This window comes from Acinetobacter sp. AB03, from assembly GCF_058107045.1.
In genome coordinates, this window is record NZ_JBUEBA010000002.1 from 1929813 (window position 1) to 1987483 (window position 57671).

At 40.8% G+C, this 57671-nt stretch carries 46 protein-coding genes, 1 tRNA gene and 1 pseudogene (1 of these 48 only partly in view); 13 read left to right on the forward strand and 35 right to left on the reverse strand.

The window, feature by feature from the left end; all coding sequences use genetic code 11:
• The 10 genes and pseudogenes from ACY3FQ_RS09885 to efp all read right to left on the reverse strand — a co-directional run.
• Positions 1-292 (reverse strand): annotated as a pseudogene (locus ACY3FQ_RS09885) (hypothetical protein); the annotation flags it as partial.
• Positions 293-322: 30 nt separating this feature from the next.
• Positions 323-1339 (reverse strand): site-specific integrase, encoded by a 1017-nt coding sequence (locus tag ACY3FQ_RS09890; RefSeq protein WP_348960575.1) that lies wholly within the window; start codon positions 1337-1339, stop codon positions 323-325.
• Positions 1340-1558: 219 nt separating this feature from the next.
• Positions 1559-1635: transfer RNA gene (locus tag ACY3FQ_RS09895), tRNA-Val, on the reverse strand.
• 43 nt (positions 1636-1678) lie between these two features.
• Positions 1679-3670 carry a transglutaminase TgpA family protein gene (locus tag ACY3FQ_RS09900; protein WP_489773981.1) on the reverse strand — a complete coding sequence of 664 codons (1992 nt, stop codon included), beginning with the start codon at positions 3668-3670 and terminating at the stop codon, positions 1679-1681.
• Positions 3671-3679: 9 nt separating this feature from the next.
• Positions 3680-4579 (reverse strand): DUF58 domain-containing protein, encoded by a 900-nt coding sequence (locus tag ACY3FQ_RS09905; RefSeq protein ID WP_348959975.1) that lies wholly within the window; start codon positions 4577-4579, stop codon positions 3680-3682.
• Between the two features lie 16 nt (positions 4580-4595).
• Positions 4596-5552, reverse strand: coding sequence for an AAA family ATPase (locus tag ACY3FQ_RS09910; RefSeq protein WP_062034579.1), 957 nt, complete (start codon positions 5550-5552; stop codon positions 4596-4598).
• Positions 5553-5672: 120 nt separating this feature from the next.
• On the reverse strand, positions 5673-6692 hold the full coding sequence (locus ACY3FQ_RS09915; RefSeq protein WP_348959976.1) for a 2-dehydropantoate 2-reductase: 1020 nt from the start codon (positions 6690-6692) through the stop codon (positions 5673-5675).
• Positions 6693-6930: 238 nt separating this feature from the next.
• Positions 6931-7233, reverse strand: a complete 303-nt coding sequence (locus tag ACY3FQ_RS09920) for a YbdD/YjiX family protein (protein ID WP_004693572.1) — start codon at positions 7231-7233, stop codon at positions 6931-6933.
• Positions 7234-7243: 10 nt separating this feature from the next.
• Positions 7244-9346, reverse strand: a complete 2103-nt coding sequence (locus ACY3FQ_RS09925) for a carbon starvation CstA family protein (protein ID WP_348959977.1) — start codon at positions 9344-9346, stop codon at positions 7244-7246.
• Positions 9347-9514: 168 nt separating this feature from the next.
• Positions 9515-10084 carry an elongation factor P gene (gene efp / locus ACY3FQ_RS09930; protein WP_004693574.1) on the reverse strand — a complete coding sequence of 190 codons (570 nt, stop codon included), beginning with the start codon at positions 10082-10084 and terminating at the stop codon, positions 9515-9517.
• A 309-nt stretch (positions 10085-10393) separates the two neighbouring features.
• On the opposite strand from efp, the gene epmB reads away from it, so the two are divergent.
• From epmB to ACY3FQ_RS09945, 3 genes are read left to right on the forward strand one after another with little or no spacing between them, the layout of a single operon-like run.
• Positions 10394-11410: an EF-P beta-lysylation protein EpmB gene (epmB, locus tag ACY3FQ_RS09935; protein ID WP_489773982.1), complete on the forward strand. Its 1017-nt coding sequence runs from the start codon at positions 10394-10396 to the stop codon at positions 11408-11410.
• A gap of 17 nt (positions 11411-11427) precedes the next feature.
• Positions 11428-13173, forward strand: a complete 1746-nt coding sequence (locus tag ACY3FQ_RS09940) for a cyclic-di-GMP receptor FimW-related protein (protein WP_489774420.1) — start codon at positions 11428-11430, stop codon at positions 13171-13173.
• Positions 13155-15281 (forward strand): sensor domain-containing phosphodiesterase, encoded by a 2127-nt coding sequence (locus ACY3FQ_RS09945; protein ID WP_489773984.1) that lies wholly within the window; start codon positions 13155-13157, stop codon positions 15279-15281. Before ACY3FQ_RS09940 ends, ACY3FQ_RS09945 begins: the two co-directional genes overlap by 19 nt.
• Before the next feature lie 147 nt (positions 15282-15428).
• Here ACY3FQ_RS09945 and rpmE read toward each other — a convergent pair whose 3' ends face one another.
• The 5 genes from rpmE to ACY3FQ_RS09970 all read right to left on the reverse strand — a co-directional run bounded on the left by rpmE (position 15429) and on the right by ACY3FQ_RS09970 (position 20262).
• Entirely contained in the window at positions 15429-15656 is a 228-nt protein-coding gene (gene rpmE / locus ACY3FQ_RS09950) for a 50S ribosomal protein L31 (protein ID WP_004693579.1), read from the reverse strand.
• Positions 15657-15864: 208 nt separating this feature from the next.
• Positions 15865-16359, reverse strand: coding sequence for a hypothetical protein (locus tag ACY3FQ_RS09955; protein ID WP_489773986.1), 495 nt, complete (start codon positions 16357-16359; stop codon positions 15865-15867).
• A gap of 97 nt (positions 16360-16456) precedes the next feature.
• Positions 16457-17428, reverse strand: coding sequence for a bile acid:sodium symporter family protein (locus ACY3FQ_RS09960; protein WP_004980341.1), 972 nt, complete (start codon positions 17426-17428; stop codon positions 16457-16459).
• A gap of 167 nt (positions 17429-17595) precedes the next feature.
• Positions 17596-17997 (reverse strand): lactoylglutathione lyase, encoded by a 402-nt coding sequence (gene gloA, locus ACY3FQ_RS09965; RefSeq protein WP_004693583.1) that lies wholly within the window; start codon positions 17995-17997, stop codon positions 17596-17598.
• A gap of 123 nt (positions 17998-18120) precedes the next feature.
• Entirely contained in the window at positions 18121-20262 is a 2142-nt protein-coding gene (locus ACY3FQ_RS09970; RefSeq protein ID WP_489773988.1) for an AmpG family muropeptide MFS transporter, read from the reverse strand.
• 181 nt (positions 20263-20443) lie between these two features.
• Here ACY3FQ_RS09970 and ACY3FQ_RS09975 point away from each other — a divergent pair, with 181 nt between their 5' ends.
• Positions 20444-23077, forward strand: coding sequence for a Lon protease family protein (locus ACY3FQ_RS09975; RefSeq protein WP_489773989.1), 2634 nt, complete (start codon positions 20444-20446; stop codon positions 23075-23077).
• A gap of 55 nt (positions 23078-23132) precedes the next feature.
• Here ACY3FQ_RS09975 and grxD read toward each other — a convergent pair whose 3' ends face one another.
• A complete protein-coding gene (gene grxD / locus ACY3FQ_RS09980) occupies positions 23133-23474 on the reverse strand; it encodes a Grx4 family monothiol glutaredoxin (RefSeq protein ID WP_004693588.1) in 342 nt (113 codons plus the stop codon).
• Positions 23475-23636: 162 nt separating this feature from the next.
• Between grxD and ACY3FQ_RS09985 the strand changes: the two genes are divergently transcribed.
• A complete protein-coding gene (locus tag ACY3FQ_RS09985; RefSeq protein ID WP_348959980.1) occupies positions 23637-24848 on the forward strand; it encodes an aspartate aminotransferase family protein in 1212 nt (403 codons plus the stop codon).
• A gap of 78 nt (positions 24849-24926) precedes the next feature.
• On the opposite strand, the gene sohB is transcribed toward ACY3FQ_RS09985, so the two are convergent.
• The 7 genes from sohB to ACY3FQ_RS10020 all read right to left on the reverse strand — a co-directional run bounded on the left by sohB (position 24927) and on the right by ACY3FQ_RS10020 (position 35002).
• Complete coding sequence (gene sohB, locus ACY3FQ_RS09990; RefSeq protein ID WP_348959983.1) at positions 24927-25898, reverse strand: protease SohB; 972 nt, start codon at positions 25896-25898, stop codon at positions 24927-24929.
• Between the two features lie 280 nt (positions 25899-26178).
• Complete coding sequence (gene pstB / locus ACY3FQ_RS09995; protein ID WP_004693593.1) at positions 26179-27093, reverse strand: phosphate ABC transporter ATP-binding protein PstB; 915 nt, start codon at positions 27091-27093, stop codon at positions 26179-26181.
• Positions 27094-27106: 13 nt separating this feature from the next.
• Complete coding sequence (pstA, locus tag ACY3FQ_RS10000; RefSeq protein WP_489773991.1) at positions 27107-28495, reverse strand: phosphate ABC transporter permease PstA; 1389 nt, start codon at positions 28493-28495, stop codon at positions 27107-27109.
• Positions 28495-29874 carry a phosphate ABC transporter permease subunit PstC gene (pstC, locus tag ACY3FQ_RS10005; RefSeq protein WP_125280435.1) on the reverse strand — a complete coding sequence of 460 codons (1380 nt, stop codon included), beginning with the start codon at positions 29872-29874 and terminating at the stop codon, positions 28495-28497. Before pstC ends, pstA begins: the two co-directional genes overlap by 1 nt.
• A gap of 104 nt (positions 29875-29978) precedes the next feature.
• Positions 29979-31004, reverse strand: a complete 1026-nt coding sequence (locus ACY3FQ_RS10010) for a substrate-binding domain-containing protein (RefSeq protein WP_126036130.1) — start codon at positions 31002-31004, stop codon at positions 29979-29981.
• 1089 nt (positions 31005-32093) lie between these two features.
• A complete protein-coding gene (locus tag ACY3FQ_RS10015; protein WP_125273101.1) occupies positions 32094-33626 on the reverse strand; it encodes a pyridoxal phosphate-dependent decarboxylase family protein in 1533 nt (510 codons plus the stop codon).
• Between the two features lie 2 nt (positions 33627-33628).
• Positions 33629-35002: a diaminobutyrate--2-oxoglutarate transaminase gene (locus tag ACY3FQ_RS10020; RefSeq protein WP_004693606.1), complete on the reverse strand. Its 1374-nt coding sequence runs from the start codon at positions 35000-35002 to the stop codon at positions 33629-33631.
• A 472-nt stretch (positions 35003-35474) separates the two neighbouring features.
• Between ACY3FQ_RS10020 and ACY3FQ_RS10025 the strand changes: the two genes are divergently transcribed.
• From ACY3FQ_RS10025 to ACY3FQ_RS10035, 3 genes are all read left to right on the forward strand, one after another.
• Positions 35475-36176, forward strand: coding sequence for an SIMPL domain-containing protein (locus tag ACY3FQ_RS10025; RefSeq protein ID WP_126036127.1), 702 nt, complete (start codon positions 35475-35477; stop codon positions 36174-36176).
• A 195-nt stretch (positions 36177-36371) separates the two neighbouring features.
• Positions 36372-38579 (forward strand): TonB-dependent receptor family protein, encoded by a 2208-nt coding sequence (locus ACY3FQ_RS10030; protein WP_126036125.1) that lies wholly within the window; start codon positions 36372-36374, stop codon positions 38577-38579.
• A 128-nt stretch (positions 38580-38707) separates the two neighbouring features.
• Positions 38708-39304 carry a phosphatase PAP2 family protein gene (locus ACY3FQ_RS10035; RefSeq protein ID WP_126036124.1) on the forward strand — a complete coding sequence of 199 codons (597 nt, stop codon included), beginning with the start codon at positions 38708-38710 and terminating at the stop codon, positions 39302-39304.
• 59 nt (positions 39305-39363) lie between these two features.
• Here the strand turns inward: ACY3FQ_RS10035 and proB are convergent, their stop codons facing one another.
• The 3 genes from proB to ACY3FQ_RS10050 form a co-directional block, all read right to left on the reverse strand.
• Positions 39364-40497: a glutamate 5-kinase gene (proB, locus tag ACY3FQ_RS10040; RefSeq protein WP_489773994.1), complete on the reverse strand. Its 1134-nt coding sequence runs from the start codon at positions 40495-40497 to the stop codon at positions 39364-39366.
• A gap of 26 nt (positions 40498-40523) precedes the next feature.
• Positions 40524-41738: an Obg family GTPase CgtA gene (gene cgtA / locus ACY3FQ_RS10045; RefSeq protein WP_004980365.1), complete on the reverse strand. Its 1215-nt coding sequence runs from the start codon at positions 41736-41738 to the stop codon at positions 40524-40526.
• Between the two features lie 402 nt (positions 41739-42140).
• Positions 42141-42521, reverse strand: coding sequence for a winged helix-turn-helix transcriptional regulator (locus ACY3FQ_RS10050; protein WP_125280480.1), 381 nt, complete (start codon positions 42519-42521; stop codon positions 42141-42143).
• Positions 42522-42633: 112 nt separating this feature from the next.
• On the opposite strand from ACY3FQ_RS10050, the gene ACY3FQ_RS10055 reads away from it, so the two are divergent.
• On the forward strand, positions 42634-43485 hold the full coding sequence (locus ACY3FQ_RS10055) for an SDR family oxidoreductase (RefSeq protein ID WP_236769998.1): 852 nt from the start codon (positions 42634-42636) through the stop codon (positions 43483-43485).
• A 52-nt stretch (positions 43486-43537) separates the two neighbouring features.
• Here ACY3FQ_RS10055 and ACY3FQ_RS10060 read toward each other — a convergent pair whose 3' ends face one another.
• From ACY3FQ_RS10060 to uvrB, 6 genes are all read right to left on the reverse strand, one after another.
• Positions 43538-44218, reverse strand: coding sequence for a hypothetical protein (locus ACY3FQ_RS10060; protein WP_236769997.1), 681 nt, complete (start codon positions 44216-44218; stop codon positions 43538-43540).
• Positions 44219-44226: 8 nt separating this feature from the next.
• Entirely contained in the window at positions 44227-44943 is a 717-nt protein-coding gene (locus ACY3FQ_RS10065) for an MFS transporter (RefSeq protein WP_489773995.1), read from the reverse strand.
• 287 nt (positions 44944-45230) lie between these two features.
• A complete protein-coding gene (locus ACY3FQ_RS10070) occupies positions 45231-46688 on the reverse strand; it encodes a glyceraldehyde-3-phosphate dehydrogenase (protein WP_126036116.1) in 1458 nt (485 codons plus the stop codon).
• A 322-nt stretch (positions 46689-47010) separates the two neighbouring features.
• A complete protein-coding gene (gene rarD, locus ACY3FQ_RS10075) occupies positions 47011-47946 on the reverse strand; it encodes an EamA family transporter RarD (protein ID WP_126036114.1) in 936 nt (311 codons plus the stop codon).
• Positions 47947-48100: 154 nt separating this feature from the next.
• The gene (locus ACY3FQ_RS10080; protein ID WP_126036112.1) at positions 48101-48685 is read right to left on the reverse strand and encodes a lipocalin family protein; all 585 of its coding nucleotides are present in this window, start codon (positions 48683-48685) and stop codon (positions 48101-48103) included.
• A gap of 103 nt (positions 48686-48788) precedes the next feature.
• Positions 48789-50810, reverse strand: coding sequence for an excinuclease ABC subunit UvrB (uvrB, locus tag ACY3FQ_RS10085; protein WP_348959982.1), 2022 nt, complete (start codon positions 50808-50810; stop codon positions 48789-48791).
• A gap of 175 nt (positions 50811-50985) precedes the next feature.
• On the opposite strand from uvrB, the gene ACY3FQ_RS10090 reads away from it, so the two are divergent.
• From ACY3FQ_RS10090 to ACY3FQ_RS10100, 3 genes are all read left to right on the forward strand, one after another.
• A complete protein-coding gene (locus ACY3FQ_RS10090; protein WP_078389013.1) occupies positions 50986-51777 on the forward strand; it encodes an A1S_2505 family phage non-structural protein in 792 nt (263 codons plus the stop codon).
• A 520-nt stretch (positions 51778-52297) separates the two neighbouring features.
• Complete coding sequence (locus tag ACY3FQ_RS10095) at positions 52298-52753, forward strand: hypothetical protein (RefSeq protein ID WP_489773997.1); 456 nt, start codon at positions 52298-52300, stop codon at positions 52751-52753.
• 206 nt (positions 52754-52959) lie between these two features.
• The gene (locus ACY3FQ_RS10100) at positions 52960-54426 is read left to right on the forward strand and encodes a GGDEF domain-containing protein (protein WP_489773998.1); all 1467 of its coding nucleotides are present in this window, start codon (positions 52960-52962) and stop codon (positions 54424-54426) included.
• 43 nt (positions 54427-54469) lie between these two features.
• On the opposite strand, the gene ACY3FQ_RS10105 is transcribed toward ACY3FQ_RS10100, so the two are convergent.
• Positions 54470-54649 carry a hypothetical protein gene (locus ACY3FQ_RS10105; protein ID WP_004693646.1) on the reverse strand — a complete coding sequence of 60 codons (180 nt, stop codon included), beginning with the start codon at positions 54647-54649 and terminating at the stop codon, positions 54470-54472.
• A gap of 217 nt (positions 54650-54866) precedes the next feature.
• Here ACY3FQ_RS10105 and ACY3FQ_RS10110 point away from each other — a divergent pair, with 217 nt between their 5' ends.
• Positions 54867-56093, forward strand: coding sequence for a pyridoxal phosphate-dependent aminotransferase (locus tag ACY3FQ_RS10110; RefSeq protein WP_489774000.1), 1227 nt, complete (start codon positions 54867-54869; stop codon positions 56091-56093).
• 58 nt (positions 56094-56151) lie between these two features.
• On the opposite strand, the gene ACY3FQ_RS10115 is transcribed toward ACY3FQ_RS10110, so the two are convergent.
• Both ACY3FQ_RS10115 and ACY3FQ_RS10120 read right to left on the reverse strand, forming a co-directional pair.
• A complete protein-coding gene (locus ACY3FQ_RS10115; protein WP_279677997.1) occupies positions 56152-56844 on the reverse strand; it encodes a DUF2711 family protein in 693 nt (230 codons plus the stop codon).
• Positions 56845-56856: 12 nt separating this feature from the next.
• A protein-coding gene (locus ACY3FQ_RS10120) for a DMT family transporter (protein ID WP_489774001.1) crosses the window boundary here: on the reverse strand, positions 56857-57671 show its 3' portion. 37 nt of this gene lie beyond the right edge of the window; 815 of the gene's 852 nt are visible here — the last part of the coding sequence; its start codon lies off the right edge, out of view; its stop codon occupies positions 56857-56859.

Genomic DNA, 57671 nt, shown 5'->3' on the forward strand with positions numbered 1-57671 from the left:
TGCTGAAAAACCCTTTACAGATAGGTTTGTGCAACAAAGCCGTTTGGCGATCATCAACCAAAATCTCGATCAAGGAAATTAATTTAAAAGTTCCATTTATCTCAGCAAGCTTTTTATTTGTAAAGTCCCTTCTACTACCAAATTCCCCTTTTTTATTCAACTCCCAATAATCATCACTGAAGCCTAAATAATTAAATAGTTTTACAATATCAGGGCCGGATCTCCTCTCTGAAGAAAATTCACGCAAAATTACTGTTGTTAATTCATTTAATGATAAATCAGAAATTTGCATAATAAAAAGCCCCATTCAATGGGGCATATCTTAAGCAGCATTTAGCATTTTTGCTATCTCAGAAGCCGTTGGGTTGTAGTATGTGTTCACAAGAACCCCAATGGTTTTATGCCCAGTCAACTTAGCTAATATCTCAACAGGCAATTTTTGTTTATTCACAAAGCGTGTAATGGCTTCATGACGTGAATCATGGAACGTAAATGCTCCAGCAAGTCCGACACGCTTTAAATTACGCTGCCAAAGCAATCTAAACGAATTGGAGTTGTGTTTGACCAGTAACCCTTCGCGCTTAGGCAGTAGATCTAATAGCGCTCTTGCCTTTGTCGTTAGTGGGACATCTCGTGAGGTACCATTCTTAGTATCAGGCAAATGAACATAATCAGGAAAGACATGTTGGTTCTCAATTCCTAATATCTCACCTTTACGCATAGCAGTTTCCAATGCAAATAGAAAACTCCAAGCTACATAGTGCGCTGGTGTTTTAGGTACCATACCTTCTTCATAATTATCTAAACCCACCAAAACCATTTTGATTTGATCTTGGCTTATACGGTTCTTTCGTGCAGGTGGTTTAATTGGCTTCTTAACCAAATTAAATGGATTAGAAGGCAGTAAGAATAGTTCACGTACTGCAAATGTGAAAACAGAAGATCCAAGGCTCATTTCTTTATGAATTGTCCCTGCTTCCACATACTGCAGTCGTCTTTCTCTATTTTCAGTGATTAGCTTTGGCGTGAGATCATAAATAGAATATTCAGTCAGCTTGCCGTAATACCGTTCTAAATATTTAATGTGATTTTTGATGTAGACTTTGCTTTTAGTAAACTGACCAATTTTTTCGTAATAGATATTAAATAGCTGCTTTACGGTGTATTGGGGTTTATCTAAATTTTTGAGCTGCTTCTCATACTCAAGCTGTAATTCCATGAGTCGCTTGTACGCCCATTGAATACATTCTTGTGAGGTATCTTTAGTTGCTGCATCGCGAAGATGCTTGTATTTGACTTGGATACGCCAGGCATTGCCGCGTTTGACAGGTTTTTGCATATTAATAAACTCTCAATATTTGGTGCCGAAAACGGGCGCCATCCATCTTGAGATATATACGATCATCTCAAAATGGCGCCCGAAAGCGAAATATAAAGCAGTTTTTAATGCAAATTTTGGGTATTTTGATTCCCCAAAGCTGACCTATTTGACAATAAAAACAGGGTAATATCGTTACAATACTCCCATTAAAATATTGATTTTACTCAATATATATCTTGGTAGGTATATCCAGACTCGAACTGGAGACCTCTACGATGTCAACGTAGCGCTCTAACCAACTGAGCTATACACCTGAAGTAAAAGCATAATATTCACTTTTAAAAAGTATGACAAGCGCTATTTCTTGTTTTTTAAAGCAGATGCACAAGTTTTAAGCATCTGTTTAAATTGTTGAATGCTTTTTGAATTCAACCTATTAGAATAACGCATTTGTTGATAATAATCACCCGCCTGCTTAAATAAAACTTGCTGTTCAGGTTTAACCTCTTGAGCTAAGCGCAACAACCATTGATTTACCGTTTCGACATCTTGTTTACGCTGCTCTGCTACTAGGTTTCGAGAAAAAGACTGAACGACAATGTCATATTCAGAAGTTTGAGCACGTTTACACCAAAATATAACGCCCCAGTACAGTAAAACTAATCCACCGATGCCAATCATAATTAGCAATACCAATGAATAACTGGATTCGAGTCCTAGCTTCTGTAACCAACCTCGTTGAGTCTCTGCATTATAGCCAACCACCTTACTTTGCCATTGGTAGCTTGCATAGTCGCTCCAAATGCGTATTTTGTTTAATACCGAATAGCGCTGTACATTCCATCGACTACTCTCCCCCCAAACACTGGCATCCTGGCTCATTAGATCTTGCATACCCTGTTCAATACGCTGCGGTGTAATCATGGCTGTTGGGTCATAGCGTTTCCAGTGCCCATCCACAAATACTTCCGTCCATGCATGCGCATCTAACTGTCGAACTTCCCAACTTTTTGCATCTAGTGAAGGCTGACCACCTTGATACCCAACCACAATACGCGCTGGAATACCCACATAACGCATCAGCATCACGAAGCTAGAAGCATAATGTTCACAAAAACCTTGTTTGGATTGAAACAAAAACTCATCAATACGATGCTGCCCCAACAAGCCCGGTTGCAAGGTATAACTAAAACCATTATTGCGATACCATTGCAAAACATTTTGGATATAACGTTTCGGGTTCTGCTCACTTTGGCTAAACAGCTGCTGTGCAAATTGCTGTGCTTCCAAGTCCATGTGCTCAGGCGCTTTTAAGTTTATGCTTCGTTGTATTTTAGATAATTCACTTTGTGAAAATTGAACATTTCCCATCCATTGCAATGCAATAGGTTCCACCCGCTGCACTTGACGATAAGCTTGAATACTCCAATCCTGACGTAGCTGATAACGTCGCTCTAAGGGTTGTGAATATTCCAATGCCATAATCCACGGAATCGCGACATCAGCGGGTAAATATTGATAGTTCCATTTTTTGGATGTAGAGATTTGCGTTAATGTCTCATCCGAAATACTTTGTTGATTAATAAAACTACTGGTCCATTTTTGCCCATCATATTGATCTAAGACCATCGCGCGCCAATAAAGCTCTGAACGATTTGGGAGCTGAGTGACATCACCAATAATACGAAAAGCCAAATGACTGGACTGGGATAATTGCGCAATATCTCCAGGTGACATACTGTCACTCATGCCTGTCACTGCTTTATTTTCAGGAATTGGAATATGCCAAAGTGGGGGTAAACGCGGAAAAAAGATAAACAGCAGCACAAAAAAAGGCAGTGCGAGACCTACAAATTTAATGACATGTTTTGCATCTTGCCTTAATGCCATACGATTCGAGTTTTCAGATGCAAAAGTATGGGTTTGCACTCGATATAGCCCCAACAAACAGCTCAATAAACAGAGTAAAACCATCACTGCCGTCATAAATGACTGACTATGTAAAAACATACTCGCCGCAACAAATAAAGTAAAGTTAAACAAAATGATCACATCACGCTGAGTTTTTGTTTCTAAGGCTTTCGCAAAGAGAAAGATGCTTAAAACGGCTACACCCGCTTCCACCCCTAAAAAGCTTTGATAGCTCCAAAAAGTGACTGCTAGAGCAGCAAGGGTCAAAATGTAAATTGCCCATTTCGGGAAATGGTTGCCCGTGGATTTCATGAAATACCATAGACAACCGATACAAATGGCGAAAATGACACTCAATAGCACAGGACTAAAACTTAGTTGTGTGATCCAAATCAAACTCAGTGTCAGCACAATGGCAATACGAATAGAAGAGTGCATATTACTCACCTATGCCTGCGCCAAAAGTAATTTGGCTTGAAAGTATTGTTCTCGACCTATGCCTTTGGCTAGCTCAGCATGTGGTAAATACAATGTATAGGCATACTGCAACTGCTCACATTGTTCAACCAAGCCCATCATTAAGCTTAATTTTTCTTCATGTGAAGGACTCGGCATATGTGCATAGTGGATTTCTAAACTGTGTTGATCCTGATGTTGTTCAAAGACTTTAATAAATAACCCTTGTCCTTGTGCTACTTGTTTCCATGAAACCGCCTGTAAAGAGTCACCCTCTTTAAAATTTCGCAATTCTCGAAATTCATCCATGTCTGGTTCAAAACTGTGCTGTTGCTGCTTATTTTCTGCCGCTAAAGACTTAGCTTTAGGCGCAATCCACAGGGTTTTCTGAATGAAAAAATAACTCCAAGCGCGAACGAAACCAAATGGATAAATCGAATATATTTTAATCTCTGGAAAACTAAACTGTCCGCGCTCTTTTGGAAAAAAATTTAAATCGACCACCTGATGGGTATCTTGAATAAACAACTGTTCTATATGATCAGCATAAGCGAGCCAAAGATATCGAGGCTGTGAATGATGTTGTTTGAAATGCATTTGTAATTGCAATGCACTCTCAACCTGCCCTATTTCAGGCAATACAAGGTCAATACTTAACCCATGTAGCTGTTTAAAGGTCAAATAAAAACTCATACATAGCACAGCACTGATTAAAAAACAAAACGCTAAAATTAAGTTATTGGCATAATTCACCCCAGCAATAAAGGTGATTAAAATCAGCACCACATACAAATATCCTTGCTGATAAATAAACACCAGTACATCTTTTTGGGTCAGTTGTTTTTCAGCTTTAAATTGAAAGCGTTTATTTATCCAGTTTTGCCACAGCATGCGTCAGCTTATCCTATCAGTGAACTTTGACTTGCTTCATCAGTTGCTCAGTTTCAGCTTCACCCAGCCCTATTCGATGCGCGGTCACTGCGACAAATACAGCCTGTACATCATCCGGTGTAACAAATGCACGGGCTTTAACCAGAGCATAGGCTTGTGCTGCTTTCTTCAAAGCCAGTACGCCACGTGTAGATAACCCATGTCGACCTTTACGGGTTTCAACCGCCAAATCTAAAATATAGTCCAAGACTTCTTCAGATAAATAAATCTGTGGCACCAAAGCTTGTAAGGCGAGAATGTCTTGTTCGGAGAATACTGTCATCAACTGCTGAATCAAGTCATGACGAGATTGTTGCTGCAATAAAGCCTTTTCTGCCTGACGGGATGGATAACCCAAAGATAACCGCATAAGAAAACGGTCGAGCTGTGACTCTGGTAGTGCATAGGTTCCACTTTGAAAAAGTGGGTTTTGCGTTGCAATCACCCAAAAAGGTTGCGGTAGTACATAACGACTTGCATCGATTGTCACCACACCCTCTTCCATCGCCTCTAAAAGCGCACTCTGCGTTTTCGGACTACAGCGGTTAATTTCATCTGCGAGTAAAATTTGAGTAAAAATTGGCCCTTGCTTAAACTCAAACAGATGTTCTTTTTGGTTAAACATATTCACCCCAATCACATCACTTGCCAGCATGTCATTGGTAAACTGAATCCGTTTAAATTGAAGACCCGCCAAATGCGCCAAGCTACTGGCCAAAGTGGTTTTGCCTAAACCGGGCAAGTCTTCAAATAAGATATGCCCACCAGCTAAAAGGCTGCATAAGGCTAATTGGGTTTGTTGATTTTTATCTAAAACGATTTGATTAACTTGATTGAGGAATTCTTGGATTTTTGGATAAAAAATACTTAACTGTGATTCATCGAGCATGTCATATTGCAACGTTTCTACCGTTTTCTCTTTTCCCCAAAGCACCTTATTCTCCCCAATCAAAATATAAATCAAGGTTTAACATACAGGTTTTTCAACCATACTCAAAGGCGATCCTTATAAATATTCAATGATTTGCGTACGAATGACCTACGTCACCGCAAGCTACTGTTTCGCTGCAGATTTCAACTGATCTTTTAAAGTATCTGCACTCATTGAAAATGAAAGCGATGATTTCTCTGCTTGCTTAATCAATTCTATGAGTCTTGCATTGATTGGAGCCTGTCTACCGCATTGTTCTGCGAGTTTTAAAACCTCACCATTAATCCAGTCGACCTCTGTGGGACGGCCTGCAATTAAATCATCTTGCATAGACGACCGAGCCAGTGGATCGATTGCCAACATTTTACGACTTAATAATTTAAATAATGGATTAGGTAAACTCAGCAAGTTTGGAATCAAATGGGTCGGAACTGCGGTTAACTTTGCAGGTTTAATTTGTGCATAATCAAGCAGTACTAAGGCTTCCTGCTGCACCATTGCCACACATTGGCGATATTTACGAATCGACAATTGTTCCTTTAACGGTTTTTTTGACAATGCATTGATTGAGTTATTTAAATTAAGTAAAAGCTTAGCCCACTGCACAGCCAGCATATCTTTTTCAAAAACAATCTCTAAACCTGCTTTTTGAAATGCATTCTCAAGCAAATTTTGATTCGGATATTGCTTAACACTTAATGCACCAGAGGTACCTTGATGATAATGCCCAGCTTCTTGCGTGGCAACGTTAAAAGGAACCATCCCCTCTAAAATCATCTGCCCTTGCAAAACCCTTTTTAAAATAGGGACATTGCTTAAGCCATTTTGAAAGCTGATGATCAGCGGTGTTTTAGCCCCTAAATATTCTTTGAGTTCATGTGCAACTTGTTCGGTTGCCGCTGATTTCACACAGATTAAAATAACATCGGCATCCACAACCTGAGTAGGATCGATCGTTAGTTTTAGTTGATGAGGTGCAAGTTTGATATTTTTGCCTAAATAATCGGTTAACACTAAGCCAAATTGGGAAAGCTCTGCATGAATACGTGGACGCGTAATAAAAGTAACATCACTACCTGCAGCAGCCAAACTTCCGCCTAAATAACACCCAATGCTTCCAGCACCATAAATATATATTTTCATTCAATTTCCCTTTGCAAACATTCCAGTATTTTAAGAGCCATAGCAATCAAAAGCTGTCCGATATACGACTTGAACCTTTATGCATCACACTCCGTGTTCGTTATGATTTAAGCCGTGATGTAACAACTTGCTTCATGCAAAAAGTACACTGTCGAATCTAACACGAGCAACCGCATGTAATTGAGTATTTTCACAAAAAAACGGCACCGAAGTGCCGTCTTTGAATTGATTAATTATATTAACATGGGCACTTTTTCATGCCATTCGTTGCAGATGGATAACGTGCATCCACACAATGACGATAAAAAGTTTTAGCATCCATCGCTTCTAAATCAGGATGGTGCTTTTTCATATGCTCCAAATAGTTTGGATAATCAGGCACCCCCACCATCAAGCGAAAACTTTGCTGCAAACGTTGCCACAATGTCGCAATTCGAGACCAATTTTTAGGGTTCAGAATCAAATCTTTCTGCGACATCACGGTCATTTTAATGATTTTATAAATCATCGTTTTTCCACTTTTAGCAAATTTTAGATTCATCTGACTCTCCTTAATGTCCAGCTTTTGATGGCTGAATGTCTTCAGGATCACGATAAATGGCTTCTGCTTCATGCACAGTCGGAACTGGGCTTGCCAATGCACGACGAATCACTCTAATCGCAGCAAAGAGCATCACGATCGCCACAATCATAAAGAATCCACACAGTGCTGCATTGATCTGATTCGACATCGCAACAGTCTGCATTTCAACAACTGTTTTTGCTGGTGCTAAAATTTCATTGTTTGCAATTGCATTGTTAAAACGTTCAGCTTGTGCCAAGAAACCAATTTTTGGATTTTCGTGGAAAATTTTCTGCCAGCCCGCTGTCATACAGGTTACCAACAAGAATATGGTCGGGATAATCGTGACCCATACATATTTCTCTTTCTTCATTTTGAAGAGGATAACCGTACCTAAGATCAATGCCATTGCCGCAAGCATCTGGTTACCCACACCAAACAGTGGCCATAAGCTATTGATGCCCCCGAGCGGATCGACGACACCTTGGTAAACAAAGAAGCCCCAACCCGAAACTGCAACCGCTGTACCCAACAAGTTCCCGAAGAAGTTATGTGAGTTTTTCACTGCAGGAATCACAATACCTACGGTGTCTTGCACCATGAAACGACATGCACGCGTACCCGCATCAACAGCTGTTAAAATAAATAGTGCTTCGAATAAAATGGCAAAATGATACCAAAACGCCATCATTTCACGACTATTGAAAATTTCCGTAATGATGTGAGCCATACCAATAGCAAAAGTTGGCGCACCGCCAGTACGTGAAAGAATGGTACTTTCACCCACTTCTTGAGCCAGTAAAGTTAATGTTTCTGGAGTAACAACAAAACCTAAGTTACGAACAGCTTCAGCTGCGGTGTCGACACTTGTACCCAGTAAAGCGGCTGGTGAGTTAATCGCAAAATATACACCCGGATCAAGCACTGCGGCACAGATCAAGGCCATGATTGCAACAAATGACTCCATGAGCATACCGCCATATCCGATCATACGAATATCACGTTCATTGTTCACAAGTTTCGGCGTGGTGCCTGACGACACTAAAGCGTGGAAACCTGAAATTGCGCCACAGGCAATGGTAATAAATAAGAATGGGAACATTGAACCTGCAAACACAGGGCCAGTACCATCAATAAATTGCGTGAATGCTGGTAGCTTCATTTCTGGCATTGCGAAAATAATACCGACTGCCAAACCGGCAATAACACCAATCTTTAAGAAGGTTGATAAGTAATCGCGTGGTGCAAGCAATAGCCACACAGGCAGTGCCGAAGCCACGAAACCATAAATAATCAGCGCCCATGTCAACTGAGTGCCCGACAGTGTAAAGAGCGCACCCCAATATGGATGCTGTGCAATATTTTCACCGTAGACAATGCCGAGCATCATCAAAACGAAACCAATAATAGATACTTCTGCAATTTTACCCGGGCGGATAAAACGCATGTAAATCCCCATAAAGAGCGCAATTGGAATCGTTGCCGCAATACTAAATACGCCCCATGGGCTGTGTGCAAGTGCTTTGACCACGACCAGTGCCAAAACAGCAAGGATAATAATCATTACCCCCAATGCACCAAGCATGACCACAATACCTGCAAAAGTTCCAAGCTCTTGCTTTGCCATTTCACCGAGTGAACGTCCATCACGACGGGTAGAAATAAACAACACCAAAAAGTCTTGTACTGCACCTGCAAGCACTACACCGACAAGTAACCAAATCGTGCCAGGTAAATAGCCCATTTGCGCTGCTAAAATAGGCCCTACTAATGGACCTGCACCTGCAATCGCTGCAAAGTGATGTCCAAATAGAACACTTTTGTTGGTTGGAACATAGTCCAGACCATCATTCAAACGATGCGCGGGAGTTAAGCGACGTTCATCAAGCTCAAAAACTTTATTTGCAATAAATAAACTATAGAAGCGATAAGCAATACTATAAATACAGCCCGCAGCAAGTACGAGCCAGATGGCATTGACATGCTCACCACGACTCAGTGCCAATATCCCAAAAGAGACTGCACCGACGATGGCTACCAGTAGCCAGATGATTTTTGAAGTCAGGGTTGACTTCGGCTGAACAGATTCCATTTCAATCCCTCATATTTGTTGCATTCAATCAGCGTCTTTAATTATTCGAGGTACTGCTGTTTTCCTTTGCGACTTTACTCTGCATCTCCTTGTTTTGATCTAATACTTTGGCATAAAAAAAGGGATGATTTTCATCACCCCTTCCGATAATAGTCTATTTTTAAACCATTATGCACGTTCTAAATAATCGCCAGTACGAGTATCTACACGAACGCTTTCTTCTTGCTGTACAAATAATGGAACACGTACTACAGCACCTGTTTCCAATTTTGCAGGTTTACCACCACCGCCAGAAGTATCACCACGAACACCCGGATCAGTTTCAACAATTTTCAAAACTACGAAGTTTGGTGGGTTTACTGTTAACGGAACGCCATTGAACAACATAATGGTACATTTTTCATTTGAATCATCTTTTAACCATTTTGCAGCATCGCCCATTGCTGTTTTGTCAGCAGCGATCTGTTCAAATGATACAGGATCCATGAAATTCCACATTTCACCGTCGTTGTACAAGTATTCCATTTCTACTTCTACAATGTCAGCCGCTTCTAAAGAATCACCAGACTTAAATGTTTTTTCTAAAACTTTACCAGAACGTAAATTACGTAGTTTTACGCGGTTAAATGCTTGACCTTTACCTGGCTTTACATATTCATTTTCCATGATTGAACATGGGTTACCATCAAGCATAACCTTAAGGCCTGACTTGAAATCATTCGTAGAATAATAGGCCATGACTGGCGCACTCCAAACTAACTAACTTAAATATTTATGTCTTTATCTTAGACACCAAAGCTTTGAAAAGCAGGGCCATAAAGATAGGGCATCTTTTTTGATGCCTCGTATTGTAAATGAGCAAGGTGTTATGAAGCAATGAAAATCCACTGCCTATAAGCCGAAGATCTTGATAAAATAGCCTCGTTCCACGTGTTTTCGTGTATTGAAAAAGCCTTTTTAGACCGCACACATCCGAACAACTCGTTTTGACATCACTCGATTTGATGACCTAACTTTCTTTTGACCTAGTATTTGACCCCTTATTGCATGACTCATTATTTGTACCAAGAGCAAAATTGGCAAGCTCAACTCAGTGATTTAATTACTGACCCTTTAGAATTACTTAACATTCTAGAGCTTTATCCTGAGCAACTGCTGTCAGGCGCACTGCTTGCATCAACCCAATTTAAACTCCGTGTTCCCCGTGCTTTTGTGACAAGAATGCAAAAAGGTAATCCGCTTGATCCTTTACTCCTTCAAGTCCTGCCCCATCATCTTGAGCTTGAAGAACATCCCGACTTCGTGACCGACCCCTTGGGTGAGGAACAAGCCAACCAACAACCCGGTGTTTTGCACAAATATAAAACTCGTTTCTTACTTACTCTGACTGGGGCATGTGCCGTTCATTGTCGTTACTGTTTTCGTCGACATTTCCCCTATCAAGAGAACCTACCAAAGTCAGAAGATTGGATCAATATTCAACACTATATTCAGTCGCAACCTGACATTAATGAAGTCATTTTGAGTGGTGGAGACCCCTTAACGCTGTCCAATCGTAAAATAAAATTATGGATTGAACGCTTAGAAAGTATTCCCCAACTTAAATTTTTGAGAATTCACTCACGAGTTCCTATCGTAATGCCTAACCGTGTCGATGATGAGCTAATTTCCATCTTAAAAAACAGTAGGCTGCGCATTATTCTAGTGGTACACTCAAATCATGCATCGGAATTGGATGATCTTACCTGCCGTCAATTACAGCAATTAGTCGCAGAAAAAATCACCGTTTTCAATCAGGCGGTTTTGTTGAAAGGGGTCAATGATCACGTTCAAATTTTGACAGATTTGAGCTACCGTTTATTCGATGCAGGTGTATTGCCATACTATTTACATGTTTTAGATAAAGTAAAAGGGGCTCACCATTTTGATTTAAACCCGCAAGACATTGATTTCTTATATCAAGGATTATTGGCGAATCTACCCGGCTATCTGGTTCCCAAGTTGGTCAGGGAAATTGCGGGAGAAAAGAATAAGACACCACTTTTCGGGGTTTCAACTTTTTGAGTTAAATAATAACGATGATGACGACGAGTACTTCAGATATCTTCCAAAAACCAACCGAATTAAAGTTGGATAAGCTTAGTTTTTGCCCAAGCACAGTCAAAGGCTTACAAGAATGGTTGGCAAACTTATCCATTTTACAATTAGGTGATTCTTCTCGTTCCTTATTTCAAGCATTACTTGAAGTCTCCGAGCTCCAAGTCAGCGAAACACTTCGCTTTGATTTGGTTCAAGTACTGCATCCAAATTTGGAAAATGTGCTTACCAGTTTAGAGAAACATTTTTTTAATCAAGGCCTCATCACCACTGATCGAAATGACCATATTATTGAGCTTGCCTTATTAATGCGTAGTCATTTTGCTAAAGTCTATATCGACATTGCAAAACGTGTTTCTCAGCAAATCACTCAAAATAAGTTTTCTTTATTTGCTTTTAACCAAAAAAAGAACCTACAAACGGCTCGAACTGTATCGAGTTATTATGCTTTACAACAACTGTCACTGTTGTTGTACCAACAACACTTGCTCTATAGTTCGCCGATTCCGGGGCAGTGGCTAGCAGCTCATCAGCTCTTAGATTCTGCTATCCAAAATAACTTCTATTTGACCAACATTAATCAAATACAAGGCACGCAGCATCAGCTCAACAATATTAGCCAAGCCTATGCGCAGCTCATTCTATTGGATATTTTTAATACCCATCAAATCCGTCCAGGTGAAATTCAAGGACTATTTTTGTGTAGTTTTGATTGGGCTAAGCTGATTCAAATATTACCTAAAGAAACCACCTTATCTCGCTATATTGTCGATGCATCAAAAGACTACCCGCCGACCTATAATTCTCAAAAAAATAGTCATATTCAGCCGAATATTTTTATATCGACACAAGCTCTGCTTGATCATCTCTCGGAGATGCAAACCAAACGCACTGAGCCACTGTCGCGTGATGAGAAGATTTTCCTTACCCCTGCTTTGCATTTTCACATTCATAACTTATTGACCAATAATATTGAACGTAAGCATGAACGATATGAATACTCGGCCCAATTACAAATTTGTTTTGGCCTGTCAGTCGCACATTTCTATTTGTCTAAAGGCAAGAACTTTAATGAAACTTTAGAGCTAGAAGGCAACTACAACTTTCAGAATGAAAGTCACCTGATCAACTCCATGAACAGTAATATTCCTGTGGAGACAAGTTCTGCTCGTATGATTGATCGTGAATCGAAACAAATCTACCCTGCCGAAGTTTTAGATATTAGTGTGAATGGTTACCGTATTCGTTGGACCGGACCAACACCTGCACATTTAAAAACAGGTGAGTTTATTTTGGTCCAAGAAAATGCGCATAGCCAATGGCGCGGTGGTGTGATTCGCTGGATTAAACAATCAAGTGAGAAAAGCTTAGAACTAGGGTTAGAAATCTTAGCGCAAGATCTTTTCCCATGTGCTGTTATGGTAAAAACAGACCGAACCACTCAGAACTATCAGCCTGCATTATTGGTGCAAACGTCCCAGCTAGATGAAGTACAAACCAGCCTCATTGTGCCGGGTTCGAATATGTACCGAGAAAAACAAACCATTCACTTACGCCTAGGTGATGAAGATCTTAAAATTTATTTAGTAAAAGCACATTTAATTACGCAAAGTTTTATTCGTTTTGATTATGAATTGTTGAATGACCAACAAGAGCCATTAGTTCAAAGTTTTATTCAAAAGCAAATGAATGCTATTAAGAATCACGATTTATGGGAAGCATTGAAGTGAGAAATCCATTATTATCTAAAAAGTTAAAACGTACGGAAACACGTTTACTCATTATTGATGATAATCAGATCCGTTATAACCAAATTCGTGACCTTTTAACTTCTAGCGATCATCAAGTTCATGCCACTTTACTGGATGACTTACAAAACTTTGAAAAACAGCTTCATCTGCCTTGGGATGTCGTGATTTTTGGTCGCGCTTATGACTTAAAGTATGAACAAGCACTAACTTTGATTCGCAACTCTAACCAAGTCAATTTACCGCTGATTTTATTAAAGCCCGATGAATATCAATCAACCCAATACGCAAGTTTTATTCGTAAAGGGGTCTATGATATTTTGGACTTAGAAGAAGCGGATAACTTTTACTTAGGTCTACTACGTGCGCTGTCATTAAGTCGTTTATTGCAAAGCCAACAACAACTCATGAATGAGCTTGAAACGGCTCAAAGCCAAGCACAGGCTTTAGTTGAAGAAAGCAATAAAGCCATCGCTTTAATTCAAGAAGGGATTCATGTTTCAGCCAATGCTGAATACTTACAACTGTTCGGCTTAAGCTCTGAAGATGATATTATTGGTCAACCGCTGCTTGATATTATCCAGCCGAAAGATGTAAACGATTTCAAAATCCGTTTTAAGAAAATTTCACAAGGTCAGTTTGATTTAGGTGCTTTTGAAGTTGCTACTCTCAATAATAATGCCCAAACTAAAAATCCTTTAAAAGTTGAGTTTTTAGCTGCACCTGAAGATGATGCGCTCCAACTGACAATTGAAGTCGAATCTGAACGCACCGCTGCTCCATCGGTCAACACTGAAAAATACGTAATAAAACCTAATACGTATCAACAGATTAACCGTGCCATGACCAAGCAACCCTCTGATCAGAATGCTTTGGTTAGCTTTGCACTCAGCTCTTGTCCAGATGGAATTTTTAAAGCCAACTGGGCAACTACGCGTGATTATTTTAACAATATTTACAGCTTTTTAAATGAACAGACTCATATTCCTCTGTTTAAGGCGGGTGGGCAAACCATCGTTGGTTTATTCCAAGCGGAATCACAGGTCAAACTTGAATCTAAGCTGATTGCGTTAAATGCGCTCACCAAACCACAGCTCATTACGGTAGAAAACAATAGCTATCCCGTAAATTTGCGCATTGGCTATACTTTATTGAAAGGTGAAATTTCAAATCAAGATCAGTTTGAACACTTGTTATGCTCAGCCTTTAAAACCGCTTTACCGACTAATCAAGACGATTGCGAAATTGAGCAAAAAGCCAGTATTGACATGCCTGTGATTGAGTTGATCAACCCTACTGTCAGCGATACTTTAGACACTCAAAAAACAGCAAATGAGCCTACGGTACTTAAAGCTTTACATCTAGCTTTGGAGCGTGGTGAGATTCATCTTAAATATCAACAGCTTTACGACAAAGAAGACACCAATTTATATACCTATGAGGTCACTAGTGGCTTTATTTATGGTAATACATGGAAAGATATATCGAGCCTCAAAGAGTTAAGTGAAGACCACGAACTGTCTATTAAACTTGACCGCTGGATTTTAGTTGAGTCGTGTAAACAGCTACACAATTTTATCACTCAGTATCCTGAAGCAAAGTTGATTGTAAACTTAAACAAAGCCGTACTGTTAAATGACCGCTCTTTCCCTGAATTTATCGCCAAACTGATTACCATTGTACGCAGTAAGTTAAGTCACCCAATTATCCTTCAGTTCTCTGAGGATGATATCAGCCAAAACATTGCTGAAGCGCAAAAATACATTGCCCAGCTTCGCCAATATGGTGCTGAAGTTTCGATTCGTGACTTTGGTAATAGCATTTATAGTGAATCTATCCTACGTCAGCTCGATATCAACAATCTCACCTTACATGAAAACTTAACTCGCATGCTCAGTAGCGACGCCAACACGGAAGAGTTGCAAGAAAAAGTTGCGGTATACCATCAATTGAAAAACATTCAAATTATGCTGCGTGATCTGAATGATATGACGTCGTTTGCCAATGCGTGGAATGTCGATGCCCGCTTTATTCAAGGCGATTATTTCCAGAAGAAACTCGATCATCTGATTGATGTGCAGGATCAGTAAAAGTTAAATTTTTGGAAACTAGCCTCTAAATTTTAAGGCCTCTATATGGGGTCTTTTTACTATATGGTCTAACTAGCAGCCCTATGACTCTGTATCAAAATCATAGGCATAAAAAAACGGGCAAATGCCCGTTTTTTTCTTTTGCTATTAGTCGCGTTTGATAGAACGTGACATGCCAGCAAAACGTTGTTTGAACTTGTCGATACGACCGCCAGTATCAACGTTCTTTTGCTTACCAGTGTAGAATGGGTGGCAAGCTGAACATACGTCTAGGTAAACAGTTTCTTTACCAAGTGCTGAACGAGTTTCGATTACGTTACCGCAAGAACATGTAGCAACTAAAGTTTGGTATTTTGGGTGAATATCGGCGCGCATCGTCGATTACTCCATAAAAATTAAAGAAGGTTTTGCTGTCATCGCAATTGATCACTCTCAAAATTGAGGAAAGGGCCACTTAATTAAATTAAGTTGCAGATCAACACCATAACAGACCATTCTTTTGGCCCACCGAGACGGATACCGTCAGAGCTAAGCACAACAAGTGAGCATGATTATAACTGAAATAGATGCATTAATAAATACATCATTCTTGGCTTCGAGCTTTCTTCTGACCTGCTCTATTCATATAATCGAAGTATTGCATTTCTACCATGCGTTGAAATTCAGCCTCATCAAAATGATTGAGTCGTTTAATCAAGAAAGGACAATATTTTTCAGCATTCACTGTTCGCATGGATGAAGACATCACTTCCAACATGTTTTGTATTTCTTGTTTGAACGTAGGATCAATCGGTTGATCCATTTCAGTCTCTTGAAAAATACTCACGCCATTATATTTGATATCCTTTCCCACTTTTGCAGTATTCAGCAGTTTCTGCTTCACAGCTAAATAAGCTTGCTCCAGTTCAACATTTAGCTGTGGTTGTTTTTCTCTACAAAAATTTAACATGGGTTGTAGGGATATTAATGGCATTTTCTCAAAAACATCTCGATTTGTTCTCATGTTTAGATCTTCATTTGCAAGGCTGATATTGCTATAACCAAGTAAACAAAAGATTAAAAATTTTATTATTTTCATAAGTTTATAATTTAAAAAGTTTAGTATAAGGAAATTAATCAATTGTGTTTAGACATTTACAAAAGCTAAGTTCAGAACTTAGCTTTTGTAAATTTTATTACTCATCCGTACTTTGTTTCGCCCAATAATTAGCAATAATCCCACACACCATTAACTGGATTTGATGGAAAATCATAATCGGTAAAACAATCATCCCCAAAGGCTGCCCAATAAAGAGAATTTGTGCCATTGGAACACCACTAGCCAAAGTCTTTTTTGAACCACAGAAAAAAATGGTTTTCTGATCGGCACGATTAAAGCCCAACCAACGTGGTAAAAACAACCCAAGTAACATAATAATCGTCAATAAGACCGAACACACAATGATCAATAGGATTAAAGTACCGACACTCACCTCTTGCCATAGACCGGCCACCACAGCACCGCTGAAAGCACCGTACACCACCATTAATATCGATCCCTGATCGAATGCTTTGACGATGCTTGGCATTTTTTGCATATACGGAAATACATATGGTCGAAGTAACTGTCCAAGGACAAACGGAACCAACAGCAATAAAGTGATTTGAAGTATAGACGAGGTTGGATCAAAACCATGCTCTGACTGCCCCAAAATGAAAAAGGCCACCATCACAGGGGTAATAAACATCCCGATCAAATTTGAGAATGACGCACTACATACCGCCCCAGCCACATTGCCTTGTGCAACCGAAGTAAACGCAATTGAAGACTGTACTGTCGATGGCAAAAAGCACATAAACAAAAAGCCCCAATACAACTCCTGCCCAAGTAGTGGTACCAATACAGGTTTAGCAAGTAAACCTAAAACTGGAAAAAGGATGAAGGTAAATGCAAAAACCAACGCGTGGAGTTTCCAATGCATCATGCCCTGAATCACGGCTTCACGGGATAGTTTAGCGCCATGCAAAAAGAACAATATCGCAATCGCGACCGTCGTCAGTACACCAAATACACTGGCAGCTTGACCTGAAACAGGGACAAAGCTGGCTAAGAGCACCATAACAAATAGCAATAACGTAAACCGATCGAGTGCCAATAATTTCAACATACCAACATCCTGTCATTCCTCTAAAAATGAAAAAGCCCAGTGACTAATTTACCTTTGGGTAAATTCATCTTACTGAGCTATATAAATAAAGCTAGCGTTTACAGGATATGTTCAATATTTTTTTAATTAATACTGTGCATACACGCTGCATATGACCTAATAACGGCTTAGTTATTACGTGCATTATTATCTTGTTGAATCAGTTCAATTTTATAACCATCCGGATCTTCTACAAAGGCAATAACCGTTACACCACCCTTCATTGGCCCAGCTTCACGTACAACATTGCCACCGCGCGCTTTGATTTCCTCACAAGCTTTATATGCATCGTCTACTGCAATCGCTATATGACCATAAGCATTGCCCAGTTCATAACTGTCCGTATCCCAGTTATGTGTCAGCTCTAAAACCGTATGATTTTCTTCATCACCATAACCCACAAATGCCAAAGTAAAACGACCTTCTTCATAATCACGCTTACGAAGTAAAGTCATACCAAGCACTTCAGTATAGAACGCCAAAGATTGTTCTAAATTGCCTACACGTAGCATGGTATGTAGCATGCGCATTGGAATTTCCTCATGATTTATTCTCAGCCCCCAATATAGGCAAAGCCGTCCTATATTTCAAACCTCAACCACAAAAAAAGCAGCCACAAGGGCTACTTTTTTCATTCGAAACAAATCGATGCTTTAACTTTGCTCAGCGGCATGCTCACGTAGAAGTTTCGCTACCCAGACCACTAAGATTAAAATTGGGATTCCAATGAGTGTGGTCAGCAAGAAGAAATTTGGATAGCCAATATTGGACACAATTGTCCCTGAATATCCACCTAAAATTTTAGGTGTCAACGTCATCAATGAACTAAAAATCGCATACTGAACAGCAGTGAAAGATACGCTGGTCAAACTTGATAGAAATGCAATAAATGCAGCACCTGCTAAACCTGATGCCAAGTTGTCGACAATAATCGCAAAATACAGCCAGTTTGAACTATATTCTTTAATCACCTTCCCTTTAACCTCTAACTGTCCATCAACCGCTTTATTCAAGTTGATTGGCTGAAGATCAACATCTAAAGTTACAGATTTTGCAGCTGCGGGATCCACCTGATAATTCAGCGCAGTGTGTTGTTGCGCACGCTCATTTTGCATCAATATGGCATTCAGCTTTTTAGAGTTTGAATCAAGAAGCAGTTGAGCAGGGATTGCTGCGCTAAACACACCTTCTTTGTCTAACTTTGCATCAAAGCTTTGACCATCTAAGCTCAATTTAATACTTTGGTTTTCAGCCAGTGTAGCAAGGTATTGACCTCGTACCACGATACTTCCTTCAGACTCTCGTTGATCAATCACATTATCAGCCGTGATCGGAAGCAAGAGCAATGCCGTAGATGCACCCGGTTGACTAATATAAGGCAATGTGACCGAGACAGGCTGTGAAGTATCATTTTGAAAACTGGCCGTTGCAGTTAGACGTTCATTTGCCTGAAGTTGCTCAACAGGAACCTTAATTGCCCATGCACCTGTCTCATCCGCTTGAGTTTTGAAACTTTGCTCACCAACATTGATCACAACATCATTTAAAGGTTGTCCTGATTTGACCAAACCAATAAAGATGAGATTGGTTGAACTGGCCAAGATTGCTCCGACAAACATCAATTTCATGATGTTCATACGCTGCGCCAGTAGTCCTCCTAAAAACCCACCAACCAAACTAAAAATCACCCCATAAACTTTCACCGCTTCAGCAATCTGCTCTTTGGTAAAGTTTAAGTCTTGATAGAACACATTAGAGATCACACCTGCAATGATGTCTGAAATACGGTAAAAACCAATCAACAATAGCAATACCAACGCCAACTTCACGCCATAACGCTTAAAGAAGTCAGCAACAGGATTTACCCATGTTTCATAGGCCATTTGCTTGTTCACAGCGCCCATTTTGACAAGGCTTGAACCCACCACAAATGCAACCGCACCAGAGCTAATAAAACGTAAAGCCTCAAAACAAAACAGTGCAAAACTATCTTTGATTGACCAGAGTTGGATCAGCATTTCAGTTAACTTGCCTGAATAAATATAGCTCAGTACAAAACTCACCACAGATACAAAGAAAACTGCCACTAAACGATAATAATCTACTCGTTTATATTCTTTACGTACCCGATCAACTTGTGGCTCACGTATGCATAAAGTGGTTGCGATCCCGACCAACATGACCGCCGCCATTGCCAAATACGTCCACTTCCACGCCTCATAAATATAGTTACCTTTAGCTGTACCCAAATAAGCCGCTAAAAATAACGCACCCGCACCCGCAACGATCATACCGATGCGATAACCAGCGTTATAAGTTGAAGCCAACACCGTTTGCATTTGCGTTTCTGCCAGCTCAATACGATAGGCATCAATCACAATATCTTGTGTCGCAGCAGAAAAACCTAAAAGCACAGCACCCGCAGCCATTTGGTAAAGATAACTCTGACCAAGAGATGGATCTGAAAAAGCCATGATAGAAATGGCACAGATAATTAAGAGTTGTGCGATCAATAGCCATGCACGGCGACGACCCAATAATTTGGTCAGCACTGGCACAGGTAATTCATCTACCAAAGGGGCCCAAACAAATTTGAATGAATAACCCAGAGCTGCCCAACTAAAAAAAGTCACAGCGCTCTTATCAATACCTGCTTCCCCTAGCCATAAAGATAAGCTCGAGAAAATTAACAGGATTGGGATACCTGCTGAGAAACCCAAAAACAGCATGATCAACGCACGGCGATCTAAAAATGCAGTAAAGGCGGATTTCCATCCTGAAGATTGTGTTGTCATTACGTTTTTGTTGTCTTAAAACCAATGCTGCTATTCAAACCCTTAATACAATTTGTTTCAACCTGATTTATAAAATCAATGTTCTATTTTTGTCGACAAACACTGCGACTTTGCTTGATCTTTTGCATTAAACCTGTATACCTTTAAGTTTCTAACGCAATCTTTAGTTTCGGATTTCAAAGTGACCCAAAAACACGATCAAATGAGCTCTTCTATATCTGTACCACCCGCATTAAATAGTCAAGAAAATCCAGAAAACAACCTTAGTTCAGCATTTGACCAACCCGAAATTCAAACGACCTTAGTAAAGACACAACTTCAAGCAGAGCAACTGACGCACACCCCTGCTCTGGATAAGATTCCAGCCTCAACGCGTCGTATTAAACCGCTCAATAATTTTTTAGGGCAAGACCGTGCACGTGCTTCAGTTGAAGCAGGCATTTCATTACCTTACTCTGGCTATAACATCTTTGCCGTAGGGACAGCTGGCTTGGGCAAGCGCACCATGGTCAAGCGGTTACTCCAACAACACGCCAAAAATATGCCAACACCGAACGATTGGGTTTACGTTTATAATTTTAAAAGCCCACGTCAACCGATTGCTTTAGAGTTGCCTGCGGGTCAGGCAGTAAAATTTCAAACCATGTTACATCAAACATGGCAAACCACTTTAAAGCAGCTCGAGCGCCGCTTTACTGCTGAAACCTACCACAACCGTATAGAAGCCATTCGCCAACAAACGGGTGACGTTCAGCAACAAGCCTTGATTGAATTGACTCAAGAAGGTGAAGAACTCGACCTCAAACTGATCTCTCGTAATGATGAGCACTGCTTTATTCCCGTCCAGTATGTAGACGATAAAGTATTGGAAATGACGCAGGCCGACATCAATGCGTTAAGCTCGAAAGAGCGTTCTGAAATTAATGCCAATATACGCCATATGGATAAAAAACTTGAGCGTTTAGGCATGCATTTAGGCGACTTGGAGGAAGATGCCCGCGATAAAGTTCAAGTATTGAACCGCGATATTGCCAAGCAAGTTTTATTACCTAAAGTCGAACAGTTACTGACTAAGTTTGCTGAGGTTGAAGGCTTAAAAGACTATTTAAAATATTATGCTGAAGACATTATTAACAATGTCGAGGTGGTGCTCGAACAAGAAGAAGATGACTTTACCCCCGGCCTGTTTAGTCGTATCCCTTCGCGCTATCAAGCCAATGTCATTGTGTCGCATAAACCCAATGCAGGTGCACCGGTTATTTTTGAAGACTTCCCAACTCACTACAATTTGCTTGGCCACGTAGAGCAACTGACTCAACATGGCACCATTACTACAGATTTTACCCTAATCCGCCCAGGGACATTGCATAAAGCCAATGGTGGTTTTCTAATGTTAGAAGCAGAACAACTGCTTGAACAGCCTTATGCATGGCAAGGTCTAAAACGCGCTTTAAAATCAGGCCAGTTAAAACTCTCTTCACTTGAGCATATGCTAACACTGACAGGAAGTATCTCAATTGAACCCGAGGCAATTCCGCTGAATTTGAAAGTGGTTTTACTGGCTGAGCCTGAAATTTATTATGAAATACTCGAAGTAGAACCTGAGCTTGGCAGTGTCTTTAAAATCCGTGCCGACTTTACTGATACGTTGCAACGTAATGAAGTAAATGAACAAGCCTATATGCAGCTGATTGCAGACTATGTACAAGCCGATAAATTACTTCCTTTCGATCGATCTGCGCTTTCTGCGCTTTTGACTGATTCTAGCCGTCAAGCCGAAGATCAAAGCTCCTTATCTCTACATGCCCTCACATTGGGTGATTTGATTCGTGAGGCGCATCATCACGCCTTCCAATCAGGCGATAAAATGGTCTCGGATCAACACATTAATATGGCATTAGATCATCGTAAATATCGTTTAGGCTATTTGCGTGAGCTCTATTGGCAGGATTTATCACGTGGTACACAGCTCATCGAAACACGCGGACACCGTCTCGGTCAAATTAATGCACTTTCGGTCATTCACTATGCAGATGTTGAGTTTGGCTTACCATCACGTTTAACAGCCTCTGTGTATCAAGGCGGTGGTGATATTCTGGATATTGAGCGTAGCGTCGAACTCGGTGGCTCTCTGCATGCGAAAGGTGTGCTATTGATGTCATCGTTCTTAAAAGCACATTTCGGGCGTGAGCAAACGCTACACTTCTCTGCCGCACTTGCCTTTGAACAAAGCTATGGCCAAGTCGATGGTGACAGTGCTACGGTTGCAGAGCTGTCTGCTTTAATCTCTGCAATTAGTCAGCTACCGATTGATCAGTCTTGGGCGATTACTGGCTCAATGAACCAATTGGGTCAAGTTCAACCGATTGGTGGTGTCAATGCTAAAATTGAAGGTTTCTTTGATGCATGTAAACTTCAAGGTTTAACTGGTAAGCAAGGTGTGATTATTCCACGTCAAAATATGCAGCATTTAATGTTACGTAAAGACGTGATTGAAGCGGTTTCAAATGGCCAGTTCCACATTCATGCTATAGATACGATTGATCAAGCGCTTGAACTACTTATGGCTCGACCAGTCGGCACTTTAGACAAGAAAGGACGCTATACCAAGAAGTCTATTTATGCGGCGGTGATGGATCAGCTAGATTATTGGCAAGCCATTGAAGATGGTGCTGAGTTTGAAGAAGAACCGAAGAAAAAGAAAAAAAAGAAGAAGGACAGAAAAAAGGCAAAAGCTGAAAAAAAGACTGTTGCAACTGAAAATACAGCGGAACAAACTCCTGAAACCATAAGCACAGCAACTACAGCGGATTAAACCTTTCCCTCAAACAAAAAAAGCGCCTCAATGGCGCTTTTTTTACAACTGAAGATTAAGCTTCAGGTGCTGGACTATGCTGCTCAACTAAAGGTTGTAATTCACCTTTTTGGAACATGTCTAGAATAATGTCACTACCACCAATCAACTCACCGTTGATCCATAACTGTGGGAATGTAGGCCAGTTTGCAATTTGTGGTAACAAAGCACGAATATCTGGATTTTCAAGAATATTCACATAAGCAAACGGACGACCAATTTGACTAAGCGCTTCTACAGCACGTGCAGAGAAACCACATTGTGGAAACTGTGGGGTGCCTTTCATATAAAGAAGTACAGCGTGTTTTGCAATTTGGTCACGAATTAACGCTTCGGTATCGCGTGCTTGTTCAGTCATTGATCAATCCTCAACTAATCTAACCCGCATTATACCCAAAACGTAGAAAAACAGTATGCCTAAAGCAATATTTCGACTTTTATTTAGATTTAGGCTTTAAAACTACAAGCATAATTGCTTAATATTGGATTTCACTTACCCTCTAACAGATAAGAGTTAGTCATGAATAACATTACCCTTGCTCCTGTACAAACTGATCAACCCTCTCATTTGATGCCAGTATTTGGCCGTCAGCCGATCAGCTTTGTCCGAGGTCGAGGCTCTTATCTGTACACGGAGGATGGTACTGAATACTTTGATGCGCTAACGGGCATTGCAGTCTGTGGTTTAGGCCATGCACATCCTGTCATTGCAGAAGCGATTGCAGAACAAGCGGCAACGCTCATTCATACCAGTAACTTGTTTGAAGTGCCTTGGCAAACGGCTGCAGCACAAAAACTTGCTGAAGTTGCTGGCATGGAAGAAGTATTCTTTTCAAACAGTGGTGCAGAATCCAATGAAGGTGCAATCAAAATTGCCCGTAAATTTGGCTACATGCAAGGCATTGCCAATCCAAAAATCATTGTTGCAGAGCACTCATTCCATGGGCGTACCATGGCAACTTTATCGGCAACAGGCAACAAAAAAGTCCAAGAAGGCTTTGGCCCATTGGTTGAAGGTTTTATTCGTGTCCCATTCGGCGACATTGAAGCCATTGAAGAAGCTGCAATCCATCATCCTGACATTGTCGCAATCTTTGTCGAACCAATTCAGGGCGAAGGTGGGGTCAACACTGCTCCGCAAGGCTTTAGCTACTTGGCAGAGATTCGTCAGATCTGTAATCAGCATAACTGGCTGATGATGTTGGACGAAGTTCAAACTGGTAATGGCCGTACAGGCGAATACTTTGCCTACCAACACACCAACATCATTCCTGATGTACTTACCACTGCCAAAGGTTTAGGCAATGGCTTCCCCATTGGTGCGGTAATGACTCAAGGTCGTGGTGTAGGCGTATTGACCGCGGGTAACCACGGTTCAACGTATAGTGGCTCAGCATTGGGTTCGCGTGTGGTGTATACCATCATCGACATTATGCAAAAAGAAAACATTGTACAAAATGCGGCTGAACAAGGTGCGTACATCGTAGAACAACTGCGTAACCAACTTGCCGATCAAAATGTGATTGTCCGTGGCTTTGGTTTGATGATTGGCGTTGAGCTACCAAAAGCATGTGGTGACTTGGTCAACATTGCTCGTGATGAATACCACACCATTATTAACGTTACTGCGGGTTCGGTAGTACGTTTACTACCGACCTTGAATATTACCAAAGATCAGGCGGATCAACTGATTGAACGTCTAGTGAAAATGATTAAAGCGTACTTAGCTTAAGACAAAAAAGTCTGGTTCTAAAATTGCTTTTTGCATATTTCGGAACCAGACTTTTAAGTTGAATCGGCCAACTAAATATTAAAGTTTTGGATCACGCATTTGAACCAAACTTGCATTGGTTTTAGTTAAGGTTTCTATCACTTTATTCATGACTGCTGGTACCAAGGCATCTGCCATTTGCGCAGCTTGTAAGCCTAACTTCTCACCTAAAGTCGGTTTCTTACGCGTTGAGATGACATAAACATCATGATCGGTCAGCAAATTAAGCAAATAAGCATCTGAAGTTTGTAACTGATCGACCAAGTTCAAATCTAAAGCATCTTGCCCATACCAATGCTCACCTGTCGCTACTTTCTCAACATTGAGTTGTGGACGGTATTTTTCAACAAAGTGTTTAAACAACACATGCGTCTGTTGTAACTCTTCTTCAAACTTCGCCTTACCATCTGCTGTGTTTTCACCAAACATTGTCACTGTACGTTTATATTGGCCTGCTGTGTATAATTCAAAATCGATATTATGTTCTTTTAGCAGACGATTAAAGTTAGGGACTTGCGCGACTACACCAATTGAACCAACAACCGCAAAAGGTGCAGCAATAATCTGATTGGCGATACATGCCATCATATAACCGCCACTCGCTGCAACTTTATCGACACAGATAGTGAGATTGAAACCTGCATCACGTAAACGTACCAATTGTGCAGCAGCCAAACCATATCCATGTACCATACCGCCTGGGCTTTCTAAACGCACCACAACACGATCACGCCCTGCTTTGGCTGTCGCTAAAATCAAGGTAATTTCTTCACGTAAGCTTTCTACCGCTGTTGCCGCAGTATCACCTTTAAAATCTAGAATATAAACTTTTTGATTGGCCTTTTTACGATGACGCGACTCTTTCGCTAACTGCTGAGTCAGCTGCAATAACTCTAATTTAGAGGCTGTAGTTTGCGCAATTTTTTTACGTTGTTCATTGATACGCGCATTTAAATGTGTAATTCGAATTTCAGCGGGAAGTTTCGGTAAATGAAATAACATAGAAATTATATTCTCTAAAATAATACGTCGGTATATGACCTAGATTAGGTCAATGGCATTTTTTTTCAATAGCCATTTTTTGTTTTATTCTGTAATGCGTTATCTTTCACATTTTATCATTTATAAGATGAGTCAATCTCTCAGGCAGCACACCTTCGCATCTTTTGTCCAATATGACTGCAATACGCAATGTCCATCATCATAGCTATTTCATCACCAAACCAAATGCTCGCGTATAAAAAACAGAGCACTTAGGCTCTGTTTTTTCAAATATTTCAAGTTGTGCGTATTAACCAAAACGACCTGTAATATAGGCTTCAGTTAACTGATGATCTGGCTGAGTGAAGACTTTCTCGGTTGAGTTCACTTCAATCAAGTCACCTAAATGGAAGTAAGCGGTACGGTCTGATACACGTGCAGCCTGCTGCATCGAGTGCGTCACAATCGCAATCGTATACTGCGTTGAAAGTTCAGAAATAAGCTCTTCCACTTTCGCTGTTGCAATCGGGTCAAGCGCTGAACATGGCTCATCCATCAGAATCACTTCTGGGCTTACCGCAATGGTACGCGCAATACATAAACGCTGCTGCTGACCACCCGACAGGCCTGTGCCCGGTTGGTTTAAACGGTCTTTGACTTCGTCCCAAAGGCCCGCTTTACGTAAGCTGTTTTCTACAATTTCTTCTAAGTCATACTTATCACGCGCCAAACCATGCAGTTTAGGGCCATAAGCCACGTTATCAAAAATTGACTTTGGGAATGGGTTTGGTTTTTGGAATACCATACCTACTTGAGCGCGAAGCAACACCACATCGAGGTTTGGGTCATAAATATCTTGATTATCCAACATCACTTTACCCGTCACACGACAGCTATCAATAGTGTCGTTCATACGGTTCAAAGTACGCAAGAAGGTCGATTTACCGCAGCCCGATGGCCCAATAAATGCAATCACTTCATTTTCGTAGATATTCAGATCAATCCCTTTAATCGCTTCAGCTTCGCCATAGTAAACATGTACATCTGAAGTGCTGAGTTTGACTTGTCCTTGTGCCTGATCTTTCTTAGCAGAAGTCTGTGTATCAAACTGCGACACAAAAGAAGTACCCTGCTGACCTGAGGTCGTATTCGGGTTTGTAAATTGAGTGTGTTCTTGATTCACTGTTTGATCCTGATCTAAGGAATTTTTAACAACGGTATTCATATTTTGCCCTCACTTACCAACGGACTTCAAATTTCTTACGTAACCAAATTGCAATACTGTTGAGTCCAATCATCATTGCAAGCAGAACAATAATCGCAGCCGCTGTACGTCCTTCGAAGAAGTTACGCAGCTCATTACCTTGCCACAAGAAAATCTGTACAGGTAAAGCACTCGATTGATCAAATGGAGTTGTAGGTACACTTGCAACAAATGCACTCATACCAATTAATAACAGCGGTGCAGTCTCACCTAATGCTTGTGCTACACCAATAATTGCACCCGTTAGAATCCCCGGTAGTGCAAGTGGTAAAACGTGATGGAATACGGTTTGTATACGTGAAGCACCTAGCCCTAAAGCGGCCTGACGAATTGAAGGTGGTACAGCTTTCAACGATGCACGTGTCGTAATAATCACCGTTGGTAATGTCATTAAACTCAGCACCAAACCACCGACCAATGGTGCGGAAAGCGGTAAATGCATCCAACCAATAAAGATCGCAGCACCGAGCAAACCAAAGACAATTGATGGTACAGCGGCAAGGTTGTTAATGTTGACTTCAATGACGTCAGTGATCCAGTTTTTAGGCGCAAATTCTTCAAGATAAATTGCAGATGCCACACCAATTGGAATCGAAATAATGATCACGATCAGCATCATGAACAGCGACCCCATGAATGCCCCTGCTAAACCTGAAGTTGCAGGAGAACTACGAGAGTCTGGACTGACGAAGATGTTGGTATTGAAAGTATTTTCCATTACCCCTGAAGCTTTCATTTCATCGGCAAGTTGACGAACTTTTGGGCTCAACTGTTGCTGTTCATCAGGCAAACTACGGTCAATATTTCCTGCGAGCCACACATCAACGTTTGCATCGGCAAGCACTTTAATGTCTTCTTTCTTACCGACTAATGATGGATCTTTCATCACCATATCACGTAAGCGATATGCTTCAGAACTGGTGTACAAAGAAGCCAAATCATCTCGTTTAGAAGCAAGTGCTGGATCTTTTGCAATCATGGCATTCACGATTAAAGCATCCCAATCCACCATGCCCATTTCAGTTTGCCAAGCAATAAAACGCTCCTCAAACTGCGCTGGAGATTCGCCTGCACGCTGTACAGGTTTTGCACCTGTCGTAATAATGGCAGGGTCAAAGTACACGGGTAAACTCATGCTACTTTGCCAAAAAGCAGGTAAGCCTTTCGATAAAATACTGCCAAAAAGTAGCGCGACAAAGAATAAACCTGCAATCACTGCTGAGAAACCAAAGAAACGAAAGGTTTTTTCTTTACGGTGACGTTTTGCCAATGAATTACTGATCGTTTGCTTACGCTTTTCTCGTAATTCTGCCGCATGTTGTGGATCAAATACTTGATCTGCTGTGCTATTAGAAGTCGTCATTAGTCGTATTGCTCACGATATTTACGCACGATGTACAGTGCAACAATGTTCAAACCAAGCGTAATTACAAAGAGTGTCAGACCTAGTGCAAATGCCACCAAAGCTTGCGGGCTTGCAAAGTCAGTATCACCAGTCAATTGGTTTACGATGGTAATGGTCACAGTTGAAATGGCTTCAAGTGGATTGGCATGCAATAGAGGACTATTCCCTGCTGCAAGCACCACAATCATGGTCTCACCGATGGCACGTGACGCTGCAAGCAAGAACGCGCCGATAATGCCCGGAAGTGCTGCTGGTATCACCACCTGACGAATGGTTTCGGACTTTGTCGCGCCCAAACCTAATGAGCCATCACGTAATGCACGTGGTACCTGCGTGATAATGTCATCAGAAAGCGATGAAACGAAAGGAATAATCATGATACCCATGACGAAACCAGCAGTGAGTGCGCTAGTTGCGTTGATGTGTAAACCAACGGATTCGCCCAACATTTTAAAGAATGGGCCAATGATCATCAGTGCAAATACACCGTAAACAATGGTTGGAATCCCTGCGAGAACTTCAATGGTTGGTTTTGCCCATGAGCGAAACCCAGAAGATGCATATTCAGCAAGATAGATCGCGATCATTAAACCTACAGGGACTGCAACCAAGAGTGCAATACCACTGACCATTAAGGTACCCCAAAGTAATGGCAGTAAGCCGTAGCTTCCTTCTGCATTACCAGAGGTACTAAAGCCGGGGTTCCATTCTGTACCGAAGAAAAAGTCGAGTGGACTCACAAAGTGGAAGAATCGCATCGCTTCGCTGAACATCGACATCACGATACCAATCGTGGTTAGAATCGCGACACCAGAACAGAGCGCAAGTGCAACATTAATGGTTTTTTCAACTTGGTTACGCGCGCGGAATTGAGTTGCAATGCGCTTTTTCGCAGCGACTAAACCTGCCAGTGCAGCACAAATCACCACTGCAATTTTTGCAAATGTTCCAATGCTTTGAAACTTCGCCAGTTGCTCCGCAGCAGCAAGCTCATACGCGGCTGGTGTATCTGTGACACCAAAACCTGAGGCAATCGCTTCTACACGGTTAATCAACACATCCGTACTTGCAGCATCTAAAGTTGCAGCGACTTGTGCTGGCACGTGATTTAACACCACATGATTCAAAACATTTGGTTCAACAATATTCCAAACAATCAAAATTAAAAAAGCAGGGATACCACACCACAAAGCCACTAACGCACCGTAATACCCCGGACGTGAGTGTAATTTTGCAGAATTATTTCCCTTACCTGCTAAGTTACGGCTCTGACTTAAGCCCATTTGATAGGCTATGGCGATCAGTGCCAATAACACACCTATAAGTAGCAGATTCATGTATTCTCCACGGTTCTTTCAATTTTCATTATTTGAAAAAACTTAATCCTAGTAAAAAACGTCAAAGGTAGGACTTGCCTACCGTTGACTGTTTCTACGCTTAATTACTTAACCGCTTTGCCTGCTTTGAAGTTCGCAAGAACTGCCGCACGCTCTTTGTCTGACATTGAGATCAAACCAGCACGTTCAAGCTTAGAACCTTTACCTGATACTTTCTTGCTGATGAAGTATTCAGTGTATTCTTTTAAGCCTTTGATTGATTTCAAATGCTCGCCTTTCACGTAGAAGAATAATGGGCGAGAAACTGGATATGAACCATTCAAAATCGTCTTTTCAGATGGTGCAACATTGTTCACTGTCGCTACACGTAACTTGTCACGGTTTTGGTCATAGAAACCTAAACCAAACACACCCACTGCGCTAGGCGACGTTTTTAAGCGCGCCAAAGTTTCAGTGTAGTCACCCGCAATCTCAATCACTTTGCCGTCTTTACGGAAAGTTGAACATGCTTTCTTTTGTGCATCTTTATCCATTGCTTTGATTGCTGCATACGTTTCACAGCCTGCATCAACCATTTTTTCTTGGAACACTTCACGTGTACCGTGGTTTGATGCTGGAATCACCAAAGTGATTGGTTCGTTTGGAAGGCTTTTGTCAATTTGGTTCCAACGTGTATATGGGTTTGCAACCATTTTACCGTTAGATGGTAACTGCGCTGCTAAAGCTGCATAGACGTGCTGTGGACGTAATTTGTATGCTGCTTTGCTTGTATTTGAAGCGAACACAATACCGTCATAACCAATTTTGATTTCGATCACTTGGTTCACACCAGCTTTCTTACAAGCAGCTAATTCTGTATCTTTAATTTTACGAGATGCATTTGCGATATCAATTGTGTTATCACCCACACCATTACAGAACTGTTTTAAGCCACCTGAAGAACCGCCAGAACCAACAACTGGTGCTTTAAATTGTGGAAAGGTATTGCCAAACTCTTCAGCAACAATACTTGCATACGGTAAAACTGTTGAAGAACCCGCAATTTGAATTGTGTCACGAGCTGCGTTTGCCGTAGTTGCTACAGCTGCCCCAGAAACTACTACTGCAAGTGCGATATGGTTTAAGCGCATATTTGTTATCTCACATATTAAACATTTTGGAGTACGCCACTTTTTATTCAGTCTTGTACTTTTTTGGATAACTGCATTTTGATTTCAGAATATGACAAGCAAGTTACAGCATTGTGACACTTTCATGATGTTTATTTTTATTTGTCCATGATTCGTTACACTTTGTTCAATTTCACCCACTCTAAACACGTAAAGAATTTTTCTTATTTCGATATACCGAGAGTGCATAATTCATTTTACATCAACATCTTTTACGCTTTTATAAAAAATAAAACACATTTAGAATCAATGCATAAAACAAAAAAACTTCATCGGTTTTTTATTTCTTAAACATTTAATAGTACTTATAATCTATAAAAATTTGCGTATACCCATATGCATAATCCACATGAACTTTCGCCATTTGTAAGAACTTCATAGCCCATAAATGACAAATGAGTAGTGTCATATTTAGAAAATTGAGCATCATTTAGGGCTTAATTTTTACCTTTTATCTCCCATTTATTTCTTAGAAAATAGCATACTCATCTTGAATACGAGAGCAAATCTATGACTTTTTAGACTCAGGTACCTTTCTTATTTTTAGAAATATTTGTCCGAATAATGGGTATTTCTGACGAAACAGCTTTATCTTTTTTCTAAAAGATAGCTCAAAGAAGGAGATTTTGGGCTTCTCCTCCCCTTACTGCCGCCTTAACCATTCATTTTTCGTAAGAAGCGTGACAAGTCATATGAGTGCGACATTTCCCATGACAGCTAGCAAAACACGTTTATTTACCCCAAATTGCCGTGATTATGACAAGAATTTTCCTGTCGTGCAGGTCATACCTTTAACTTGAAAATTCGTGAAGAAAATCATTTGCTTGTTGAAAATCAAAAGCCCGAATATTTAGCTTTAGTCTTAACTATTGAAGTTCATTTTCCTGAAAATCATAATTCAAGCAGATATCGAAAACGACTCCATAGAAAAATAAATCATCTCCAACATAATTAAAATTAGAAACTTAGCCAGTGATGTTATGTTCTTTAATATTTAGAACACATAAAAAAGGAGCTGATATCAGCTCCTTTTTTAACACAAACAATCGATTAAGCAATTGCAGGTGTATAGGTTCCATCTGCGATTGAACCTTTGATACGATCCGCTTCTGCAAGGACAAGACCAAGCAGGTTCTTCACGTTATCTAAAGTCGCAACTGGACTTAAAGTCGTCATTTTCAAAGATTGATTTTGACCTACTTTAGTTACGCCAATATTCGCTTCACCACGTGCAAACAATTCATCTGCAACGTTTTGGTTTAAGGTATCAAGCAATTCTACTGGATAGCCTTCTGGAACCACACGGAACAATACAGATGCAAATTGTGGATCAACCAACATCTCTAAACCAGCAGTTGCATTGATATAATCAGCAACGTCACGAGTTAAAGTAACGCCGTGGTCAATCATAGAACCATACAGTTCTTCACCAAGCGCTTCAACAGTCATCCAAAGCTTCAACGCATCGAAACGACGTGTTGTTTGAAGTGACTTAGACACGAGGTTAGGCACGCCATGCTCTTCGTCATAAGCAGAGTTTAAATACTCAGCTTCATAGTGCATGAAACGATAGTTCGCTTCGTCTTTTAACAAGAACGCACCACAAGAGATGGTTTGGAAGTAATGCTTATGGAAATCCAGCGTAATTGAGTCAGAAAGCTCAATACCATCCAACATATCACGATGATTGTTCGATAGGATTAAAGCACCACCCCATGCCGCATCGATGTGCATCCACGCGCCATATTTGTTGGTGATTTCACGAATTTGCTTCAGTGGATCAATTGCACCTGCATCGGTCGTACCCGCAGTTGCAACCACACACGCCACGATTTTACCTTCAGCTTGAAGGTGAGCCATGGTTTTTTCAAGTGCATCCACATCCATCTGCGCGTTCTCGTTCACAGGAACGGTCACGACTGATTGGAAGCCCATGCCCATCATCGCCATGTTCTTTTGCACAGAGAAGTGTGCATTTTCAGAACAAATGACTTTGACGTTGCGCATCGCATCGCCTGGCACGCCATCACGCTGTACAGACCACGGATTACCGTTTTCGTCTTTCCAGTTTTTCGCAATACATGCATCACGTGCAAGCAGTACACCCATCAAGTTTGACTGTGTACCACCAGAAGTGAACACACCAGCTTGACCTGCACCATAACCCACTTTTTGACGAAGCCAATCAATCAACTGAACTTCCATCAATGAACCTGCAGGACTTTGGTCCCACGAATCCATCGATTGATTCGTTGCATTAATCAGCACTTCAGCAATTTGACTAGTCACCATAGTTGGGCAGTGCAAATGCGCGAGCGAGTGCGGGTGATGGACTTTTAAGCTTTTGTTTAAGAAAAGCTCAACCATACGTTCAAGTGACTTTTGTACACCCAAACCTTCTTTAGAAGGATTAAATGCAATCGCACTGCGGAGCTCTTTAATGCTACCGCCTGTGTACATTTTGTCGTTTTGCAACCATGCTGCAACTGCTTTAGTCGCTTGATCCATTGCTGACGAGTAGTCAGCAATAGATGCAGCATCATTGCAGAGTAACGCCTTACGGTGTTCTGCAAAATCAACCATGATTACGCGCCTCGAGTTGCAACAAGTGCTTCAGCAATTGCTTTCTTGAAGCGAGAAACCGCTTCAACACATTCATCATGAGTGATGATAAGTGGGCAAAGTAAACGAATGACTGTACCATTACGGCCACCTTTTTCTAACAACAATTTGTTGTTAAAGCATGCCGCTTGAATCGCTGCTGCCAATTGACCATCTGCAGGTAAAGACCCCATATGATCCGCTGGTTTACGTTCATCCACAATTTCAACACCAATCATCAAACCACGACCACGCACGTTACCGATACATGGGAACTCTTGGGCAAGCTTTTTAAATTCAGCTTGTAAGAAATCACCACGTTCTTGTGCATTTTGCGCAAGGTTTTGTTCTTTGATGGTTTTGATCGTTGCAAGACCAGTACCCATTGCCAATTGGTTACCACGGAAAGTACCCGTGTGACCTGCTGGCTGCCAAGCATCAAACTTACGTTTAATACCTAATACAGCAAGCGGTAAGCTACCACCAACGGCTTTAGACATCACCACTACGTCAGGTTCAATACCCGCATGTTCAAATGCGAACATTTTTCCTGAACGTGCAAAGCCTGCTTGAACTTCGTCAAGAATCAACACAATGTTGTGTTTTTCAGTCACTTCGCGGATTTTTTTCAACCATTTGGTTGGCGCTGTTACCACACCGCCTTCACCTTGAATTGCTTCAAGAATGACAGCAGCTGGCTTGGTTACACCACTTTCAACATCTTCAATGAAGTTTTCAAAGAAATATGTCAAAGCATCCACACCCGCTTCACCACCTAAACCAAGTGGGCAACGGTATTCATGCGGATACGGCATAAATTGAACGCCTGGCATTAAACCATTTACAGCATTTTTCGCAGACAGGTTACCTGTCATTGCAAGAGCGCCGTGCGTCATACCATGGTAACCACCAGAGAAACTAATCACTGTGCTACGACCGGTATACGTCTTCGCTAATTTAATTGCTGCTTCCGTGCCATCTGCACCAGATGGACCACAGAACTGTAGACAATACTCTTCCTTACCGCCTGGTAATTGTTCAAGTAATGCTTCAGTAAATGCATCTTTTAAAGGTGTCGTTAAATCCAAAGTATGTAAAGGAAGACCACTTGCAAGTGTATCTTGAATACTTTGAATTACCGCAGGATGATTATGGCCCAAAGCCAATGTTCCTGCCCCAGCTAAACAATCGAGGTACTCTGTACCTTCAACATCAGTAACCCAGCAGCCTAATGCTTTGGCTATCGCTAACGGTAATTTCCGTGGATAGCTACGAACATTGGATTCCATCTGACTTTGGCGAGTCAAATAGTATTCGTTAGTAGTATTAGTGGCAGGGTTTACAGAAGAAACGCTCATATCGAATTACCATCTCTGATATGGGTTGAAAGAAATAAGTCGGGTGACTTTTGGTCCTTTGACTCGGCGCTTTATAAATCTAGTCAGATAGCGTTTGGATACTTCATAACTAGGAGGCGGATGATACAGAAATTTTCAATAAAATAAACAGCTTTTGGACATTATCTGCCAGAAATTTACTAAAAAAATATATCATGCCAAACCATAGCTTAAATTATCCTCTTATAGTGTGACAACGTAAAGAAAAGCCGATGAATTTATTTATTTTTCAACTTCGCCACAAAATTTCAAAATACTCACCTTGGTCAAAAAATAAGTTTTTGAAATAAATCACTTTATCTAGGTTTTTATGAAAAATATTTTGTACCTTTTTTTACAATCGAACCACAATATTTTCGCAAATTCACCACAAATTGGCTTTAAGCTTTTTACAAATGTTGCAAAACTCCTCCTAAATAAAAAAGGAATAAAAATGCGTCAATTCTTTATCCCAGCAATCGCGCTTAGTGCTTTATTTAGCTCAGCAGTTTTTGCTCAGTCTGAGAACCAATTAAACTACAATATTGTCAATGTTCAGGCCGAGGCAACACGCCAAGTATCTAATGATTTAATGAATGCAACGCTTTACATTGAACGGAGTAACAAACAACCTGCCGAACTCGCTACACAAATTACGCAGCTGATGAATCAAGCCGCAGCTTTAGCACGTAAATATCCAAGCGTAAAAGTCGAAACCGGTTCTCAAACCACCTACCCAATTTACAACGATGACAACCAAAAGCTAAAAGAATGGCGTGGTCGTGCTGAAATTAATTTAGAAAGTACCGATTTTAAAGCAGCGAGCCAATTGATTGGTGAGCTACAGCAAAACTTCCAAACACAGTCAATCGGCTTTAGTGTGTCCGACACACAACGTAAGAAAGTGGAAAATGAGCTGATTGTAGAAGCATCGAAAAACTTTCAACAGCGTGCGCAATCATTAGCACAAGCATGGAGTAAGTCAGGTTATAACTTGGTTAACTTAAACATTAATACCAGCAACTACTACCCTCGCCCAGTCATGATGCGTGCAGAAAGTGCAAAATTTGCAGCAGCTGATGCACCAATGCAAGATGTAGCTGGCGGCGAATCTAAAATCACTGTGAATGCAAATGGTACTGTTCAACTTAAATAACAGATTTCATTAAAATTCATCATCTAAAAAGCCACGGTAAACGTGGCTTTTTTATTGTGTGTCCATCAAGAAAACTTTAATTCGCCTATTAATTTTAGTGTTTTAATTGCAATAAGTGATAATGGTTATTATTTGATTTCAACAAAGTTCAGCATATGATAGCCGCGCTATTTATTATGGATTGCGCACAAAAGAATGATTTCATCACGTCTTCATCTGCAGGATCGCAGATTATTCAAAGCCAAACAACTCAGCATTGCGATTGGGCTTTCTATGAGCTGCTTGACCTATGCACAAGCAGAAGAACTCACTGAAGCAACGAGCAACAATGTGCTTCCGACCATCAAACTTGAAGCACAAGGCAACTGGTTAGAAGATGCCAATGCAGAAAAAGTGCAAAAGCATGCAGGCGCTCGTACGATTATTACTCGCAATCGCTTAGATGAAGTTGCTGCGACTTCAATTAAAGATGCCCTGAAGCAAGTGCCTGGTGTTCAAGTCCAAGAAAATAATGGTACTGGTGGCAGTGATGTTTCACTCAATATTGGGGTCCGTGGTTTAGCCTCTCGTTTATCTCCTCGCTCTACAGTACTGCTTGATGGTGTCCCGCTATCATTTGCGCCTTATGGACAGCCTCAGCTTTCTCTAGCACCAGTATCATTAGGCAATATTGAATCTGTGGATGTGGTTCGTGGTGCAGGCTCTGTACGTTTTGGACCGCAGAACGTTGGCGGTATCATTAACTTTGCAACTCGCGCGATTCCTCAAGAGTTTGCAGGTAATGTCAGCCTAACGACCGAATATGCTTCGGGTACAGATCAAATCAAATACAGCCCGAACTTATTTGTAGGCGGAACCTTAGATAATGGTATAGGCCTTGCTTTACTGTATTCTGGCACAAAAGGTGATGGCTACCGTGAAGCCAATAATAAAACTGACATTGATGATGTCATGTTAAAAACGGCCTATCAAATTACAGATGCTGATGCGATTGCCTTAAACCTACATCACTACGAAGGTCGTGGTGAAATACCAGAAGGTCTAACTGCCGAGCAATATGCACAAAACCCTTATCAGTCAAATAAGTCACGTAATTATTTCTCTGGCCGCCGCTCAGATGTGTCATTCCGCTATACACATCAAGATGAAAAAAATAACTTTGAGTTGCTGACCTATTATATTGACTCATTTCGCACGAGCGACTTAGAGACAGATGTTAGTGCAACCACTTCACGTTTGGACATCTCTCCACGCGACTACAAAGTTTTTGCCATTGAACCGCGCTGGTCTCATGCATACCAATTAGGCAACTCAAATAGCGAATTTACTATCGGCTACCGTTATTTAAATGAAGATAGTTCTGAGTTCTCAGGTCGCTCATCGACATATGCATTGAATACACCTGTGACCGAAATTAAAGCACGTACCACGAGTGAAGGTGGCACTAAAGCACATGCGATTTATGCAGATAACCGCTTCGATTTAGGTAACTGGGTCATCACACCGGGACTACGTTTTGAATCAATTGAAACTCATAACAATTTTACTGCCTATAACCAAGGCGTAGCAGTTAATACCGTTTCACCCAAAATTGATTCAGATGAGTTTTTACCCAGCCTATCGGTTATGTATAAAGCGACAGACAATTGGAACATTTTTGCCAATGCGGGCGTTTCATTCGGCCCACAGCAATACAACCAATTGGCACGTTTAGAAGGTGGTATTGCACAAAGTACAACTGATGGCTTGCATCCTGAAAAGTCCAATAACTATGAAATTGGTACAAAGTATCTAGGCAATGGTCTAAATGCTGAGTTGACCGTATTCTATTTGGACTTTGAAAAAGAGCTGTACTTAGAAACCAATACCCTTCAACAAAATAAATATTGGACAGATCTCGGGGCGACTAGCCACAAGGGTGTTGAATTAGGTCTTGCTTATGATTTCGGTTACTTGGCAGATGTATTGCAAGGCTTAAAAGTATATAGCAACTATACCTTTACTAAAGCTGTGGCTGAATCAGGTCATTTTAAAGACAAAGACCTCCCATTCTATTCCCGTCATACCGCCAATATCGGTTTAGGTTATAAGATAGATCAATGGAGCGTTAATGCCGATATGTTTGCTCAATCTAAGCAACATTCACCAGGAAACCAAGAATCAGGGATTTATCAAACTGTAGAATCGGCAGATGGTATATTTGGTGATATTCCAGGCTATGCAACGTTTTCCGTGCGTACAGCCTATGACTTTGGTGAGCAATTCCATGGTTTAAAAATTGGTGGCGGCATCAAAAACGTGTTTGATAAACAATATTTCACTCGTTCTACCGATACAGCAACTGCTGGTAAATATGTAGGGCAACCACGTACCTTCTACCTTCAAACGTCATTTGACTTTTAAAACTGAAAGCCAATTAGTTCAACTACATTGAACTGTTAAAAAAGACTACATTTTTGTGGTCTTTTTTATTTCAACAATATGACAAAATTATGACTCTCTTCCGTCCTTGATAAACACAATCCACTTTCATGACTCTTTCAGAACTTAATTTATCTCTTTTTTCATGGATTAATGCTTCTCCTGAAGCCAGTAATACCAGTATTCATTTTGCCATTTTTATCGCCAATGACCTGCTCTATTGTATGATTTTACTGTTTGCTTGGTTTTGGCTACGTGGTAACTATGACACTAAAAAACAGATATTGAAGGCGTTTATTTTTACCAGTATCGCCATTTTGATCAGCCAATGTATTTCTCATGTGTATTATCACCCACGGCCTTTTGTCATGGAGGTCGGACGCACTCTCATTTACCATGCACCCAATGGCTCTTTTCCAAGTGACCATATGCTGATTTTTAGCAGTATCGCCTTTTCTTATCTATTCTCTGCGCAGCGTAAACTGGGAATTTTTCTCTTGGTCATGGCTTGGCTGGTTGCATGGTCACGTGTCTATCTTGGTGTACATTTTCCTTTAGATATGCTCGGCGCTTTTCTATTGGCTTTTGCCTTAAACTTCTTTGGATTAAAGCTTTGGAATCTCTATAAAGAGAAAATCATGCAATGGGCACTCACCCTTCACTTTTACTTATTTAAGCCCCTCATTCAAAAAGGCTATATCAAATAACTTTTGCTTTAAAACAAAAAATCCCGCTCGAAAGCGGGATTTTTTTTAATGCATTTAAATCAGTAGATCGCCATGTGGTTGCGATGAATCATCTCAAGTGAACGTGCTTCACCTAGAACTTGGTGAACTTTATCTGACGCCAAGCCCTTTACCAGCTCCGCAGAGCGCGAACTAAAGTTGACACGCCCGACCGCAACACGGCCACCTTGGATATCAACACATTCAACCACGTCACCGCGTTCAAAATGCCCTTCCACAGCTTTCACGCCAACTGGAAGTAAACTACGATGATTATCTTTTATGGCTTTAACAGCACCATCATCCAACACCAAACGACCTGCAGTTTGTAAGTGAGCTGCTAACCACTGTTGATGAGCAGTAATGCGGCCATTGTCAGTAATAAACAATGTCCCAAGCATTTCACCATCCATCAAACGTTCAAGCACATTGTCACTTTCACCACTGGCAATCAGCGTTGGACAGCCAGACTTTGCAGCTAAGCGTGCAGCACGGACTTTGGTCAACATACCACCACGACCAAACTTACCGCCACCGCCAGCCATATCAAATAAACTCTCATCTAGAGCACGCACAGTATGGAACAGTTTTGCATCTGGATTTGAACGTGGGTCTGAGTCGAACATCCCCTGCTGGTCTGTCAAAATAATTAACAAATCTGCATGGACTTGACCTGCAACCATCGCGGCCAGCGTGTCATTGTCACCAAAGCGAATTTCATCGGTCGAAACCGTGTCATTCTCGTTGATTACAGGAATGACATGCCATTCAATCAAGTTCTGTAACGCGTCACATGAGTTCAAATAACGACGACGGTCTGCCAAGTCATCATGGGTTAATAACACTTGCGCAGTCTGAATGTGGTGTTTTTCAAGCACACTTGACCACGTATGAATAAGGCCCATCTGACCAATGGCAGCACACGCCTGAAGACTGGGTAGATCGGTGGGTCGGCTGTCTAGCTTCATACGAACCATACCTTCAGCCACAGCTCCTGACGACACCAGAATAATCTCATGTCCTGCATTGTGTAGATCTGCAATTTGTTTCGCCCAATGCGAAATTGCATCTATATCTAAACCTTGCCCATTTGCTGTGAGTAAAGATGATCCGATTTTAACAACGATTCGTTTACAAGCTTCGAGCTTACGTTGCCCATCTACCACTTCTATCATCTTGTCCTCAGTTACTCATTACGAGCTTAACGTACGTAAAACACTTCCATTTCGCCGTCATCTTCATCATCGTCTTCATCATCATCAGCCAACAGGCCAGCAAGACGTTGTTGGCGACGCATTTCACGATATGCTTCTTTAGCGGCAATCGTTTGTTCGCGTGTTTCAGCTTCAAGCTGCTCACGGAATGCTTTCACTTCTGCTGCATAATCAGGATCTTCAAGCTCACGTTCACGTTGTTGCTCAATTTGATCCATCAGGTAATACACAACTGGTTTTGTCCCTTCAGACATCAAACCTGAAGTTTTAAATACAGGGCCATCCCACTGCATTTCATCTAAGATATGCTGACACCATTCATCACGCGTATCGTCTGCAAGTTGATCAACTTTGTTTAACACTAGAACGATAGGTAACTTTGAAAGTGTCGGAGAGAATTTTTCTAATTCACCCAAGATTGCTTTTGCATTGTATGCAGGATCTGAACCATCAATCGGCTGAACATCCACAATGTGAAGCAAAATACGCGTACGCGCCAAGTGCTTTAAGAAACGAATACCAAGACCTGCCCCCTCAGAAGCCCCTTCAATCAAGCCTGGAATGTCCGCCATAACAAATGAACGGTGACTGTCTGCATCGACTACACCAAGGTTTGGAACCATCGTAGTAAACGGGTAGTCTGCAACCTTAGGTTTTGCTGCTGATACGGCACGAATAAACGTCGATTTACCTGCATTTGGCATACCTAGTAAGCCAACATCGGCCAGTACTTTTAGCTCTAAACGAATTTCACGGAATTCACCTTTAAAACCATGGGTACACTTACGTGGCGAACGGTTCGTCGATGATTTAAAGTGAGTATTACCCAAACCACCATCACCACCCGCTGCGACAAGCACACGCTGACCACTTTCAACCAAGTCGCCAATAATGTCACCTGAGTCAGTATCAACAATGGTTGTACCTACAGGAACCTTTAATACGGTGTCTTCACCACCACGGCCTGCGCAGTTCGCGCCACGACCATTTTTAGCTCGTTCCGCACGGAAACGGCGAGTATAACGGAAGTCTACAAGGGTACTGGTATTATCATCAGCTTCGATAAATACGCTACCACCACGACCACCATCACCACCGTCTGGACCACCAAAAGGTACGAATTTTTCACGGCGAAAACTGGCTACGCCATTGCCACCGTCGCCAGCCTCTACGGTAATGACTGCTTCATCAACAAAGCGCATGCTGCCAATCCTCTAAATACTTTAAAACCGCATATTCTGCCATATTTTACAAAATTTCTCGAATAGAATTATTCAGCGAAACATGAAATTTAGTCACAAAAATACCAAAATCTAACTTTTCGACACTTTTCACCTGATTTTATTCATTTTTTAATTTAAATGTGCTGACCATTTAGTCGTTAGATCGCTCTTCGAATCATTTTATTCAATCCTACTCAACTTTTATTTTCAAGAAGGACTTTCACATCAAAATAGCGCGCCAAAAGGGGAGATTGTTTAATAACAAGGCCTTTTCACAGCCTGAAATTGAATCAGCTCTAATCCACTTCCGCACGCCTTAGGAATTCACTCTTAAAATGCAATTAAGGATTATCACAACCAATCCACAATACGTGTCATCTTTTATTTTAAAGCTGCCACCCGTTCTTTACCTTCTAGAATTTCAGGCAAACTTTTTTCAATCCACCCAATCAAATACATGGTTTTCTCAGCAGCTTGTGAACCCAAGATCGTCAATTGATATTCCACTTTGGGCGGCACCACAGGATAGACCGTCCGTAGAATAAAGCCATCATGTTCAAGAGTTTTGAGCGTCTGAGAAAGCATTTTCTCACTCACTCCTTCTATACGCTGCTTGAGCTCACTAAAACGATGTACGCCATCACTTAAACAGCGCAACACCAGTACCGACCATTTACTCGTAAGATGCTCCAAAATTTCACGAGACGGACACTCCGTGGATAAAACTTGACCTAACAATTTGCTTGTCGCATAGGTGTGCATCATTTCTCTCCATTTGGTTTATTACTTACTTTTTGGTACGTACTTACATTTAGTAAGTTAACAGATTAAGATGCAACCATCAAGTATAGAAAACAACCAATATAGGTGAATTATGAAAATTGCAATCACAGGCGCAACAGGACAACTTGGTAACCTCGTTATAGAGCAACTTTTGCAGCTGACCGCTGCCCAGAATATTGTTGCGCTGGTTCGTAAAATTGATAAAGCTGAACATTTCAAAGTCCAAGGTATTGAGCCGCGTGAGTTTGATTATGACCGCCCTGAAACATTAGTTCCTGCTCTATTAGGAATAGATAAGTTATTACTCATTTCAGCCAATGAAATTGGTCGCCGTACACCTCAACACCAAGCAGTGATTGATGCTGCTAAAGTAGCAGGCGTACCTTATCTTGCTTATACCAGCTTACTTCGTGCAGATACGTCCCCACTCGGCTTAGCCCAAGAACACCGTGAAACCGAAAAACTAATTCAAGACAGTGGAATCACTTATACCTTCTTAAGAAATAACTGGTATAGCGAAAACTACCTTGCAGGTGTTGCTCATACTATTGAAATTGGGACGCTTTTTGGCGCAGCTCAAGATGGTCGAATTAGCTCAGCATCACGTATAGATTATGCTGAAGCTGCAGCCAAAGTCTTAACTTCAACAGGTTATGAGAATAAGACCTATGAGCTAGCAGGTTCTGAAAGTTTTAGCCTCTCAGACCTTGCAACTTTCATTGGCCAAGCTGTAAATAAAGACATTATTTATCAGAACCTAAGTGCGGAAGAATACACGCAAGGCTTAACTCAAGCAGGCTTACCTGCTGGCTTAGTTGATGTAATCGTTGATGCAGACATTCAAACTATACAAGGTGCGATGTATAGTGACAGTAAAGACCTAGAACAATTGATTGGACATAAGACCACCAGTATTCAAGATGCAATCAAAGCCGCACTTTAAGCCAATCATTTAATCTTCACATTCAAACACCACCAGTGATTGGTGGTGTTTTTTATGGATGAATGTTCTTCACAGGTAGTGTCATATTCATCTCCAAGTTCGCAGTCGTACTCCGTTCCGTGTTATACATGGTCGCATTGAAGCTTGCTATTTTTCGCATAGTCATTGGGTCATTCAAATTTAACTGTGGTGCAAACTGATGTAACACATGCAGACGCACTGGCTCATCAAACTCAAAATAGACCAAGCCATTAAACATAATTTTGATTGGGATCTGATAGTCTTGCTTTAAATGAAATGGTACAGCCAGCTTAATCGGAATATCTAAAGCGAGTGGGAACTTAGGCAATAGTTTATTTTGATAAATTAGATCTGTAGTTGTCTCCAACGGCATGTTTTGATCAATGAGTACCTCAGTTTGATAATCAACAGATACTGAAACGGGTACTTCTACTTCAAACTCTAAATTTGCCAAATATTTCCCAGTCAAAGGCAGATTGATTTTCTGATCGATTTTCAGTTGCGTATCTAAAGTCCCAACGGATTGGGTTTCTAAATAATTACCCACTTGGATTTTTGTCGGCAAGGAGTCTGATAGTTGAATTTGGGCTTCACTCGCAGACACTTGCATACTGGCTTGAATATTCAGGTACAACCAAAACAGCGCACCCACTAAAATTACAACGCACACAAAACTCAGTACAAGCCGCTTCGCAGACTGGAATATCCACATACTCCCCCCTATGGCTTCACGTGTTCTTGAGGTAGAGGTTTTTCACGCAGTAATTGCAAGCTATTAAGTGGAATTTTCAACTCCCCCTGCTTGATTTCAATTGGTAATGTATTTTGCACATCCACCGAAGCGTTCAACGCCGTTTTAATGGGAACGTTTAAATGTCCCTGTATTGGAATATTGGTTTTAATCACTGTATTGACTGGAATATGTAGGTTTTCTTTCAGTACAGTTTTCACAGGTGCATCAAACTTGAGGTGTACCTGCTGTTCAAGCGGCACATCGATATGAATCGGCACATCCAGCTGAATAGGAATATTACCTTTTAAAGGTAAAGTCACATCTCGCCCCATGACTTTCACCTGTACCTTAGTATCTACAGGCATATTCTGATTAATTTTCAAGGTTTCACGCACTGGAATGGTGGTTTTAATCGGAACCTGATTATCAAAATATACCCGTGGAGTCAGCGTTTGGGTCAGTGGAATATTCAGGTTTTCGCGAATTGGAATTTCTGCATTGACGCGCCCTGTGACATCAACATCTAAGGCATCATGAATTTTAACCTCAACTTGTAAAGGTTCTTGCAGATCAATACTGACTTTTTGATTTTCTAATGGAATATAAATATTAAAGTGTTTAAACGTCCAAATAGCGATAAGCACACCGCATACAGATGCCAACACAATGAATGCCAATCCACTTAGCACATGCTTCACTTGCAAATTCAGATTCCTTTTGTTTTATTTTCTTTTATCTGACAAATATCATCCTTTTGTCAGCTTAGAGAGTCTAAGGGGACGGTATACCAACCAGACTCTTTAGTTTTTATCGTCCTATTTTACACAGTATTCTAATTATTCTAAGTAAATTACTAGGGATTAAACATTGGCAACTCTTAGCACTCAAGCCAGTACTTATGTCACCCCAATGCACCAGATCAGCCTCATCCCACAACAACAGCGCAAAAAAAAGAGCCTCAATTGAGGCTCTTTTTAGTCGCTATTACAAATTATGCATTTGTTTCAGCAGGAATTTTTGGATAGCTTACGCCACCCATTTGCTCTGCAATACGTAAAACTTGGCAGCTATAACCAACTTCGTTATCGTACCAAACATATGCAGTTAAACGGTTGCCCGAAGTGATTGTTGCTTGCGCATCAAATACACCTGCTGTACGCGAACCGATAAAATCAGATGATACAACTTCAGTCGAGTTGGTATAACCGATCTGACCTTGAAGGCTAGAGCTGATTGAGATTTTACGAATGTATTCGTTCACTTCATCACGATCAACTTCTTTATCTAAAGTTAAGTTCAAAATCGCAAGTGAAACGTTTGGTGTTGGAACACGTACAGAGTTACCTGTCAATTTACCTTGAAGTGCAGGAAGTGCTTTAGCAACTGCTTTAGCCGCACCAGTTTCAGTAATTACCATGTTTAACGTTGCAGCACGACCACGACGGTCTGCTTTATGGTAGTTGTCAATTAAGTTCTGGTCGTTTGTAAACGAGTGAACTGTTTCAACATGACCATTCAACACTGTGTATTTGTCATGCAATACTTTAAGTGTTGGTGTAATCGCATTCGTTGTACAGCTTGCAGCAGAGATAATGGTATCTTCATCAAGAATGTCTGCTTGGTTCACACCAAACACCACGTTCTTCATGTCGCCTTTACCTGGTGCAGTCAAGATCACACGTGCAGCGCCTGGGCACTTAAGGTGTTGAGCAAGACCTTCTGCATCACGCCATTTACCTGTGTTGTCAATCACCAACGCATTGGTAATACCATAATCGGTATAATCAACTTCCGTAGGATTAGACGCATAAATAACTTTGATGAATTGACCGTTTGCAATGATTGCTTCGTTTTCTTCATCAACAGAAATCGTACCAGAGAATGGACCATGGATTGAGTCACGGCGTAATAAAGACGCACGTTTTTCCAAATCACCATCAGATGACTTACGAACCACAATCGCTTTTAGGTTCAAACCACGGCCAAGACCAGACTGACCAATCATTAAACGTGCAAGAATACGACCGATACGACCAAAACCGTAAAGGACAACGTCACGACCTTCTACTGAAGTCGCACGACCTTCTACAGATTTAACAGCTGCTGCAACAAATGCGTCAACATCGCCACCTTGCTCTTTAAACGCAACGGCTAATTTGCCTAGATCAATTTCAGCAGTACCGATATTTTCAATTTTAGCCAACGCTTCAAGAATTGGGAACGTGTGTACAACTGAAAGCTCAACGTCCATCATACGAGTGAAACGGTGCGCTTTTAAAATTTGGATAACTGAACGGTTAACTAAAGAACGTCCAAACACTGAAACCACAATATTTTTTTCACGGTAAAGCTGACCGATCAAAGCGATCATTTGTTCCGCGATTTCTTCACGGTTTTTCCAGCGACCTTGGTGTTCTGCGTGTAGGGCGATGATAGTCTCTTTGCTCACAGATACGTCCTCTAATTAATTTAATCTAAGCGTAAATTTTAAAACCCAACAATTGTAAAGGATTTAGCGCCAAGTTTGAATCGAAAGCTGTAAATGCATGATGTTTTTTGTCGTATATTCATTATTAATTTAAGAAATGATTGCATTTAGTCTTATGATTTTGCAGTATAAAAATTAAAAAATTATTTTTTAGATAAAAAATAAACAGTTACGCAAATGATGTTTTATCAAACAGTCAACTATTCTAAAAGGGCAAGAAACAAATCAGGAACTTGCTTATCGCCCAAATTCTAGAGCAATGACAGCTCCGAACATCATCAAATTAGTCTGAATGTTGCTTTTTTTCAAAATGCTCAATATTTCGTTCGAGCTGTTTTTTATTTTGTTGCTGTTTATATAAATGCAACACACCTTCAATAATAAGCAATAAGACTGCGAACCAAATTGGAATATAGGTAAACCACTCACCTGGCTCTATACGCTCTCCCATGGCAACTGATGCTCCTGCTAATAAAACAGGCTCCAAATAACTCAGCAAACCAAAGATCACAAAAGGTAAATAACGACTCGCGAGTATATAACTTCCGAGTCCCATTGCACTTAAGAAACCCAGTCCGATGACCGCCAAAATCAGATGTGGAAACTCTTGTATCAAAGCCAAACTATCGCTATGCACAAAGCCCAAATAAAACGCGACAGGTAAAATTAAAAACAGATCCCACCAGAAGCCCCCCAAATGATCCGTTTTACAAACACGGCGCAGGAAGAAATACAAAGGATAAGCCAAAGCAATATAAACCGTTTCCCATGCCATGCTACCAATACGCCAAATTTCATGTCCTACCCCAAGCAAAGCAAAGGCTACCGCGGCCATTTGCCAGCGGGATAGTTTTTCCTTGTAAAGGATGCAACCAACCAACACCATGACCAAAGGCAGTAAAAAATAGCCGAGTGATACTTGTAGACCACGACCATTCATGGGCCCCCATAAGAATAGCCACAACTGCGTGGTACATAAAACAGAACTAAACAATAACCAAGCAATCATCCAAGGTTGTTTAAACATACGCTTAAACAACTCCGAAATGAGTTTTAAATCGCCACTCCACCACATGAATGCGGTTAAAAAGGGTAAGGTCGAAAGCATACGCCAAGCAAAAGTTTGCTCACTATCTAAGGGCTTTAAAAAAAAGGTATAAAAATACAAAACTCCAAAAGTGACGGATGCTAAAACCGATAGTGCAACACCTTTATACATCCTTCACTCCACATTGATTTACACGATTTTTTGATAGGCGGCAATTATAAAGCGTTCGACTGTGTAAAGCTTTATTATTCAAGTTTTAAAATACGTATATGAAACTAAAAAAGCCATGCTTCAGCATGGCATGGCTTTCAAGGCTTAATAGATTTTACTTTTGCAATTGCTTGGTATGAATCAGGTCATTCAAATCATAACCCACTGACTTTGCATATTCTAAGTATTCATTAATGACTTTTTGGTCTGGTTGAGGCGAGCGGGAAAGCACCCACATATATTTACGGCGTGGCTCACCCACTAAAACCGTTTCATAGTCATCATCAATTTTTAAAATCCAATAATCCCCGCGTGCCACAGGTAACCAACGCACCACCTCAGGTAAAAAACTCACTTTCAACTTACTATTAAAAGGTGGGTTTTGTACAAATGCTTCACCTATGGACTGCATCAGCTTACCATCTTGAGCATAACAGCGGTTATCTACTGTCACATTGCCATTTTCATTCAAGGTATAAGTAGCCGAGACATTACTTCCGCATTTATTTTGGAAGTACATGGGCTTACGTGCAATTTCGTACCAAACACCCAAATAACGGTCTAATTCAACCTTATCCACCACGGCTAAGGGTTTGCTCTGGGCGTAAGCCATGGTTGCCATGCCTAACCCGACTAAAACAGCACCACCTACAGCAATTTTGGCAAGTGTAAAACCCGCCTTTGGAAGATTTGCAGACATAAACTGTACCTTTAATATTTCAGAATTTATGATCTAAAAATAAACATCTCTTTAAAAAATAATGCTTTCTGCCCAAATTACTGTAGCGTTATGTAAATGTAACTTAGGTTAGAAGTTGTGCCTTTAAGCGTAAAATTTCATCTCGCAGACGTGCAGCTTGCTCAAACTGTAGCTCTTTAGAAGCTTTTAACATTTCTTTTTCCAACTTGCTTAAATGCTTGGCAAGAAGTTTCGGATCGGACAGCAAGTGCTGCTCATCTGCACTGAGCGTTTGGTGTTGATCTGCGATACCACTTTCAACTTGATCATCTGTCAGCACTTCGCCTGTATCAATATCCTTTTTATTTTGTCTGATGGTGCTACGCGGAATAATGCCATGCAGCTCATTAAAGGCCATTTGTTTTTCACGACGACGAGCTGTTTCATCGATGGCTTTTTGCATCGAATCAGTAATCCGATCACCATATAAAATCGCTTTGCCTTTTACATTACGTGCTGCACGACCAATGGTTTGAATCAAAGAACGCTCAGAACGCAAGAAACCCTCTTTGTCCGCATCCAAGATCGCCACCAAAGACACTTCAGGCATGTCCAAGCCTTCACGTAGTAAGTTGATCCCAACGAGAACATCGTAGACACCTGAACGTAAGTCATGAATAATTTTCACCCGCTCAACAGTGTCAATATCTGAGTGCAGATAAGCAACTTTGACTCCATACTCTTTTAAGTACGAACTTAAATCTTCTGCCATACGTTTGGTTAAGGTGGTTACCAAAACACGCTCGTCTAGATCTTTACGGATATTGATCTCAGACAAGACATCATCAACTTGAGTCAATACTGGACGCACTTCAATTTCGGGGTCAATCAGACCTGTAGGACGAACCACCTGCTCGGCCACTTGTTCGGCTTTTTCAAGCTCGTATTTGGCTGGGGTTGCACTGACATAAATTGTAGCTGGGGTAATCCGTTCCCACTCTTCAAACTGCATTGGACGGTTATCTAGAGCACTAGGGAGACGGAAACCATAATTCACCAAGTTTTCTTTACGCGAACGGTCACCTTTATACATCGCGCCAATTTGCGGCACAGTCACGTGTGACTCATCAATAATCAGTAAGGCATCGTCAGGAACATAATCAAATAAGGTCGGCGGCGCTTCACCCGCAGGACGACCTGACAAATGACGTGAATAGTTTTCAATACCGTTGGTGTAGCCCAACTGCTGCATCATTTCTAAATCATAACGGGTACGTTGCTCAATTCGCTGAGCTTCAAGCAATTTGTCATGTGCACGAAAGAAACCTAAACGCTCTTTTAACTCTTCACGAATCGTGCCGATGGCGCGCTCTAAATTATCTTTCGGTGTTACATAGTGACTTTTTGGGTAAATTGTCACGCGCGGAACTTTACGGACAAGTTTGCCTGTCAGTGGATCGAACCAACGAATCGAATCGACTTCATCATCAAACAACTCGATTCGAATCGCATGCTGATCCGATTCGGCAGGGAAAATATCGATAATTTCACCACGGATACGATAGGTACCACGTAAAAACTCAAGCTCATTACGGCTATATTGCATTTCCACCAAACGACGAATGATGTCATCACGTGCGATACGATCGCCCTGTACAATATGTAGCAACATGCTCATATAAGCATTAGGGTCACCCAAACCATAAATAGCAGAAACTGAAGCAACAATAATTGCATCGCGACGTTCTAAGAGCGAACGTGTTGCAGATAAACGCATTTGGTCAATGTGGTCATTGATCGCAGAATCTTTTTCAATAAATGTGTCTGAAGATGGCACATAGGCTTCAGGTTGGTAATAGTCATAATAGCTGACAAAATATTCGACGGCATTGTTCGGAAAGAAAGATTTGAATTCACCATAAAGCTGTGCGGCTAAGGTTTTATTATGTGCCATAACAATGGTCGGACGTTGCGTCCGCGCAATCACGTTGGCCATGGTATAGGTTTTACCTGAACCCGTAACCCCAAGTAACAACTGGTCGTGATAGCCCTTTTCTATTCCAGCAACAAGTTTTTCGATGGCTTGCGGCTGATCACCTGCGGGTTGATAATTGGTGACTAAATCAAAAGGTTGTTTCTCACTCACAGACATATCCCAAGATTTGCTTCTTCAACCGCCTATTTTAACATATTCAATCCCGAGCAATTCTTGCTTTTAGATTTTTAATGTAATTTACTGAAAATATTACAAAGATTTTTCACTTGACCCCCCCGTATTTCAAGGGCAACATGAAGTGAAGAAGAGCGAAAAATCAGAGCCTATGACTTACCAATATCATGATGAAAGCATCGTCAAAAACCTAGATGAACATACCGTATTTGTGTTTGGTAGTAACATGGCAGGTCAACATGCGGATGGCGCTGCCCGAACTGCACTTGAGCACTTTGGTGCAATAAAAGGCGTCGGACGTGGATGGTCAGGGCAAAGTTATGCCATTCCCACTATGAACGAACACTTACAACAAATGCCGCTCTCGCAAATTCAACACTATATTGATGACTTTAAAATCTATACCAAAAATCATCCTAAAATGACTTACTTTCTAACCTCTATAGGCTGTGGTATTGCAGGTTATAAAGTTGAAGAAATTGCTCCTATGTTTAAAGGCATTTCTCATAATGTTATTTTCCCTTCATCATTTCGCCCATTTGTGGAAAGAACACTGCCACGTCTAAGTAAAAAGTTTTTGCACACCATTTTTAACGATGCTGTGATTTTCAGTACCCAAAATGATGACATGCTGATTCAGCATTTGGCCTTAACCGATAATGAAAAAAGTTTAGCCAAAATTATCCTCAACACGCGTATGTATCCAACCGACAGTAATGGTCGCGATCGTGTGTTTGAAATTGAAGATATTTTACATGCGCTGTCAGGGAAAATATTTGATTTTGAGACCAACGCGGAGGGGCGCATGCTTTTTGGTGGTGCCATTCTAGCGCTGTTGGAACTTTATAATATCAATGAACAAGACTTCATTGAAGTTTGGCAAGGCACACGAGAAATCGCACCACCGAAGCCTGAACATCGTGCGCGAAAAGCCTCACGTTAAATCCAGTCTTCTCAAAAAAGCCAATCCATCAGATTGGCTTTTTTCGTTAAAAATAATAGAGTTATTAGAATCTTCCCTATCCCCAATCGCCAACTACTACAAAAATAAAGGTGACGATATTGTTCCTGCTTTTCTCTTTTTAACTTTTAAAGGTTCACTTACACTCTGAATCATAATCATACTTTTCAAAAATTTAAAAAAATCATGAGAACAAATAGACAGCTTAAAGCCTTAAAATCCAGAAGAAACAAGCATGCCGTTTTTAGCATAGTGGTTGCCGTTGTCATGCTGATTGCATTTTATCAACTGCCTCAGTTTCAAGATTTTAATTTTATAAATCTATCCCCTGTATATTTTATCTTTGTTATTTGCTTATCCTTCCTCAAAAAGACAAAGAACGAACAACCAAAAAAGAACAACCTCCTCTTAAATATTTTATTCATGACGGCACCCTTCTTCATCATTAATGTTTTTGCACTTTCCAGTCTCAGCAAATTTACTGACTATTCGGCTGTACGTATTGCAAATACATATACCTAACCCACAACACATCGAGGGCCAAATTCGGTTAAATAGCTACACTGTGGGCTCTGGGCGTAATAAATCACACTATGAAGATGTTGTGTTAAATGAGCCTTCTCAGCAGCAACCACTAAGATTGGTCTGTAATTTTATGGATCGCTTTAAAAGCTGCCCACTCTTAGAAAACTTTCAACAACAAATAGTCAGTATCCGTTATTACACAGACAACCGTCAGTTTATCTACCCAGAAGTTTTAGTGTTATCGGTCGCAGCAGACAACACAACCATCAGCAGCCAAGACTTCATGCAGATATACCAACAACAACGAAAGAATTTTTTGATTTATTTATTCTTCATGGTATTGATTCCAAACCTGTTGGTGATCAATTTATTTTGGCGCGACCATCAATATCAACAATCACAAATTTTTCGCTATCGACCTCAAAGCATTTAGCGCTTATCAATATCAGCATATACGCTCTTTAAACTCCAAAACCATTGGAGCTTATGCACTTTCTATGAGCAATCAATATGCATTTTTTGACTAAATCCCCCCATAAACTCACATAAATTTTAAAAATAACTTTTTTATCACATTATTTTAAAAAGTTTTTTTAGCGCTTATACTGCTTTAAATTCCAACATAAAAACGAGATATAAATGCAATTATTGGACTCTCCTATTTTTGAATTATCTCCCATTGCCATGTGGTTAGAAGACTTTAGCGAAGTACAAAAACAATTCGATCTTTGGCGGAGTGAAGGTATTGAAGATATTGCGTCTTTTCTGTTGGAAGACAAATCAGGTATTTTAAGTTGTGCGCATAAAATTAAAGTCCTGCATGTCAACCCGCAAACCTTAAAACAATTTGAAGCCCAAAGTTTTGAAGACTTAACCGCAAACCTTGCGCAAATTTTTAAAGCAGATATGTCAAGCACTCATTTAAATGAGCTGGTCGCACTTTGGAATGGTGAAATTTTATTTGAAAATACTGCTGTAAATTATACACTTACAGTTAATCGCCTTGACATTCGCCTGCGAGGGACAGTGCTCCCTGGTCATGAACACGATCTTTCATTGGTTTTGATCACCACGGAAGACATTACACCTTATGCCAATGCACAACGTTTAGAAGAAAAAAGTCGTTTAATTGCTGAGGCACGTTTTCAATACTCGCCCACTTCACTTTGGGTTGAGGACTTTAGCCGAGTCAAAGCACGTTTAGATCATTTACGTCGTTTGGGGATCAGTGACTTTAAAACTTTCCTTGATGTCCACAATGACTTTATTAATGAATGTCTCAGAGACATCATGGTTACCGATGTCAACCAAGCCACACTCGATTTGTTTGCTGCACGTGACAAAGACCATTTACTTAAAAATTTGCATAAAGTCTTTCAAAACGAAACCCAAAAGACCTTTCGACATCAACTGCTCGAACTGTGGGATGGCAATATTCAACATAACTGCGAAGCGGTCAACTACGCGCTCGATGGCAGTATTCGCCATGTACTGTTACATTTTGCCGTGTTTCCAGGCTTCGAAGACGATTGGGGTATGGTTCAACTGGCGCTCACCGATATTACCGCACGTAAAAAAGCCAAAAATTATCTTGAGTACTTGGGCAAACATGATGTCTTAACCAAACTTTATAACCGCTCTTTCTACAGCACTGAAATCAACCGACTTGAGCGCAACAACCTACGCCCTGTGTCTTGTATTTTCCTAGATATGAATGGCTTAAAAGCTATCAATGACAACCTTGGTCATGATCAAGGCGATAGCTTATTACGCCGTATGGGGAATACCCTGAATCAGTTAATTGAAAATACGCAATACTCTGCTTCAAGGATCGGTGGTGATGAATTTGTGGTGCTATTACCTGCCGCCGATGAAGCCGCATTGAACCATTGTATTGAAAGTTTGCATGAGCTTTTAATGGTAGATAACCAATTTAATAATCATCAACCTATTAGTGTGTCGATTGGCACTGCCACCAGCCAGCCAAATGAACGGGTTGAAGATATGCTTAAACGTGCCGACACTGCGATGTATGAGCACAAAAAAACCTACTATGCAGAAAATGATCGACGGGTTACCAATTACAACCCAGCGAATGATCAATAAAAAAGCGCCCTAAACAGGGCGCTTTTTTTATCTCAATGGCGAATCAACGTTTACCCATTGAACGACGGGTGCCACGTGGTGGCATCCAAGTACGATCTGCATACTGTTCAGGTTTTGGACGAACCTGATTATGTGCAACATCGTCAGCACTTTGTTCTGCATTTGGCATTGGGAATGGGAGATTCACCAAAGGTTTTTTTGAAGTAGGCTGTTGCTTACTCATGACCATCACTCTCATCAAATTGCGCTTATTTTAAAGTTTTTTTCATAAAGATGCGAGAAACTTCCTAATTCTGTACATTTTTGAAATCATTAATTCAAAATTGAATTTTTTTTATGTTTTTTGCAGAAAATCTGTGTTTTTAAACGCCTTGCTTGAGTTTTTTAAGCTAAGATAGTGTGCTTTTTATTTTTTAAACCCTATAAGAAGGAATACTGCCGTGGACGTACGTCTCTCTGATCGTGTGAATGCCATCAAACCGTCCCCAACTCTTGCTGTTACCAACAAAGCTGCTGAATTAAAAGCGGCTGGCAAGAACGTTATTGGCTTGGGCGCAGGTGAACCTGACTTCGACACCCCACAACACATCAAAGATGCAGCAATTGCAGCGATTAACAACGGTTTCACAAAGTACACCGCTGTAGATGGTACGCCTGGCCTTAAAAAAGCGATTATTGCAAAATTCAAGCGTGACAATAACCTTGATTATGCTGCAAACCAAATTTTGGTTTCTTGTGGCGGCAAGCAGTCATTCTTTAACTTAGCATTAGCTTTGTTAAACAAAGGTGATGAAGTAATCATCCCTGCACCATTTTGGGTAAGCTACCCAGATATGGTGATTATCGCTGAAGGTGTTCCTGTTATTGTAAAATGTGGTGAAGAACAACGTTTCAAAATCACACCTGCTCAACTTGAAGCTGCGATCACAGACAAAACTCGTTTAGTGGTTTTAAACAGCCCATCAAACCCAACAGGTATGATCTACACTAAAGCTGAATTAGAAGCTTTGGCTGATGTTCTTCGTAAATACCCAGAAGTTTATATCGCTTCTGACGATATGTACGAACCAATCCGTTGGGATGACGAATTCTACAATATCGCAACAGTTGCACCAGACCTTTATGACCGCACAATCGTGTTAAACGGTGTGTCTAAAGCGTATGCAATGACTGGCTGGCGTATTGGCTATGCAGCGGGCCCTGCTAAGCTTATTGGCGCAATGAAAAAAATCCAATCGCAATCAACTTCAAACCCAACTTCTATTTCACAAGTTGCTGCTGAAGCTGCGTTGAATGGCCCTCAAGACGTTCTTGAGCCAATGATTGAAGCATTCAAACGCCGTCATGACTTAGTTGTTAGCGGTTTGAACGACATCAACGGTATTTCTTGCTTACCTGCTGATGGTGCATTCTATGCATATGCAAACATCCGTCCATTAATTCGTGCGAAAGGCTTAAAATCTTGCACAGAATTCTCTGAATGGTTATTGGAAGAAACTGGCGTAGCTGTAGTTCCTGGTGATGCATTCGGCTTGGGCGGTTTCATGCGTATTTCTTATGCAACTGCTGACGAAGTACTTGCAGATGCGCTTGCACGTATCAAGAAAGCGGCTGATTCAATCGAAGGCGTAGATGCTGCGATTGCTTCAATTGCTGCTGAAAAATAATTTAACCCTTTAAAGTTAGATTAGAGAAACCCGCGAACTTCGCGGGTTTTTTTATGGCTTAAATTTGGTGAAGTCCCCAATATACTTCCGTATTCGGTGTACAGAAAAATCCTTCAAATGGATGAATTTTTAAAATTTGATCAATGATTTTTTTGGAAGAACATAAAAAGGTACAGTGACTGTCCCAATGTGTAGCAAATAAAAGTTGATGATCTTCAGTGTAATTGCATACATCAAGAAGATCATTTGCGATCAAATCATTAATATGCATTTTTTTCGGTTGATTTATTCCATGTTCATCAACAGTCAACAAAAACTCATAACCCAGCTTTTTTATTGCATCTAAAAGAGGATTCTCTAAAAATGGAGAAATATGCCCATTATCACATGGATTAATAATTTCACTCTGCTTGTATAAATCAAGGACTAGCTTTTCCCAAGTTATATTTTCATATTGTTGTTTAATACCGCCGATCATCGTTCTTAATGCAACATCTATTTGAGAGATATTATCTAGCCCAACTAAATTTAAAATTTCATGCCATGAAATCGGATAACAGCCTTCGATAAACTCATTTTTTTCAGGCCACGTTTCAACATTATAACGTTCCAGTTCCAATGTGACCGCTTTATAAAATGGATGCAAAACGATATACACCGATTCAAAAACGCCCTGATAATATTCTAAAATCTTTCCATCATAAGGATAAGAGGCGTAAATTTCAGGAATCAATACATTATTCTCTTTCATTATTTACATCTTCTAATTTTCAATTTTATTAGGAATTTCCTTTTTATTCGACACCCAAATCACTAAACCTATACCAGCCAGCACAATAACTGCAGACAAAATAATCCGCCAGCTCAAAGGCTCACCAATAAACAATGCCCCACCCAGAATCGCCAAACACGGCACGGACAATTGCACGCTACTGGCCGTGACCCGATCAATTTTCTTCACTATGGCATACCAAAGTACATATGCTCCACTCGATGCCAAACCACCAGATAAGAATGCCAACAGCATACCTTTTGGCTGGATAAAACTCTGTGTGTAAAAAAACAAATAGACCAAGATAACAAAAGGAATCGCCACTACAAAATTTGCCAAGCTACTGGTCAGTGGATTATGCATATTCTTACCCGCGATGCTATACATTGCCCAACCCATGCCTGAAAGCACCATCAATGCAGCATAACCCAAAGGAGGTGCCGAAGCCCCTGGTAGCAATAAAATCAAAAGACCTAAAATAGCGATCACCAGCCCCAACCCGCGTCGCAAATTGATTTTTTCACCATGACACAGGCCATAACTGACCATACTTAACTGCACTGTCCCAAACAGTAGTAATGCACCTACACCCGCGTCGATATGCAAATAGGCCAGTGAAAAAGCCACAATATATAAGGCAAGAAAAAATCCATTTTTTACACTCCACTCTATTTTGGCCTTATGAGTAGAGAGCATATACAGTAGAAATAACACCATTGCACCGCTACAGACCCGAAGTAAGCTAAAACTCATCGGATCAATCTGCTGCTCAGCCAACGCTAAACGACATAGCACCGAATTGGCTG

Excerpts from the sequence above, each read along its gene's own strand:
- ACY3FQ_RS09890 (WP_348960575.1), bottom strand. The coding sequence starts at position 1,339 with ATGCAAAAACCTGTCAAACGCGGCAATGCCTGGCGTATCCAAGTCAAA.
- ACY3FQ_RS09900 (WP_489773981.1), bottom strand. The coding sequence starts at position 3,670 with ATGCACTCTTCTATTCGTATTGCCATTGTGCTGACACTGAGTTTGATT.
- ACY3FQ_RS09905 (WP_348959975.1), bottom strand. The coding sequence starts at position 4,579 with ATGCTGTGGCAAAACTGGATAAATAAACGCTTTCAATTTAAAGCTGAA.
- ACY3FQ_RS09915 (WP_348959976.1), bottom strand. The coding sequence starts at position 6,692 with ATGAAAATATATATTTATGGTGCTGGAAGCATTGGGTGTTATTTAGGC.
- ACY3FQ_RS09920 (WP_004693572.1), bottom strand. The coding sequence starts at position 7,233 with ATGAATCTAAAATTTGCTAAAAGTGGAAAAACGATGATTTATAAAATC.
- ACY3FQ_RS09925 (WP_348959977.1), bottom strand. The coding sequence starts at position 9,346 with ATGGAATCTGTTCAGCCGAAGTCAACCCTGACTTCAAAAATCATCTGG.
- efp (WP_004693574.1), bottom strand. The coding sequence starts at position 10,084 with ATGGCCTATTATTCTACGAATGATTTCAAGTCAGGCCTTAAGGTTATG.
- epmB (WP_489773982.1), top strand. The coding sequence starts at position 10,394 with ATGACTCATTATTTGTACCAAGAGCAAAATTGGCAAGCTCAACTCAGT.
- ACY3FQ_RS09940 (WP_489774420.1), top strand. The coding sequence starts at position 11,428 with ATGACGACGAGTACTTCAGATATCTTCCAAAAACCAACCGAATTAAAG.
- ACY3FQ_RS09945 (WP_489773984.1), top strand. The coding sequence starts at position 13,155 with ATGGGAAGCATTGAAGTGAGAAATCCATTATTATCTAAAAAGTTAAAA.
- rpmE (WP_004693579.1), bottom strand. The coding sequence starts at position 15,656 with ATGCGCGCCGATATTCACCCAAAATACCAAACTTTAGTTGCTACATGT.
- ACY3FQ_RS09955 (WP_489773986.1), bottom strand. The coding sequence starts at position 16,359 with ATGAAAATAATAAAATTTTTAATCTTTTGTTTACTTGGTTATAGCAAT.
- ACY3FQ_RS09960 (WP_004980341.1), bottom strand. The coding sequence starts at position 17,428 with ATGTTGAAATTATTGGCACTCGATCGGTTTACGTTATTGCTATTTGTT.
- gloA (WP_004693583.1), bottom strand. The coding sequence starts at position 17,997 with ATGCGCATGCTACATACCATGCTACGTGTAGGCAATTTAGAACAATCT.
- ACY3FQ_RS09970 (WP_489773988.1), bottom strand. The coding sequence starts at position 20,262 with ATGACAACACAATCTTCAGGATGGAAATCCGCCTTTACTGCATTTTTA.
- grxD (WP_004693588.1), bottom strand. The coding sequence starts at position 23,474 with ATGACTGAACAAGCACGCGATACCGAAGCGTTAATTCGTGACCAAATT.
- ACY3FQ_RS09985 (WP_348959980.1), top strand. The coding sequence starts at position 23,637 with ATGAATAACATTACCCTTGCTCCTGTACAAACTGATCAACCCTCTCAT.
- pstB (WP_004693593.1), bottom strand. The coding sequence starts at position 27,093 with ATGAATACCGTTGTTAAAAATTCCTTAGATCAGGATCAAACAGTGAAT.
- pstA (WP_489773991.1), bottom strand. The coding sequence starts at position 28,495 with ATGACGACTTCTAATAGCACAGCAGATCAAGTATTTGATCCACAACAT.
- pstC (WP_125280435.1), bottom strand. The coding sequence starts at position 29,874 with ATGAATCTGCTACTTATAGGTGTGTTATTGGCACTGATCGCCATAGCC.
- ACY3FQ_RS10010 (WP_126036130.1), bottom strand. The coding sequence starts at position 31,004 with ATGCGCTTAAACCATATCGCACTTGCAGTAGTAGTTTCTGGGGCAGCT.
- ACY3FQ_RS10015 (WP_125273101.1), bottom strand. The coding sequence starts at position 33,626 with ATGGTTGATTTTGCAGAACACCGTAAGGCGTTACTCTGCAATGATGCT.
- ACY3FQ_RS10020 (WP_004693606.1), bottom strand. The coding sequence starts at position 35,002 with ATGAGCGTTTCTTCTGTAAACCCTGCCACTAATACTACTAACGAATAC.
- ACY3FQ_RS10025 (WP_126036127.1), top strand. The coding sequence starts at position 35,475 with ATGCGTCAATTCTTTATCCCAGCAATCGCGCTTAGTGCTTTATTTAGC.
- ACY3FQ_RS10030 (WP_126036125.1), top strand. The coding sequence starts at position 36,372 with ATGATTTCATCACGTCTTCATCTGCAGGATCGCAGATTATTCAAAGCC.
- ACY3FQ_RS10035 (WP_126036124.1), top strand. The coding sequence starts at position 38,708 with ATGACTCTTTCAGAACTTAATTTATCTCTTTTTTCATGGATTAATGCT.
- proB (WP_489773994.1), bottom strand. The coding sequence starts at position 40,497 with ATGATAGAAGTGGTAGATGGGCAACGTAAGCTCGAAGCTTGTAAACGA.
- cgtA (WP_004980365.1), bottom strand. The coding sequence starts at position 41,738 with ATGCGCTTTGTTGATGAAGCAGTCATTACCGTAGAGGCTGGCGACGGT.
- ACY3FQ_RS10050 (WP_125280480.1), bottom strand. The coding sequence starts at position 42,521 with ATGCACACCTATGCGACAAGCAAATTGTTAGGTCAAGTTTTATCCACG.
- ACY3FQ_RS10055 (WP_236769998.1), top strand. The coding sequence starts at position 42,634 with ATGAAAATTGCAATCACAGGCGCAACAGGACAACTTGGTAACCTCGTT.
- ACY3FQ_RS10060 (WP_236769997.1), bottom strand. The coding sequence starts at position 44,218 with ATGTGGATATTCCAGTCTGCGAAGCGGCTTGTACTGAGTTTTGTGTGC.
- rarD (WP_126036114.1), bottom strand. The coding sequence starts at position 47,946 with ATGTATAAAGGTGTTGCACTATCGGTTTTAGCATCCGTCACTTTTGGA.
- ACY3FQ_RS10080 (WP_126036112.1), bottom strand. The coding sequence starts at position 48,685 with ATGTCTGCAAATCTTCCAAAGGCGGGTTTTACACTTGCCAAAATTGCT.
- ACY3FQ_RS10090 (WP_078389013.1), top strand. The coding sequence starts at position 50,986 with ATGACTTACCAATATCATGATGAAAGCATCGTCAAAAACCTAGATGAA.
- ACY3FQ_RS10100 (WP_489773998.1), top strand. The coding sequence starts at position 52,960 with ATGCAATTATTGGACTCTCCTATTTTTGAATTATCTCCCATTGCCATG.
- ACY3FQ_RS10105 (WP_004693646.1), bottom strand. The coding sequence starts at position 54,649 with ATGAGTAAGCAACAGCCTACTTCAAAAAAACCTTTGGTGAATCTCCCA.
- ACY3FQ_RS10115 (WP_279677997.1), bottom strand. The coding sequence starts at position 56,844 with ATGAAAGAGAATAATGTATTGATTCCTGAAATTTACGCCTCTTATCCT.